The 57671-nt window shown below is 41.7% G+C and carries 49 protein-coding genes (2 of these 49 running past the window's edge); 31 read left to right on the top strand and 18 right to left on the bottom strand.

The genetic code is table 11. The features are described from left to right. The 3 genes from IUZ65_RS14685 to pepA form a co-directional block, all read right to left on the bottom strand. Positions 1-384, bottom strand: the 5' portion of a protein-coding gene (locus IUZ65_RS14685; protein ID WP_195704424.1) for a valine--tRNA ligase. The gene continues 2487 nt to the left of window position 1, outside the view; the window shows 384 of its 2871 coding nt (coding positions 1-384); its start codon is at positions 382-384; the stop codon falls past the left edge of the window. 112 nt (positions 385-496) lie between these two features. Next, positions 497-949 carry a DNA polymerase III subunit chi gene (locus IUZ65_RS14680; RefSeq protein WP_195704423.1) on the bottom strand — a complete coding sequence of 151 codons (453 nt, stop codon included), beginning with the start codon at positions 947-949 and terminating at the stop codon, positions 497-499. 80 nt (positions 950-1029) lie between these two features. Further along, on the bottom strand, positions 1030-2538 hold the full coding sequence (gene pepA, locus IUZ65_RS14675) for a leucyl aminopeptidase (RefSeq protein ID WP_195704422.1): 1509 nt from the start codon (positions 2536-2538) through the stop codon (positions 1030-1032). A gap of 191 nt (positions 2539-2729) precedes the next feature. Between pepA and lptF the strand changes: the two genes are divergently transcribed. Continuing rightward, complete coding sequence (gene lptF / locus IUZ65_RS14670) at positions 2730-3839, top strand: LPS export ABC transporter permease LptF (protein ID WP_195704421.1); 1110 nt, start codon at positions 2730-2732, stop codon at positions 3837-3839. Further along, on the top strand, positions 3832-4902 hold the full coding sequence (lptG, locus tag IUZ65_RS14665) for an LPS export ABC transporter permease LptG (protein ID WP_195704420.1): 1071 nt from the start codon (positions 3832-3834) through the stop codon (positions 4900-4902). The genes lptF and lptG overlap by 8 nt, the downstream gene beginning before the upstream one ends. Positions 4903-5000: 98 nt before the next feature. On the opposite strand, the gene IUZ65_RS14660 is transcribed toward lptG, so the two are convergent. The 3 genes from IUZ65_RS14660 to IUZ65_RS14650 are packed head-to-tail and all read right to left on the bottom strand — an operon-like array spanning position 5001 to position 8038. Continuing rightward, a complete protein-coding gene (locus tag IUZ65_RS14660; protein WP_195704419.1) occupies positions 5001-6386 on the bottom strand; it encodes a TRAP transporter large permease in 1386 nt (461 codons plus the stop codon). Beyond that, the gene (locus IUZ65_RS14655) at positions 6373-6915 is read right to left on the bottom strand and encodes a TRAP transporter small permease subunit (RefSeq protein ID WP_195704418.1); all 543 of its coding nucleotides are present in this window, start codon (positions 6913-6915) and stop codon (positions 6373-6375) included. The genes IUZ65_RS14660 and IUZ65_RS14655 overlap by 14 nt, the downstream gene beginning before the upstream one ends. 55 nt (positions 6916-6970) lie before the next feature. Beyond that, positions 6971-8038, bottom strand: a complete 1068-nt coding sequence (locus IUZ65_RS14650; protein ID WP_195704417.1) for a TRAP transporter substrate-binding protein — start codon at positions 8036-8038, stop codon at positions 6971-6973. A gap of 219 nt (positions 8039-8257) precedes the next feature. On the opposite strand from IUZ65_RS14650, the gene IUZ65_RS14645 reads away from it, so the two are divergent. The 9 genes from IUZ65_RS14645 (at position 8258) to ilvN (ending at position 19069) form a co-directional block, all read left to right on the top strand. Further along, positions 8258-9637, top strand: coding sequence for a cache domain-containing protein (locus IUZ65_RS14645; protein WP_195704416.1), 1380 nt, complete (start codon positions 8258-8260; stop codon positions 9635-9637). After that, complete coding sequence (locus tag IUZ65_RS14640) at positions 9634-10263, top strand: response regulator transcription factor (RefSeq protein WP_195704415.1); 630 nt, start codon at positions 9634-9636, stop codon at positions 10261-10263. Before IUZ65_RS14645 ends, IUZ65_RS14640 begins: the two co-directional genes overlap by 4 nt. Before the next feature lie 24 nt (positions 10264-10287). Beyond that, positions 10288-11214 carry a LysR family transcriptional regulator gene (locus IUZ65_RS14635; RefSeq protein WP_195704414.1) on the top strand — a complete coding sequence of 309 codons (927 nt, stop codon included), beginning with the start codon at positions 10288-10290 and terminating at the stop codon, positions 11212-11214. Between the two features lie 130 nt (positions 11215-11344). Next, entirely contained in the window at positions 11345-11878 is a 534-nt protein-coding gene (locus IUZ65_RS14630) for a phosphatase PAP2 family protein (RefSeq protein ID WP_195704413.1), read from the top strand. Beyond that, positions 11875-12921 (top strand): MJ1255/VC2487 family glycosyltransferase, encoded by a 1047-nt coding sequence (locus IUZ65_RS14625; protein WP_195704412.1) that lies wholly within the window; start codon positions 11875-11877, stop codon positions 12919-12921. Before IUZ65_RS14630 ends, IUZ65_RS14625 begins: the two co-directional genes overlap by 4 nt. Positions 12922-13402: 481 nt before the next feature. Then, on the top strand, positions 13403-14365 hold the full coding sequence (leuO, locus tag IUZ65_RS14620) for a transcriptional regulator LeuO (protein WP_195704411.1): 963 nt from the start codon (positions 13403-13405) through the stop codon (positions 14363-14365). Between the two features lie 236 nt (positions 14366-14601). Beyond that, positions 14602-16419, top strand: coding sequence for an AMP-dependent synthetase/ligase (locus IUZ65_RS14615; protein ID WP_195704410.1), 1818 nt, complete (start codon positions 14602-14604; stop codon positions 16417-16419). 437 nt (positions 16420-16856) lie between these two features. Continuing rightward, a complete protein-coding gene (locus IUZ65_RS14610; protein ID WP_195704409.1) occupies positions 16857-18575 on the top strand; it encodes an acetolactate synthase 3 large subunit in 1719 nt (572 codons plus the stop codon). Further along, positions 18575-19069: an acetolactate synthase small subunit gene (ilvN, locus tag IUZ65_RS14605; protein WP_195704408.1), complete on the top strand. Its 495-nt coding sequence runs from the start codon at positions 18575-18577 to the stop codon at positions 19067-19069. The genes IUZ65_RS14610 and ilvN overlap by 1 nt, the downstream gene beginning before the upstream one ends. Before the next feature lie 630 nt (positions 19070-19699). Here ilvN and pykF read toward each other — a convergent pair. Continuing rightward, positions 19700-21112 (bottom strand): pyruvate kinase PykF, encoded by a 1413-nt coding sequence (gene pykF / locus IUZ65_RS14600; protein WP_195704407.1) that lies wholly within the window; start codon positions 21110-21112, stop codon positions 19700-19702. 422 nt (positions 21113-21534) lie between these two features. Here pykF and IUZ65_RS14595 point away from each other — a divergent pair, with 422 nt between their 5' ends. The 4 genes from IUZ65_RS14595 to dhaL all read left to right on the top strand — a co-directional run bounded on the left by IUZ65_RS14595 (position 21535) and on the right by dhaL (position 26290). Further along, the gene (locus IUZ65_RS14595; protein ID WP_195704406.1) at positions 21535-22299 is read left to right on the top strand and encodes a DeoR/GlpR family DNA-binding transcription regulator; all 765 of its coding nucleotides are present in this window, start codon (positions 21535-21537) and stop codon (positions 22297-22299) included. A gap of 62 nt (positions 22300-22361) precedes the next feature. Beyond that, positions 22362-24194 (top strand): glutamine--fructose-6-phosphate transaminase (isomerizing), encoded by a 1833-nt coding sequence (gene glmS, locus IUZ65_RS14590; protein WP_195704405.1) that lies wholly within the window; start codon positions 22362-22364, stop codon positions 24192-24194. Positions 24195-24565: 371 nt separating this feature from the next. Next, positions 24566-25624 carry a dihydroxyacetone kinase subunit DhaK gene (gene dhaK / locus IUZ65_RS14585; RefSeq protein ID WP_195704404.1) on the top strand — a complete coding sequence of 353 codons (1059 nt, stop codon included), beginning with the start codon at positions 24566-24568 and terminating at the stop codon, positions 25622-25624. A gap of 30 nt (positions 25625-25654) precedes the next feature. Then, positions 25655-26290, top strand: coding sequence for a dihydroxyacetone kinase subunit DhaL (gene dhaL, locus IUZ65_RS14580; protein ID WP_195704403.1), 636 nt, complete (start codon positions 25655-25657; stop codon positions 26288-26290). Here dhaL and dhaR read toward each other — a convergent pair. Next, complete coding sequence (gene dhaR / locus IUZ65_RS14575; protein WP_195704402.1) at positions 26287-28230, bottom strand: dihydroxyacetone kinase operon transcriptional regulator DhaR; 1944 nt, start codon at positions 28228-28230, stop codon at positions 26287-26289. The two genes, dhaL and dhaR, sit on opposite strands and share 4 nt — an antisense overlap. A 696-nt stretch (positions 28231-28926) precedes the next feature. Between dhaR and IUZ65_RS14570 the strand changes: the two genes are divergently transcribed. From IUZ65_RS14570 to IUZ65_RS14550, 5 genes are all read left to right on the top strand, one after another. Next, positions 28927-30009, top strand: coding sequence for a glycerol dehydrogenase (locus tag IUZ65_RS14570; RefSeq protein ID WP_195704401.1), 1083 nt, complete (start codon positions 28927-28929; stop codon positions 30007-30009). Between the two features lie 34 nt (positions 30010-30043). Next, positions 30044-31666: a dihydroxyacetone kinase subunit DhaK gene (locus tag IUZ65_RS14565; RefSeq protein ID WP_195704400.1), complete on the top strand. Its 1623-nt coding sequence runs from the start codon at positions 30044-30046 to the stop codon at positions 31664-31666. A 200-nt stretch (positions 31667-31866) separates the two neighbouring features. Further along, a complete protein-coding gene (locus IUZ65_RS14560) occupies positions 31867-33159 on the top strand; it encodes an MFS transporter (RefSeq protein ID WP_195704399.1) in 1293 nt (430 codons plus the stop codon). Positions 33160-33229: 70 nt separating this feature from the next. Beyond that, complete coding sequence (locus IUZ65_RS14555; protein WP_195704398.1) at positions 33230-34378, top strand: zinc-binding dehydrogenase; 1149 nt, start codon at positions 33230-33232, stop codon at positions 34376-34378. A gap of 42 nt (positions 34379-34420) precedes the next feature. Beyond that, complete coding sequence (locus tag IUZ65_RS14550) at positions 34421-35245, top strand: hypothetical protein (protein ID WP_195704397.1); 825 nt, start codon at positions 34421-34423, stop codon at positions 35243-35245. Between the two features lie 90 nt (positions 35246-35335). On the opposite strand, the gene IUZ65_RS14545 is transcribed toward IUZ65_RS14550, so the two are convergent. The 6 genes from IUZ65_RS14545 to IUZ65_RS14520 form a co-directional block, all read right to left on the bottom strand. After that, positions 35336-36067 carry a DUF3726 domain-containing protein gene (locus IUZ65_RS14545; RefSeq protein ID WP_195704396.1) on the bottom strand — a complete coding sequence of 244 codons (732 nt, stop codon included), beginning with the start codon at positions 36065-36067 and terminating at the stop codon, positions 35336-35338. Continuing rightward, positions 36064-37764, bottom strand: coding sequence for a hypothetical protein (locus IUZ65_RS14540; protein ID WP_229638066.1), 1701 nt, complete (start codon positions 37762-37764; stop codon positions 36064-36066). Before IUZ65_RS14540 ends, IUZ65_RS14545 begins: the two co-directional genes overlap by 4 nt. Before the next feature lie 82 nt (positions 37765-37846). Further along, the gene (locus IUZ65_RS14535; RefSeq protein ID WP_195704395.1) at positions 37847-39463 is read right to left on the bottom strand and encodes a BCCT family transporter; all 1617 of its coding nucleotides are present in this window, start codon (positions 39461-39463) and stop codon (positions 37847-37849) included. Positions 39464-39561: 98 nt separating this feature from the next. Beyond that, positions 39562-40551, bottom strand: coding sequence for a membrane dipeptidase (locus IUZ65_RS14530; protein ID WP_195704394.1), 990 nt, complete (start codon positions 40549-40551; stop codon positions 39562-39564). A 50-nt stretch (positions 40552-40601) separates the two neighbouring features. Beyond that, positions 40602-42059 (bottom strand): aldehyde dehydrogenase family protein, encoded by a 1458-nt coding sequence (locus IUZ65_RS14525; protein ID WP_443083747.1) that lies wholly within the window; start codon positions 42057-42059, stop codon positions 40602-40604. A gap of 69 nt (positions 42060-42128) precedes the next feature. After that, positions 42129-42527 carry a RidA family protein gene (locus IUZ65_RS14520; RefSeq protein WP_195704392.1) on the bottom strand — a complete coding sequence of 133 codons (399 nt, stop codon included), beginning with the start codon at positions 42525-42527 and terminating at the stop codon, positions 42129-42131. 157 nt (positions 42528-42684) lie between these two features. On the opposite strand from IUZ65_RS14520, the gene IUZ65_RS14515 reads away from it, so the two are divergent. Beyond that, positions 42685-43560 (top strand): LysR family transcriptional regulator, encoded by an 876-nt coding sequence (locus IUZ65_RS14515; protein WP_195704391.1) that lies wholly within the window; start codon positions 42685-42687, stop codon positions 43558-43560. A gap of 155 nt (positions 43561-43715) precedes the next feature. On the opposite strand, the gene IUZ65_RS14510 is transcribed toward IUZ65_RS14515, so the two are convergent. Then, on the bottom strand, positions 43716-44342 hold the full coding sequence (locus IUZ65_RS14510) for a bifunctional 4-hydroxy-2-oxoglutarate aldolase/2-dehydro-3-deoxy-phosphogluconate aldolase (protein WP_195704390.1): 627 nt from the start codon (positions 44340-44342) through the stop codon (positions 43716-43718). Beyond that, a complete protein-coding gene (locus IUZ65_RS14505; RefSeq protein ID WP_195704389.1) occupies positions 44339-45310 on the bottom strand; it encodes a sugar kinase in 972 nt (323 codons plus the stop codon). The genes IUZ65_RS14510 and IUZ65_RS14505 overlap by 4 nt, the downstream gene beginning before the upstream one ends. Positions 45311-45648: 338 nt before the next feature. Here IUZ65_RS14505 and IUZ65_RS14500 point away from each other — a divergent pair, with 338 nt between their 5' ends. The 9 genes from IUZ65_RS14500 (at position 45649) to IUZ65_RS14460 (ending at position 54513) form a co-directional block, all read left to right on the top strand. Further along, on the top strand, positions 45649-47115 hold the full coding sequence (locus IUZ65_RS14500) for a mannitol dehydrogenase family protein (protein WP_195704388.1): 1467 nt from the start codon (positions 45649-45651) through the stop codon (positions 47113-47115). A gap of 8 nt (positions 47116-47123) precedes the next feature. Further along, positions 47124-48140, top strand: a complete 1017-nt coding sequence (locus tag IUZ65_RS14495) for a zinc-binding alcohol dehydrogenase family protein (RefSeq protein ID WP_195704387.1) — start codon at positions 47124-47126, stop codon at positions 48138-48140. A 7-nt stretch (positions 48141-48147) separates the two neighbouring features. Further along, entirely contained in the window at positions 48148-49158 is a 1011-nt protein-coding gene (locus tag IUZ65_RS14490) for an Ldh family oxidoreductase (RefSeq protein ID WP_231363590.1), read from the top strand. 32 nt (positions 49159-49190) lie between these two features. Further along, on the top strand, positions 49191-49655 hold the full coding sequence (locus IUZ65_RS14485; protein ID WP_195704385.1) for a YhcH/YjgK/YiaL family protein: 465 nt from the start codon (positions 49191-49193) through the stop codon (positions 49653-49655). Between the two features lie 130 nt (positions 49656-49785). Next, a complete protein-coding gene (gene kduI, locus IUZ65_RS14480; RefSeq protein ID WP_195704384.1) occupies positions 49786-50625 on the top strand; it encodes a 5-dehydro-4-deoxy-D-glucuronate isomerase in 840 nt (279 codons plus the stop codon). A 57-nt stretch (positions 50626-50682) separates the two neighbouring features. Beyond that, a complete protein-coding gene (locus IUZ65_RS14475; protein WP_195704383.1) occupies positions 50683-51663 on the top strand; it encodes a TRAP transporter substrate-binding protein in 981 nt (326 codons plus the stop codon). Between the two features lie 63 nt (positions 51664-51726). Continuing rightward, positions 51727-52272, top strand: coding sequence for a TRAP transporter small permease (locus tag IUZ65_RS14470; protein WP_195704382.1), 546 nt, complete (start codon positions 51727-51729; stop codon positions 52270-52272). Beyond that, entirely contained in the window at positions 52272-53579 is a 1308-nt protein-coding gene (locus IUZ65_RS14465; RefSeq protein ID WP_195704381.1) for a TRAP transporter large permease, read from the top strand. The genes IUZ65_RS14470 and IUZ65_RS14465 overlap by 1 nt, the downstream gene beginning before the upstream one ends. A gap of 166 nt (positions 53580-53745) precedes the next feature. Further along, complete coding sequence (locus tag IUZ65_RS14460; protein WP_195704380.1) at positions 53746-54513, top strand: FCD domain-containing protein; 768 nt, start codon at positions 53746-53748, stop codon at positions 54511-54513. A 183-nt stretch (positions 54514-54696) separates the two neighbouring features. Here the strand turns inward: IUZ65_RS14460 and IUZ65_RS14455 are convergent, their stop codons facing one another. Together IUZ65_RS14455 and IUZ65_RS14450 are read right to left on the bottom strand one after the other, a co-directional pair. Next, positions 54697-55584 (bottom strand): YjjW family glycine radical enzyme activase, encoded by an 888-nt coding sequence (locus tag IUZ65_RS14455; protein ID WP_443083746.1) that lies wholly within the window; start codon positions 55582-55584, stop codon positions 54697-54699. Between the two features lie 14 nt (positions 55585-55598). Continuing rightward, the gene (locus IUZ65_RS14450; RefSeq protein WP_195704379.1) at positions 55599-57125 is read right to left on the bottom strand and encodes a YjjI family glycine radical enzyme; all 1527 of its coding nucleotides are present in this window, start codon (positions 57123-57125) and stop codon (positions 55599-55601) included. A gap of 245 nt (positions 57126-57370) precedes the next feature. On the opposite strand from IUZ65_RS14450, the gene IUZ65_RS14445 reads away from it, so the two are divergent. Next, positions 57371-57671, top strand: the beginning of a protein-coding gene (locus IUZ65_RS14445; RefSeq protein ID WP_195704378.1) for a LysR family transcriptional regulator. The gene runs 644 nt beyond the window's last position; only the first 301 of its 945 coding nucleotides appear in the window; it begins with the start codon at positions 57371-57373; the stop codon falls past the right edge of the window.

The following is a 57671-nucleotide window of genomic DNA, read 5'->3' as shown; positions in this document are numbered from 1 at the left end:
TTGCTTAGTGATCGTCCCACCAGATTCCGCTTTCCATTCCCAAATTTTATCAATGAATGCATCTCGACCATAATCGTTTTTGGTCTTGCCTTCTTGGGCGGCGATTTTTCTTTCCACAACCATTTGTGTTGCAATACCTGCGTGATCGGTACCCACTTGCCAAAGCGTGTTTTTGCCTTTCATACGCTCACAACGGATTAAGGTATCCATGATCGTATCTTGGAAAGCGTGCCCCATATGCAGGCTACCAGTGACGTTCGGCGGTGGGATCATGATGCTGTAAGCTTCTTTAGATGTATCACCGTGTGGCTTGAAATAGCCTTTCTCTTCCCATGTTTGGTATAGAGATTGTTCAATCGATTGTGGGTTGTATGTCTTTTCCATAGCGTCTTTTAATGGATACTTTTCGTTGATTTGGAATTAAGTACGGATCTTATAGGAGCATCACCTTAAAGAAAGTGGCCTCGCACAACGAGGATACCTATAAGATCATAAATTAGTGCTGATGATCGATATCAATAATTTGCATTTGATACCCAGCTTGGCGGTAGAGCTTATACCTTTCACGGGCAGTTTGCTTCGCTTTTTCATCATAAGGAACGAAGTCTATCACTTGAGCAAAGGTTCCCGCAAAGTTTGTGTTATCTTTCGCCAAATTAATCACAAGCTGGCGATTCCAACTTGGTCGCAGTTGGCTATAACCTATCTCAATTGAAGTGCCATTTTTTGGGCCTTCACCAATAAGATTATGGGGTAGAAAACAGTCGGGCTCTTGTTGCCACAACCGCTCATCCCAATATAACGACTTTTCTTTGTTTTCCGCATTTATGTAGAGCTTAACACCTTGGTTATGAAAATGTTTTAACAGGAAAAGTACATAGGATTCAAACCCCTCATTACTGCATTGAGGAGAATCGGCCTGAACGATATAAAAAGTGGCTGTATTCATGTTCTGTTGAGCCTGCAAGATTACTTAGGTATCACGACAAAAGAAAAGGGCCTTTCGGCCCTTTTACTTAGATTGAATATCTACTCTTCAACCTCTTGGCCGCTACGGTTAAGTAGAAATTGGACAAGGAGTGAAACGGGTCTGCCCGTAGAGCCTTTGGCTTTGCCTGACTTCCAAGCAGTCCCGGCTATATCGAGGTGCGCCCAGTTGTACTTTTTCGCATAGCGAGACAAGAAGCAACCAGCGGTAATAGTACCAGCAGGTCGTCCACCAATATTCTGCATATCTGCAAACGGACTCTCCAATTGTTCCTGATACTCGTCCGCCATTGGCATACGCCATGCTCTGTCACCAGCCTGTTCAGAGGCATTAACTAATTCATGTGCAAGTGGATTGTGATTTGAAACTAAGCCACTGATATGGTGACCAAGTGCCATAACACATGCACCCGTTAACGTTGCCACATCAATAACACACTCAGGGTCAAAACGTTCAACATAGGTTAGCGCGTCACAAAGCACCAAACGACCTTCAGCATCTGTATTTAGTACTTCAACGGTTTGGCCAGACATCGTGGTTAAGATATCACCTGGGCGATAGGCATTGCTGCCTGGCATGTTTTCACAACCAGCAAGAACAGCAACAACATTGATCGGTAATGCGAGTTTAGCAAGCGCCTTCATCGTACCAAAAACAGAAGCCGCACCACACATGTCATATTTCATCTCGTCCATAGCTTCGCCAGGTTTGAGAGAGATACCACCAGAATCAAACGTTAGTCCTTTGCCAATTAAGACAATAGGTTTTGCATCGGAGTCTGGATGACCTTTGTATTCCATTACTGACATCATTGATTCATTGCTAGAGCCTCGACCAACGGCTAAGTATGATGTCATACCTAGTTTCGCCATTTCTTCTTCACCAATTATTTTTGATGTGATGGATTGGTAGTCGTCACCTAAACGGCGAGCTTGTGATGCCAAATAAGCAGGGTTAGCTACGTTAGGTGGCATATTGCCAAGATCTTTAGAGGCTTTAACACCCGACGAAATTGCTAAGCCGTGGGTAATGGCCTTTTCACCTAGATTTAATTCACGTCGAGTCGGTACGTTAAACACAAGTTTACGCAGTGGACGGCGTGTTTCTGGTTTGTTGCTCTTAAATTGGTCAAAAATGTACAGACCGTCTTTTGTTGATTCAACAGCTTGACGTACTTTCCAGTATGTATCTCGTCCTTTAACGTGTAGCTCGGTAAGGAAACATACTGCTTCCATAGACCCAGTTTCGTTTAAGGTACTGATGGTTTTTTGAATAATTTCTTTGTATTGACGCTCGCCTAACTCGCGTTCTTTACCACAGCCGACAAGAAGTACTCGTTCAGACAACACGCCTGGAACGTGATGCAGAAGTAGCATTTGGCCTGGCTTACCTTCTAGATCTCCACGACGAAGTAGAGAGCTGATATAACCATCACTGATCTTATCAAGCTGTTCAGCCACTGGGGAAAGTCGGCGAGGTTCGAATACGCCCACAACGATACAAGCACTACGTTGTTTCTCGGGGCTGCCACTTTTTACACTGAACTCCATGTAAACTCCTACTAGTTAAAGACAAACAGAACTAAATGTTAGATAATCGCCGTCTACTTTGTTCCAAATTGAACTAAAATAAACAAAAGTTGTTCAATCAACATTGAGTCATAATTTGATAAAATAAAAGGTTCATCGAGAAATTATAGTGATTAGAGTAAAAAAACAAGTTTTCTATAGGGTCTTTTAACGTGATTATTGTCAGATATTTGATCCGCGAGACAATCAAAAGTCAAATTGCGATCTTTTTCGTACTATTCTTGGTGTTTCTTAGTCAGAAGTTTATCAGTATTCTGGCTCAGGCATCAGATGGTGATATCCCTGCTAGTCTGATTTTGACTTTGGTAGGCTTAAACATGCCTGCGATGGCAGCAATGATTCTGCCGTTAAGTATATTTGTTGGCATATTAATCACTTTTGGCCGTTTATATGCCGAAAGTGAGATTACTGTAATGAATGCTACCGGAATGGGTAATAAATTTCTCATTCAAGCTGCACTTTATTTGGCATTAATTACGTCGATATTAGCTGGGTTAAATACACTTTGGTTAACACCGTGGGCTTTAGATAAACGTGTAGAGACCATGGAGCAATTATCTGCTGATAATAGCGTTGACCTGCTTCAAAAAGGGCAGTTTCAACGAACTCCAGATGGTTCCGCCGTCGTATTTATTGGCGATCTTAAAGATAAAAAATTGAGTAACGTATTCGTTGCCCAGATTATTCCCAAAGACTCTCTTCTTCCCAGTGTCATGATCGCAGAATCTGGTCTAGCAAAAGAGCTTGAAGATGGGAGACAAATCCTTTCGTTATACGATGGCTCACGTTATGAAGGTTTGCCAAGACGTCTTGACTACATGATAACTGATTATGAAGAATATGAGGCGTTGATTGGTCAAAGGGAAGTCACCAAAAAAGGGCGTGACTGGGATGATTTACCGACGCTAACACTGATCAATAACCCAGACAAAAAAGCGCAAGCAGAATTGCAATGGCGACTATCTTTAATAGTCTGTATACCGTTATTGACCCTCATCGTTATACCGTTGTCAGCGGTTAACCCACGACAAGGCCGCTTTGCCAAAATGGGGCCAGCGATTCTTATCTATATGACCTATTTTCTTGCGCTTAGCGCCAGTAAGTCAGGTATAGAAGGTGGTGGGCTTCCTGTTCTTATCGGGATGTGGCCTGTGAATCTCTCGCTGCTTTTTGCGGGTTTAATCCTCAACTATATGGATAGCGTCCCTGTAAGACGATTTATCGATAATTTTAAGCAGAGAAGGTTGGCTAAACGTGTTTAAGATATTCGATCTCTACATTGGTAGAACCATCATTGCGACAACCTTTCTAACGTTATCCACTTTAGTTGGGTTGTCCGGCATTATTAAGTATGTTGAGCAACTTAGAAAGGTTGGCCGAGGTAGCTATGATCTTGTTCAAGCGCTTTATTTTGTGCTACTCGGTATGCCTAGAGATATCGAGATGTTTTTTCCTATGGCGACACTACTTGGGGCATTGATTGCTCTTGGTATGCTGGCGTCTAGCTCTGAGTTAACGGTAATGCAAGCCTCTGGTTTTTCTAAGTTAGATGTTGGCTTATCTGTGTTAAAAACGGCAATACCATTAATGATTATGGTGATGGCGTTAGGAGAATGGGGTTCTCCTCAGACGATTAAAATGGCGCGTGAATTACGAGCATTCTCCATTTCTGGCGGTACGATTGTTTCGGTAAGAAGTGGCGTGTGGGCAAAAGATGCAGATAATTATATCTATATTGGGCGCATTGATGATAAATCGCTAAAAGCATTAACGGTTTGGCAGTTTGATAAGGACAAAGACCTCAATACCATTATCTATGCCAATAGTGCCGATTATATTGGCAATAATATTTGGCAGATGAAAAACGTCCAACTTACTTATCTAAAGGATAATATCCAATTATCTAAAAAGGATCTTAAAACTTATGACTGGAAGTCGACGATAGAGCCAGACAAATTGGATGTGGTAACGGTGAAACCAGAAGAGCTTTCTTTGTCTGGTATTTATGATTACGTTAATTATCTCAAAGCTTCAGAGCAGGATGCTGCTAGGTATGAGTTGGCATTTTGGCGAAAAATGACTCAACCGCTGTCTATTGCCGTTATGATGTTAATGGCCCTCTCATTTGTGTTTGGTCCGCTGAGGACTGTCACGATGGGGGCGAGGATTATTTCTGGTATTATCGCCGGGTTTACGTTCTACATTTCCAGTGAATTTTTTGGGCCGCTTAGCTTGGTGTATCAAATCCCGCCAATTGTCGGTGCTGTGGCGCCGAGTCTTCTGTTTTTAGCGCTCGCAATTATACTGCTACGGCGAAAATTGTGACGAAAAAAGGGGCAACTGGATATAATAAGTAGACTATAGGGGAGGTCTTTGCCCACTGTCTATAACCAGTTGCCCGCTTAACTATCTGTTGTCACCTATTAGCCATAAGCGACACTTGGAAGCCAAAGTACCAACTGAGGCCAAATCACAAGACAAACCAGAGCCAGAATCTGAATAAAGATGAATGGCATCACACCTTTGTAGATATCTTTGAGTTCGACACCTTCTGGACAAACGCCCTTTAAATAAAACAGAGCAAACCCTACTGGTGGTGTTAAGAAGCTTGTTTGTAAGGCCATTGCAACTAACATGACAAACCATACAAGGCTTGGATTATCCACAACGCCATGACCATCGAGCTCAATACCCAGATTTGAAATTACAGGGGCTAAAAGCGGTAGCGCAATCAAGGTGATTTCAATCCAATCTAAAAAGAAACCAAGCAAGAAAACAATGAATAGAATGAAAGCAATAATGCCATAAGGTCCAAAGGGTAAGCCGCTTAAGAATGACTCTATTAGTTCGTCACCACCCAATTCTCTTAATACTAAGGCAAAACAAGAGGCACCAAGAAAAATCATGAAAATATAAGCGGTTGTTCCGAAGGAAGAGAGCAAAACTTCTTTCATTACTTTTAAGCTCAGTCTTCTATTATAGGCGGCCAACAATGTTGCTCCCATGGCGCCAATACCTGAGGCTTCAGTTGGGGTGGCTATCCCTGCGAAGATTGATCCAAGAACAATAAATATCAAGATAATGGTTGGAGTAATGTCTTTAAATACTTGAAAAATAATGCTCCAGTCCACAGGTTCAACATCATGAGGTACCGGGGCTTTTTCAGGGTTAAGCTTGCCGACGACTAAGATATAAATGATGTACATTGCACCTAGTAATAGGCCAGGGAAAATAGCGCCCATGAAAAGGTCACCAACAGATAATCCAAGTTGATCAGCCATAATCACTAACATGATAGAAGGAGGGAGAAGTATCCCTAATGTACCAGCGGAAGCGATGGTACCTAGCGCTAAGGGTAAGTGATAACCCTGACGCATCATGGTAGGCAAAGACATAACGGCAAGCAAAACGACAGAGGCACCAATGATGCCAGTGGAAGCGGCCAAAATAATACCAATTGCCATCACCGTAATCGCTAAACCACCATGTACCTTTCCAAATAGCTTTTGCATGGACGACATCAGTTTTTCAGCTATTCCAGATTTATCTAACATGTTTCCCATAAAGATAAACATAGGGAGTGCAACCAAAATCCAGTTGTCCATGATCTTATAAATACGATTAACTACAAGACCTAAACTTGTGTAATCGAGCCCTGTAAAAGTATCCAAATAAATATCAGCAAAATACCCTACAGCAGCAAAAATAACGCCAATGCCTCCCAATACATAGGCGACAGGAATACCCGTAAAAAGAAGAACAATAAACGAGCCAAACATGGCGATTACAATCCACTCATTCGCTTCCATGTTGTGCCCCTTTAGCTAATGTTTCAATATTTCGTAAAATTCTTGCGATTATTGAGAGTAAAAGAAGTGTAAAGCTGACAGGAATAACGCTTTTAATTAACCAACGATATGGCAAACCTGACGGCGAGGAAGAGCTCTCATTGACTCTCCATGATTCGTAGGCGAAATCGTAAGAGTGTAAAATAACAATGATGACGAACGGGATGGCAAATATGGTCAAACCAAGCATGTCGACCAATGCTTTCTTCTTTTCGCTAAACTTGTGGTAAAAAAGGTCAACGCGAACATGAAGATTACTAACTTGCGCGTATGCGGTACCAAACATTACTGCGGTCGCATATAGATGCCATTGCAGTTCTTCTAGCTGGATTAGGCCGCTAGAGAACACCTTTCTCAAAACGACTTGAACAATAATAACCAGCACAAGAATTAAGTTGGTCCAAGCGACAAACTTGCTTATCGCATTGATGCCATTTTCTATGTGCAGATAAATGGGAACAGAGGGCGGCGACGATACAACCTTACTCATGGGCTCCTCCTTAGAAAAGCGCCAGCCTTAGGCTGGCATTTAGGGGTTTGAAATATTACTTACGTGTTGCACGCGGCAGGAACGCATTGGCTTCCCAAAGTGCATAGCCTTCTCTGAACTCACTCAGGTCTTGCCATACCTTGTTAAAGAATGGATCAGCACTGGTTTTTTCGTCGACAACTTCTAGCCAAGTGGATTCGAATAGGCTGAGCATTTCGTCATTCCAGTAACGAATTTCAACACCATTTTCTTTGGCTTTCTTCATCGCATCGAACTGTATGGCTTCACCTTCCGCTATGGAATACGTCATGGTAGCCATACAGGTAGTTTCAACCGCAGTTTGCTGAGACTCGTCCATTTTTGCCCAAGTATCTTTGTTAATGAGTAGTTCAAAAACAGTGGACTGTTGATGCCATCCAGGGAAGTAGTTGTATTTAACTATTTTGTGGAAACCTAAGCGTTGATCAATTGCGGGTTGAGAAAATTCAGAAGCATCAATGGCGCCTTTTTCAAGTGCACCAAATATCTCACCACCAGGCAGTTGAACCGTACCTACTCCCAGTTTTTCCATTACGGAAGCACCAAGACCGAAGAAACGCATGTTCAAACCTTTCAGATCTTCTGGTTTTTCAATTGGCTTCTTAAACCAGCCTGATGTTTCAGGAGAAATGATGGCGCATGGGAGCACTTTCACATTGTAGCCACCCTGATCATACATTTCTTGATACAGTTTTAGTCCGTTACCAAAATATAACCAAGCCATATATTCGCCAGCTTCTGGGCCAAAAGGTACCGCAGAAAAGAGTGCAGAAGCTGGGAGTTTGCCTTGCCAATAACCCGCTGTCGCATAACCTGAATTTACTTTACCAGTAGAAACAGCGTCTAGTATTTCCGCTGGGTTGACCAGCTTACCTGGTTCATAAATTTTCATTTTTATTGTGCCACCAGACATGGCAGTAATGCGGTCGGCGTACCACTTTATGGGGGTGCCTAGAGCCGGTAGATGAGTACCGAAAGCGACAGGGGTTTTCAGCAATATTTTGCTTGCCGCGTTAGCGCTCATAGTAAAACCAGTTGTTGCAATAGCAATAGTGGTCGCAAGAGCAATTTTATTCATGTTCATTCTGTTCTCCTTGTAGGGGACAAATTCCTTGTTAAGTCAAAATGTGAACATCTAATAGTTAAAATTGTTAAATTGATGTTACATTTGTGGTTAGTTTAGGTTGGATTGAAACTGTCGGATATTGGGGGAATTGCGCAATTCTTATCAGTGAAATTACGTAGCCAGAAAAAAAATACAGTAAAACTACGTACATATTGTTAATCCATATAAGGTGATGTAATGGAGTTTGTTAACAGTAGAAAACTGTCGATAAATATAATTTTGCTCTCAGTTTTGCCATTAATTATGGTCGTGGCGATTGTTGCTAGCTTATTGTTTAGTCAGGCAAAAACCCTTGTCGAAGATGAGGTCAAACTTACACGAAGTAATATTGTGACTTCAAAAAAACAAGAACTTAAACAGTACGTTGAACTGGCGATAAAAAGCATTGAACCTTATTACTTAGATTCAACGCTTGATGAGCAAACTGCGAAGCAAATAGTTTCTGAAAAATTGAGTCAGCTCACATATGGGAGTGATGGGTACTTCTTTGTGTATGACTGGGATGGCATAGCATTAGTTCTACCGCACCAGAAAGATCGAGTCGGAAAAAACTGGTGGGATGTCGAAGATTTTAAGGGCAAAAAACTACTTCAAGAGCTTATCTATGTCGCTAGGCATGGAGGCGGTTTTGTCGATTACTTTTGGCACAAACCTTCGAAACAAGAACCTTTACCCAAGCTTAGTTACGCCGTTTCTCTTGATAAATGGCGATGGATGGTTGGAACCGGTGTTTATTTAGATGATGTGGAAAATCAAATATCACACATGCAGAATGGCTTTGATATGAATGTAAGCAAAAGTTCGGCAGCATTGTTTGTTGTTGTATTTATTGCTGTATCGTTGGTTGCTGGTTTGGGAGCATCGTTAAACTTAAATGTGCGTAAATTAGCAAATGAGCAAATGAGTTTACTCAATCAACAGATTATTGAATCGCAAGAAAATGAGAGAAAAAGAGTTTCCAGAGAGTTACATGATGGTGTAAATCAATTACTCGTGGCAGCTAAATATCGCTTAGAAAACCTGCAAAAAGAGCCTGATGAGGCCCTTAAAGAGGGTGAGTTGCAAGCAAGTAAGCAAGCCATGGAACAGGCAATAGTAGAGCTGCGTAGAATATCAAGAGATCTCCGACCGCCTCAACTGGATGATTTGGGGTTGGTTGCGGGAATAGATTCTTATATCAATGATTTGCGTAGTCGCACAGAATTAGAGCTCATTTTCGAACATGATATTGATGGAATAAAGATGGTGCCTGAAGTAGAAACGACACTTTATCGTGTTGTTCAAGAAGCGTTGCACAATGTTGAGAAGCATGCGCAGGCAAAAGGTGTCGATGTTATATTGCAAAGAGAAGGCAAAAAATTACTTCTGACAGTGAGTGATGATGGAAAAGGCTTTAGTGTTTCAACGGATAAAAGGCAACAGTTTTTACGCCAAGACAGTATGGGATTACAGAATATGAAAGAACGAATTCAAGCGATTGGTGGAGAGTTTAGAGTCACCAGTAATCTCGAGGAAGGAACGGAAATTCGTGTGATGCTTAAGATGGAGTTTATATGATTAGCCTCGTACTAGCCGACGATCACCGTTTGATGCAAGATGGACTGAAATCTCGATTAGATAGAGAAGGTAACCTTGTTATTTTGGCCTGTGTTGGAACGGGTGAAGATGCTCTAAAAGTAACGCAAGAACTTAAACCCGACGTATTGCTACTTGATATAAATATGCCGAAGTTAAATGGTATAGAGGTTTTAGAAAGGCTTAAAAAAGCAGGTGCTCAAACGGCGGTGATTATGCTGTCTATGCATGATTCTAAAGACTATGTAATTCGTTCAGTAAAGGCGGGTGCGAAAGGATACGTGTTAAAGGATGTAGGCTCTGATGAGTTAGTGATGGCAATCAATCAGGTGGCAAATGGTCATTCATACCTAAGCTCGCAAGCATCCGATAAACTATTAGAACAGTTTAATGAAGAGCCGAAAGAAAAAGACGAAACGCTGTCAAAAAGGGAGGCCGATGTTCTTCAGGCTATTGTCAGTGGGGCGGGTAACAAGGATATTGCTGACACGTTACATATCAGTGTTCGAACGGTAGAAACCCACCGGCTTAGAATAAAGAAAAAACTTGGGGCTACCTCCACAGCAGGGCTCGTAATGATCGCTTTGGAAAAAGGGTTAATAAAGTAATGTGGGATTCCCTTTGGAGGCATCATGTCTAAACATCATCTGAATAGTCGCCAACCTATTTTAGATAAAATCGTATTCTTCTGTGCGGTTATCAGGACAGGGTCATTTAAAGCAGCCTCATATGAACAGGGATTATCGCCCGCAGCCGGTAGTCGGTGGGTGAAAGAGTTAGAAGAGATTATAGGCGTTGAATTAATAAAACGAAGTACTCGTCAATTGGTTGCGACGCAAGCTGGTCAAAAACTTTACCAGCGATTTAATGGTCTTTTACCTGACATAAACACAGCGATAGAAGAGGTGCAAAATTTAGCAGAAACCTTACAAGGCGAAATCAGGATTTCCTCAACCCCATTATTCGCTAAACAATACCTCACTGATATTATATCTCGATATATGCAGTTACACCCAAAAGTAGATTTTAAATTGTTTATTGAAGCAGGGGATTTTGATGCTCTAAACATCGATTTTGCGTTTCGAGCAAATGCGAGTTATTTGGGAGAACAACAAGTAGACTCGCTTTTGGTCAAAAGACATTTGCTTAGCGAACCACTCTATTTATGTGCATCACCAAGCTATTTGCAAAGTTTTGGCTCACCGGATAATCCAGAGCAACTAAAAAGCCATCGTTGCTTGTATGCTCGGACGTTACTTGGAGGTAATCGATGGTGTTTTGAGCTTGATGGTCGGCCAACTATCGTAACGATTAAAGATGCCTTAGAGTGCGATAATAGTGAGATTTTGCTGGATTTCTCCCTTCGTGGCGCTGGCATTGCTTATCTACCAGAGTCGATTGTAAAAGAACATATCCAGAATCAGAATCTTATCAGTGTGTTGGATAATTACCTTTGCGCGACTTTTGATATAAACATGTACTATCGACCAAGAAAACCAATGCCGGAGCGTTGCAGCCAGTTCAAATCATTTCTTATCGAACAATTCTCTTATCAATAAACCTGATCAACGTAGAACTCTGCAACACAATTAATATCAGATTGTCATCGTTTGTATAATAAATCGTCACTTCGTTGTCATTTAGATCGAATAAATTATTTGATGTAATGTAACCAGTGAGGACGACAATATGCGAACGATAGAGCCAATCGCTAGATTCGATCTAGCGATCTCTCTGTTCTTTCTACAGCATCGTTTCAGTCACGATGTTGCGCGAGTGGGTAAAGCTATTTCACATACAGGTGATGGTCACCTATACGTATTGATTGGACTGTCAGCATTACTCATAGATAAAGAGGCTGGCCATTTGTTTCTTGGTGTAGGTCTATTGGCTTTCGCGATAGAACTGCCTATTTACTGGTTAGTTAAAAATAGTATCCGTCGCAAACGGCCAGAAGCGCTGTCGAATCAATTAAATTCTTTTATTACCCCTTCAGATAGATACAGCTTGCCTTCAGGACATACTTCTGCGGCTTTTGTCATGGCGACGCTATTAGGACAATTCTATCCTGACTCTTATTTTATGGCACTGATTTGGGCGACACTGGTCGGCGCCTCTCGTGTTGTACTCGGTGTCCATTTTTTAACAGATGTCGTTGTTGGCGCTGCGTTAGGGGTTGGCTGTACAACGTTTGCGTTTCACTTGTTAGGCGTTCAGTTTTGAAAATTTTGTATGGTGTACAAGGTACCGGTAATGGCCATATTACTCGAGCTCGGGCAATGGCATATGCACTAAAAGAAAAAGAGGTATCGGTAGACTTCTTCTTCTCTGGGCGAAACAAATTAGAGTATTTTTCTATGGAGGCGTTTGGTGAATACCGCGCTAAGAAAGGGATTAGTTTTCTTACTGAGCAAGGGCGAGTTAATTATGTTAAAACGGCCTTAAATTGTTCTCCTTGGCAGTTCTTAAAAGAGATCAATGCACTGGATCTTTCTCGTTACGATTTAGTGCTGAATGATTTTGAACCTATTAGTGCTTGGGCTGCGAAGAAACAAAACGTGCCTTGTATTGGAATGAGCCATCAAAATTCATTCAGGTATGAAGTGCCCAAAAAAGGCAATAATTGGTTAGACAACAGACTTATCCAACACTTTGCTCCTTCAGATATCCATATAGGGTTGCATTGGTACCATTTTGACCAACCGATACTGCCGCCGATTGTTCATACCGACAAAGCCCATAAAGTTGAAGCGGGCAGTCAAGTGCTTGTCTACCTTCCATTTGAAAGTATTCATGACATTACCGATCTCTTGTTGCGCTTTACGGGTAAAACCTTTGTTTGCTACCACCCAGATATCAAAAATGAGCAGATGATCGAAAACATAGAGTACAGGAGACCATCATATACAGGCTTTCAAAAAGAGTTGCACCGTTGTCAGGGTGTGATAGCCAACGGGGGTTTTGAGCTTCCTTCAGAGGCATTATCGTTAGGAAAAAAACTGCTTTTAAAGCCGCTTTTGGGACAATTTGAACAAGAAAGCAATGTGGCGACGCTAGAAAACCTCGGATTGGCACACTCTATGGATTACCTGGATCCTACTGCGGTCAGAAATTGGCTAGATGTTGGTCAAGCTGAAATTGTGAAATACCCAGACGTAGCAAAGTATATTGTTGATTGGATAGTTGCCGGTAATTGGCAATCGAGTGACAAATTGAGAAAGTTTCTGTGGGAGCAGGTCGATTTTCCTAGCTACACCGCTATTTGAAGTAAACCCACTATCAGCAGTAAACGACCAGCAATGAGTTAGTGTGCAGATAGGTGAACGATATTTCTTAACAATCCTCATGGCGAAAAAAGCCAAAATGCTATTACTTTCTAATACAGAGTTAGGCAGAATTCATCCAGTTTAATTCATCAGACCAATTTCCCATCCACCGTTATTGCTTTTTTCATGCGTTTGCCGAATGATTTTCCTCAATTACATTACTTTAGATTATTTATATAATTTTAGGTTTTCATGTAACGACTTAAAAAATAAAGATATATTTTATAATGAGATAAAATAAAGTAATTATTTATAAAGGTTATTGAATTAACCTAACCTATTGACGGATAGTTGTATCACTCGGACAACAGGCAGTTGTTACGACAAGCATACTAACTACATTCTAGGTTCCTAACCCAGTGACAATCATGCAATAGCGATATTCACTAAAGCAACGTAGAAAAACTTATGAGGCACATAAATGCACAATAAATCCGAATCAAATAATGTTGCACCTAGCCACAGAATGGAATCTACGCTGAGAGGAGTTGACTTAAATCTTCTAACTGTTTTTGATGCTGTTATGCAAGAGCAAAACATTACTCGAGCTGCGCATAATTTAAATATGTCTCAACCGGCAGTAAGTAATGCGGTTGCCCGACTTAAGGTTATGTTTAACGACGAACTGTTCATGCGACATGGAAGAGGTATTCAACCAACGCAAAGAGCTCGTCAGTTATTTGGGCCGGTACGTCAAGCATTGCAATTAGTTCGTAATGAACTGCCAAGTTCTATTTTTGCTGCTCAAACTTCAAGCCGACTATTTAAGCTTGCGATATGTAGCCCAAGTGATGTGCGATTTGCGCCGAATATCTTAACAGGTATTGGAGAGCAAGCACCAAATATTCGCTTACACCTAGACGCTGAATTTGATGCCAACTTGAATGAAAAGATGCGTTTTCAAGAAGTTGATTTCGTTATCGATTATGCACGCTTTGAAGAGCAAGGCTTTTCGAGTACTGAAATATTTAATGACGAACTCGTTGTCGTGGCTGCGTCTTCGCATCCTAGAATTAGTGACGCTATCTCTGAGCAAGAACTGTTATCTGAAAAACATGCTAAGTTATCTAAACTGAATGGCATGCGTAGTTTTTCAGAACAAGCATACAAAGGCCTCGAATGCAGTGCTGCATATATGGGGACAAGCCTTAGCAATGTCCTTTATGTTGTGAGCCAATCAGAGTTGATTACAGTTGCACCTCGCTGGTTAGTAGAAAACCTGTCAGATAGACTCGATTTAAAGGTGATGGATTTCCCACTTGAGAATAATAAAATCGGTGGGTTCTTAAGCTGGCATGAGTCTAGTGAGAAAGACCGAGGTCATATCTGGATGCGTGATCAGTTAATGCTCATTTGTGGTGAAGAGGTCGCTAAACCAAATTAAATTCGCCTAAAATAAGAACAAAAAAGCCCCAATAAGAGAGAGTCTTGTAGGGGCTTTTTCAGCTCTAGAGCAACAAGAGTTTGACTTCAAAACCAATTAATTTATCCAGATAGTGCTTGATACACAAATTTGTCAATTTACCGTATCTAGAAGACCTTCATTTGTTGCCTTTTCCAATGCTAAATGTACACTTGTCGGCAGATTAAGCTTACATGTGTAAGCCAAAGGTAAATAAAATGGCCAATTTAGATTTTCATCTCGTAAAACGTATCAGAGAGCAAGTTGCAAAAGGTGGTGACAGAGTAGCGCTTCGTCATAAAGTTGCAAATGCATGGAAAGGCATCAGCTGGAAACATTTTGGTGAGCAACTAGATTTGTTGTCTCTCGCACTGTTGGCGCAAGGGGTGAAAGCTCAAGACAAAGTCGGTATTTTCTCAAATAATATGCCTCGCTGGACGATGGCCGATGTCGGCTCGTTACAAGTAAGAGCAGTAACGGTTCCAATTTACCCAACGAATACCGCAAATCAGTCCGCATTTATTCTTCAAAATGCTGACGTGAAAATTCTTTTCGTTGGTGAACAGCCACAATATGACGCAGCCGTTAATATTTTTGAAGATTGCGATGAATTAGAGCTTATCGTTGTTATGTGTGATGACGTTGATCTACAAGATAATCCACATGCAATTAAATGGGATGATTTTATCGCGAGAGGTTCACAAGAATACCAGAAAACCTTAGATCTCCGATTAGAGGAAGCGAATTATGAAGATCTATTTACTCTGATATACACCTCTGGAACGACAGGGCAGCCGAAAGGTGTCATGTTAGATTATTCGAATATGGCCTCTCAGTGTGAAGGTCATGACCTCAAGATGACATTGACGGAAGACGATGTATCGTTGTGCTTTCTGCCTTTATCACATGTCTATGAGCGTGCGTGGAGCTTTTACGTACTCTATAAAGGCGCAACGAATTGCTACCTGCAAGATACAATGCAGGTCCGTGATGCACTAGCTGATATTCGTCCTACTGTAATGTGTGCCGTTCCTCGTTTCTACGAGAAGATATTTGCCGCTATCCATGAAAAAGTGTCTCGAGCGCCTGTGCATCGTAAGATGATTTTTACCTGGGCTGTAAACATGGGGGCACGCATCGCGGTTTGTAAACAAGAGGGTAGAGAGCCTTCATTCATACTTAAAAAGAGCTTTAAGCTGGCTGACAAATTAGTTCTCGCTAAGCTACGTGCATTGCTTGGTGGTAACATTAACTTTATGCCTTGTGGTGGAGCGAAATTGGACGCAACAATCGGTCGTTTCTTCCATGCAATTGGCATAAACGTTAAGCTCGGTTATGGCATGACAGAAACAACGGCAACGGTTTCTTGTTGGGATGATGGGATATTTAACCCAGATTCCATCGGTACCACTATGCCTGGCGCACAAGTGAAGATTGGCGAAAATAGTGAAATTCTTGTTCGTGGTCCAATGGTGATGCGTGGTTATTACAAAATGCCAGAAGAGACAGCAGCAACATTTGATGAAAATGGCTTCTTGAAAACAGGTGATGCTGGTGAATTTGATGAAAACGGCTGTCTTTTTATTACCGACCGTATCAAAGAACTAATGAAGACCTCGGGCGGGAAATATATAGCGCCACAAGTGGTAGAAGGTGCTATTGGTAAAGATCATTTCATAGAGCAAATCGCGGTTATCGCCGATACACGAAAGTTTGTATCAGCGCTTATTGTGCCGAGCTTTGAATCGCTCGAAGAATATGCCAAAGAACTTAACATTAAATATCACGATAGAATGGAGCTGCTTAAACACAGCCATATTGTGGAAATGTTAGAGAAAAGAGTCGCTGAACTTCAAAAGGATCTGGCTAAATTCGAACAAGTTAAGAAATTTACATTGTTGCCCAAAGCATTTTCAATGGATAAAGGTGAGTTAACACCGACGCAAAAATTACGTCGAAAGGTGATTCACGAGCGTTACGAAGAAGAAATTGAAGATATGTATACAGATAAAACAAAGAAAAAAAATGACAAATAGCTCAATAAGCTAATGAGTATAATGACTTTGTGATTAAAGCCCGTTGAAGCGAAAAATTCAGCGGGCTTTTTTATTGAAGTAAAACCTAGTTGGTTGCTTTATGTGCTGCTAATGTTTCTAATGTTAGAGTTAATCTCTGATAAATTGAAGAATAATAGCGGATGGTCGTTTTTTGCTGTTTGCTCTTGATTTCAGCGACGATAAGATTGAAATTAAGGACTCAGTATTGAGGGTATGCCTTGTACTGATTCATGGATATATTGTGAGCTTTTACGAACTCCTAGAGGTTCTAAACAACTAAAGTTCAATATTTTAGGCTACGAATAAGCCCTAACTATGTAATACGACAATTAGTAGGTCATTGGTCACACACCAGGATACCACGAGCTTAGGGCTTATCAGCTGCAGCTAATTGGACGTATTAAGGAGAGAAAACAATGGAAATGTTATCCGGCGCGGATATGGTTGTTCGTTCGTTATTAGACGAAGGCGTTGAACACATCTTTGGCTACCCTGGTGGCTCAGTTCTTGACATCTACGATGCACTTCACGAGAAAAGCGATATTGAACACGTACTTGTACGTCATGAGCAAGCCGCTGTGCACATGGCTGATGGTTACGCGCGTGCGACAGGTAAAACCGGCGTAGTACTTGTTACTTCTGGTCCTGGAGCAACCAATGCGATTACAGGTATCGGCACCGCTTATATGGACTCGGCACCTCTCGTCGTACTTTCTGGCCAAGTACCCGGCACACTTATTGGTAATGATGCATTCCAAGAGTGCGATATGATCGGAATTTCACGTCCCGTCGTAAAGCATAGCTTCTTAGTGACTGATCCAAAGAAAATCCCTGAGATAATAAAAAAAGCATTCTATTTAGCATCAACTGGTCGTCCCGGACCTGTTGTTGTTGATCTCCCAAAGGATATGTTAAATCCACTGCTTAAGTTCCCATATGAGTATCCAGAATCAATCAAGATGCGCTCGTATAATCCCACAATGACTGGTCACAAAGGGCAAATTAAAAAAGGCCTAAAAACGTTGTTGGAAGCTAAAAAGCCCGTTTTATATGTAGGTGGTGGAGCAGTAATATCTGAATGTGACGAGCAATTAATTCAATTAGCGGAAAGACTGAATTTACCAGTGGTAAGCACATTAATGGGGCTAGGTGCTTTTCCTGGAACCCATAAAAACGCGTTGGGTATGTTGGGTATGCACGGGCTTTATGAAGCCAATATGGCGATGCACAATTGTGACTTAATCTTCGGTGTGGGTGTTCGTTTTGATGACAGAACGACAAACAATGTAGAAAAATATTGCCCAAATGCTAAGGTAATGCATATTGATATTGACCCTTCTTCGATCTCTAAGATCATTAGGGCGGATGTTCCAATCGTTGGTTCTGCTGATGTCGTTTTAGATGCGATGCTGAAACTTCTGGATGAGCAGAATGGTTCGAATGACGTAGAAGCTATTGATAGCTGGTGGAGTGACATCAATCAATGGCAAGCTCGTAGCTGTTTGAGTTATGAAAAGTCGCCAGATAAAATAAAGCCTCAAGAAGTGATTGAGACGTTATATAAGTTAACCAATGGTGAAGCCTATGTAGCGTCAGATGTGGGTCAGCATCAGATGTTTGCTGCACTTTACTATCCATTTGATAAGCCACGTCGTTGGATAAACTCTGGTGGTTTAGGCACGATGGGCTTTGGACTACCCGCTGGTATGGGCGTTAAATTTGCTATGCCGGATGAAGAGGTGGTTATTGTGACGGGTGATGGCAGTATTCAAATGAATATTCAAGAGTTGTCGACGGCTCTTCAATATGACATTCCAGTTAAGATCATCAACCTAAATAACCGATTTTTAGGCATGGTTAAGCAGTGGCAAGATATGATCTATCAAGGCCGTCATTCTTCTTCTTATATGGATTCCGTTCCAGATTTTGCTGCTATTGCTGAAGCTTACGGACATGTTGGTATTCGTATTTCTTCTCCGGATGAATTGGAATCAGAGCTAAAGCGTGCTTTAGATATGAAAGATAAGTTGGTTTTTGTCGACATCACAATAGATGAAACTGAGCACGTATACCCAATGCACATCAAAGGCGAAGGTATGGACAAAATGTGGCTAAGTAAAACGGAGAGAACCTAATGAGACATATAATTTCACTGCTACTTGAAAATGAAGCCGGATCTCTTTCTCGTGTTGTTGGTCTTTTTTCTCAGCGCGGATATAACATTGAATCGTTAACGGTATCTCCAACGGATGACGAAACATTATCGAGACTAAACATCACTACCGACAGTGATGACATGGTACTTGAGCAGATAGAAAAACAGTTGAACAAATTGATCGATGTTTTAAAAGTGCAAGAAGTGACCGAATATAACCACATTGAGAGAGAACTAATGTTGGTTAAGGTTAAGGCAAGCGGAACAGTGAGAACAGAAGTAAAGCGTACAGCGGATATCTTTCGTGGTCAGATAGTTGATATCACACCCGCTTTGTACACAATCCAATTGGCGGGTGACAGTGATAAACTCGATGCCTTTATTAGCACTATTTCAGATGTAACAGAGGTCGTTGAGGTAGCGCGATCTGGTGTTGTTGGTATTGTTCGTGGTGAGCGAGCTTTGAAAGCTTAATACGTTAAAACTTTCGCAATGAAATAAAGCCTTCTATCCAATAGAAGGCTTTATTTTTGAGTGAAACAAAATATTACCAATGCCGCTAAATAGTTGTTCAGAGAAATGGCCGAATGGAGTGAACATCAATAGGTATGGATACTTATTTCTTAATATTGCCGTCTCATGTTTAATCCGTAATAACGAGCGATTTGTCACATATTTGCAACAACTAGACTAAAGTATAATTTTAAAAATTATCTAAGCTACACTTATAGATAAACAGATTGATTGTTTTTTGAACGATTAGTTTGTTTTGGTAAAACGCGAGATCTTAGGTCTAGTAATAAAGTCATACAGTCTGGGTATATGAGGCACGGTATGTTGAACAAATCACTAGTAAGAGTAACCGTCGGAAGCTTGGTTATCCTTGGTATTAATATGAGTGCAATTTATTTTTTACCAATGGTTCTACTTTTAAATACACATCATAAAGAGTTTTTCGGATGGTAAAAATCGGGGGATTCCCCGATTTTTTATATCTAAGCTTCGTCAACATGTTATTTTTGTCTGCGACTTTAGTCTGATTATTTCCTTTGGCACAAAAAAAAGAGGGCTAAATAGCCCTCTTTTTAAATTCAATATTTGAATTTATAGTACGTGTACAGACGCGGTGTTTGTCGTACCTGAAGCAACGAGTGCACCAGAAACCATGACGACGATATCACCTTTCTTGCCAAGGCCAGTATTAAGCGCAAGCTCTTTACCGTTAACATAGAATTCGTCAGTGTTAGCGATTGAATCAACAACAACTGGACGAACACCTTTAGTAAGAACTAACTGTGCTGCCGTTTTCTCGTTAGTAGTAAGTGCAAGAATATTTGCAGTTGGGAAGTATTTACGTACTGAACGAGCAGATTTACCACCGTCAGTTGCAACAACGATAAGTGGAGCCGCTAGTTTTTCAGCTGTGTCTACTGCGCCTTTACATACTGCTTCAGTGATACGTAAACGTGGGCTATCTAAGCGATCACCGAGTTCAGCTTTTAGTACTCTATCTGTACGGTTACAGATTTGAGCCATAATTGTTACTGCTTCAACAGGGTATTTGCCTTTCGCTGTCTCACCAGAAAGCATTACTGCATCTGTTCCATCCATTACTGCGTTAGCAACATCGCCCGCTTCAGCACGAGTTGGGCGTGGGTTATTGATCATAGAGTCAAGCATTTGAGTGGCTGTAATAACCGTTTTACGTGCGCGGTTACATTTTTCGATCATCATTTTCTGAGCGAAGATGACTTCTTCAGCTGGGATCTCAACACCAAGATCACCACGAGCAACCATGATGCCGTCAGAGGCAGCAAGGATAGCGTCGAAGTTATCAACACCTTCTTGGTTTTCAATTTTAGAGATGATGTGAATGCTTTCGCCGCCGTTAGCAACGAGAAGCTCACGGATTTCTTTAACGTCTTCTTCTTTACGAATGAAAGAAGCCGCAACGAAATCTACGCCTTGCTCACAACCAAATTTAAGGTCAGCTTTATCTTTTTCAGATAGCGCAGGAAGCTTAACTGAAACGCCAGGAAGGTTTACACCTTTGTTTTCGCCTAGAGCACCGTTGTTAAGAACTTTACATTTAACATCAGCATCAGTCGTTGCAATCACTTCCATTTCGATTAGGCCATCATCGATTAGGATAGTGTCACCAACGGTAAGGTCTTTAGAGAAACCCGCGTAAGTTACAGCAACGACGTCTTTGTTACCAACAACTGTAATGTCAGTTGTGAAAGTGAATTCTTGACCAGCGACTAGATCAACGTCATTGCCGTTTTCTAGTTTGATAGTACGGATTTCAGGGCCTTTAGTATCAAGAAGGATAGCAAGTTGCTTACCTTTAGTTTCCATCACAGAACGGAAGTTTTTGATACGTGTGCCGTGCTCTTCGAAATCACCATGAGAGAAATTAAGGCGCATTACATTCATGCCAGCATCAACAAGTTGAGTTAATTTTTCTACAGATTCAGTCTTAGGGCCAATCGTACATACGATTTTGGTCTTTTTCATGGAAGATACTCTCCGGTAAGTATGTTTACATTTTAAAGTTTGGTTGTTGTTTAGAAGAACATAAGAAAGAAAATGACAACATTTTTGCTGCTATTTACATCAATCAATTATGCTATCTAAACGAGCGTAAAATCTTTCATATAGTGTAGCCGCATCGCGGCAGCCTGCTATGGCTCAAATCACTATTTTTTTGCATTCTCTATGTTAAAGACGAAAAGTTGCAAAAAAATAACGGTTTTTTTTGTAATTAAATTTCTTTAGGGCGCGAATTCTAACAAAAAATCTGATCAAGATCACTGTCTAGAGTTGTTCTAGGACAAAGTTTACGCTCAAAATGTTTAATTTTTAGCTCGAAATAAATAGACAAATAAGTTTCAATTGAAATATAATACTTTCGTTTCGTAATATATAAGTTTCAGTCTATGACAAAAAGAAATACACAGTTAAGACGCCACACGATAGCAAAGATCGTTTCAGAGTTGGGGGAAGTCAGTGTAGAAGCGCTTTCACAGAAATTTGACACCTCTGAAGTCACCATTCGAAAAGATCTGGCTTCGTTGGAAACCAATGGCCTTCTCCTAAGGAGATACGGTGGTGCTATCGCCATTCCTAAAGAGGTCGTTAATGATGAAAACATCGATAAAGTTTCGGATCGAAAGATAAAACTTGCGAAGTTGGCTGCTCAGCTAATTAATGACCATAATCGCATTGTGATCGATAGTGGCAGTACTACCGGTGCCCTTATTCCGGAATTAAATTACAAACAAGGCCTAGTAGTGATGACGAATTCATTGCATGTTGCTAATGCTTTGAATGCGCTAGAAAACGAACCAACCCTTCTCATGACTGGTGGCACATGGGATATCAGGTCTGAGTCCTTTCAGGGACAGGTTGCTGAGTCTGTATTGCGGTCTTACGACTTTGACCAACTCTTTATTGGTGCTGATGGTGTCGACTTATTGCGTGGAACCACTACATTTAATGAGTTGATAGGATTGAGCCAAGTGATGGCGGATGTGTCTAGAGAAGTCATTGTTATGATTGAATCCGAAAAAATTGGTAGGAAAATTCCCAATCTGGAACTTGCGTGGCAAAGCGTGGATGTTTTGGTTACGGATGAAAATTTAAGCGATCAACAGAAACTAACAATCGAATCTAAAGGTGTGCGAGTTGTTCGGGCATCCTAATATTATTGCGAACGAATGATAGGTTCGCAAAGTACAAATTATTTGAAATTTGGAGAAATTACATGTGTGGAATAGTTGGTGCAGTAGCACAACGTGATGTTGTTGAAATCTTGGTAGAAGGCTTACGCCGATTAGAATATAGAGGCTACGATTCCGCAGGTGTTGCTGTGGTTGATGCAGACCAGAAACTCACACGTGTTCGTCGTTTAGGTAAAGTGCAAGAGCTTGCTGATGCCGTGGCGCAACAAGATGTATTAGGTGGTACCGGTATTGCGCATACAAGATGGGCAACCCACGGTGAACCTTCTGAAATCAATGCACACCCCCATATTTCCGGTGATATCACCGTTGTTCACAACGGTATTATCGAAAACCACGAGCCATTGCGTCAAATGCTGAAACAACGTGGGTACATTTTCGAGTCTCAAACGGATACAGAGGTCATCGCTCACCTTGTTGAGTGGGAGCGTCGCAGCTCTGATACTTTAGTTGAAGCTCTACATAAAACGGCGGCTCAGCTAGACGGCGCATACGGTACGGTCATCGTTGATCGTAACGACCCTGAACGTCTTGTTGTTGCTCGTTCAGGTAGCCCAATTGTTATTGGTCTGGGTATTGGCGAAAACTTTCTTGCCTCTGACCAATTGGCTCTTTTAAGTGTTACTCGCCGATTCATGTACCTTGAAGAAGGCGACGTGGCCGAGATTACTCGCCGTGATGTGCGTGTTATCGATGCAAATGGTGAAGCGGTCGAACGTGAAGTTATTGAGTCTAATGCTGAGCATGATGCTGGTGACAAAGGTCAATACCGTCACTTTATGCAGAAAGAGATCTTTGAACAGCCAACCGCATTAAAAAGCACGATGGAAGGACGCATTACGCAAGATTCAGTCATTATCGAAAGTATCGGTGTCAACGCGTTGGAGATTCTGTCTAAAGTTGAGCATGTTCAGATTATTGCATGTGGAACATCATACAACTCTGGTATGGCTGCAAGATATTGGTTCGAAGGTCTGGCGGGTGTCAGTTGTGACGTTGAAATTGCCTCTGAGTTTCGCTACCGTAAATTCGTCGTTCGTCCTAATAGCTTATTAATTACGCTTTCTCAGTCAGGTGAAACAGCCGATACTTTAGCGGCACTTCGTCTCGCTAAAGAGAAAGGTTACATGGCAGCAATGACTATTTGTAACGTATCGGGTTCTTCTTTGGTCCGCGAATCTGACTTTGCCTTTATGACTCGTGCGGGTACAGAGATCGGTGTCGCATCGACGAAGGCATTTACGACCCAGCTTGCCGCCATGCTCATGCTCGTTACTGCGCTTGGCAAGCAGAACAAGCAAATTGACGCGGAGAAAGAGAAAGAGATTGTCCAAGCTATCCATGCATTACCTGTCCAAATCGAAGCTGCGCTTGCGTACGATAAAGAAATTGAAGCACTAGCCGTCGATTTTGCTGACAAGCAACACACCCTATTCTTAGGGCGCGGTGAATTCTACCCAATCGCGATGGAAGCGGCGCTTAAGCTCAAAGAGATCTCTTACATTCATGCAGAGGCGTATGCGGCTGGTGAACTTAAACATGGGCCGTTAGCACTCATTGATGCAGATATGCCAGTCGTTGTTGTCGCACCGAATAATGACCTTCTTGAAAAGCTAAAGTCGAACGTTGAAGAAGTGCGTGCTCGTGGCGGTTTACTGTATGTATTTGCGGATGAGAAAGCGGGGTTTGAAGCCGTTGAAGGGATGAAGATCGTTACCCTGCCACACGTAAATGAAATTGTAGCTCCGATATTTTATACAGTACCTATGCAGTTACTCTCTTATCATATCGCGCTTATTAAAGGTACCGATGTGGACCAACCTCGTAACCTGGCAAAAGCAGTCACAGTTGAATAATGAAGTAGCAAGCTAGGCAGCAGTTGTCGTCTAGTAATACAGACTGATTGTTTTTTTAACCTCCATTAAGTTTGACTTAGTGGAGGTTTTTTATGTCCGGTGCAGTGTAGGAGCGTAGTTAGAACAGCAAGTGAATATGGGGTGGCGTGATTGAAGCTCTTGATAGAGCAGTTAAGAGAGCATTAACACAATAACCAAGAAAACTAAGTGTTTAAGAATCAGTGATACAGTAAAATACATTCAATATAGGCTAAAGTCTTTGGCTGTTGTTTTACTAAAAGAGAACGACCATGCTAATAGGCAAGATTCGTATCCAAATCGACCAAATTTGGAGCATGCTTTGGAATCCAAGAAATTAGCGGGACAGGACAATGAAAAAACTAATAAATAACGTTGAAGATGTCGTACAAGACCAGTTGACTGGCCTTGTAGCATCTCGCCCAGAGCTTAAAGTGAATTATGAGCCTCGCTATGTATGGCATGAGCAATCGCGTGGTCAAGTCGCATTAGTATCTGGCGGTGCGAGTGGTCACGAGCCTCTACACGTGGGTTTTGTGGGTAAAGGTATGTTGACGGGGGCTTGTCCTGGTGAAATTTTCATCCGCCCAACTATTGACCAAATGTATGAGTGTGCTAACCAAGTAAATACAGGTGAAGGCGTATTATTTTTAATCAAAAACTACACGGGTGACGTATTAAACTTCGGAATTGCCGTTGAGCTACTTCATGCCGATGGCATAAAAGTAGGCTCAGTGCTTATTGATGATGATGTCGCCGTTAAGGGTAGTTTATATACCTCAGGTCGCCGCGGTGTTGCAGGCACTGTGCTGGTCGAAAAAATTGTTGGTGCCGCAGCAGATAAAGGTTACTCATTAGAGGAATGTGAAGAACTAGGTCGTCGGGTCAACAATAACTGCCGTTCCCTCGCGGTAGCACTCAATGCGTGTGTGGTACCAGCCGCTAGTAAGCCATCATTTGAACTTTCGGATAACGAAGTTGAGTTCGGTATCGGTATCCATGGCGAACCGGGTATTGAGCGTATCACATATACAAACGCTGACGAATTGGTAGACAAGATGTTCGTTGAGCTGAGAGAGAGTCAGGAATACAACCGTACTCTGCGCATTTGGAACCGTAAAGAGGGTGAATGGGATGAGGTTGAATCTTCTATCGAAAAGTTTGAAAAAGACCAAGACTATATCGCAATTATAAACGGTCTTGGCGGTACACCAATTTCTGAGTTATACAGCGTTTACCGCCGTCTTGCGGAAATCTGTGAGAAAGAGCGTTTCCATATCGTGCGCAACATGGTCGGGAACTACTGTACTTCTCTAAACATGGAAGGGGTATCTATCACGCTTCTAAAAGTAGATAAAGAGATGGTAGATCTATTTGATGCTCCAGTCGATACAGCGGCTATAAAATGGTAATCAAGGTTCCGAACAAGGAAGTAAAGAACAATGCAAATTGAAAAACAACATATCATTCATTGGCTTGAGCTATGTGCAACGGCATTTGATGAAAACCAAGACTTCCTAACTGACCTTGACCGAGACATCGGCGACGCTGACCACGGTTGGAATATGAACCGTGGTTTCAAAAAAGTGATTGAGAAATTACCAACCGTTGAGAAGCAAAATATCTCAACTATTTTGAAGAACACAGGTATGACTCTTCTTTCAAGTGTTGGCGGTGCAAGTGGACCTCTTTACGGTACTTTATTTATTCTCACATCAACGGCGATCGGTAACCGTGAACAACTTTCGTTTGAAGAGCTTATTCGCTCACTGAGGTGTGGTGTGGATGGTGTTATCTCTCGAGGTAAAGCGGAGCAGGGGGACAAGACCATGTGTGATGTCTGGTTACCGGTCCTTAACTCGATTATGCCACAACTAGATAGCGGTGTTTCGGTTGAACGTTTGTTCGATGAGATGGTTGAAATAGCAGAAAAAAGTGTTGTTGCAACAATTGAAATGCAAGCTAAGAAAGGTCGTGCAAGTTACCTAGGTGAACGCAGTATCGGTTTCCAAGATCCTGGAGCAACATCGTCTCTTATTTTAATCAAGGCACTACGCCAAGCGGTAACGGGCAGTTAATTTAGATTAGTGTTCATCATATCGGTTAACTCATATTTTTTAATTTTTCGCCATAGCGTCGTACGACTAATATTGAGAGCTTTAGCCATATCTTGCGTATGACCATTAAGTAACTTCCATGATTGGATGATCGCCTGTTTTTCTAACTCTTCTAGGGGCATTACGGCCGATCCTGCGTTTGATTTCCGTTTAAAGTGGCGCCTAATTTCGTCTGGAACATCTTCAAGTTTAACCAAGTTTGAACTGCGGTTTAATAACATACGTCCGATGACGTTTTTTAGTTGAGAGTTGTTACCTACCCAATGGAAGTTGAGCAGCATATCTATAACCGCTTTTTTTAGTGTAATAGTTACATTATTGCGTTTCTCATAACTATTAACCATTTTAAAGATCATATGTTCTATGTCTTCTTTGCGCTTTCTTATCGGCGGAATATGTAATTCGTTTGTAGAGATTTCATAATAGAGTTGACGGCCAAAAGAACCTTGAGATACATACTCACTAATGTTTACTGTGGTGCTGGTTATGAGTTGAAAATTTACAGGGATTAGGCGCTGACTCCCACTACGACTGATACTACCGACTTTCAGTAGATTAAGGATTGTCGCTTGCAAGTCGGTAACAAGATATTCGATATTCTCTAAGTAGAGGGTGCCATTATGTGCCAGTTCGAACTTGGACAGTTCTCCCTGTTCTCCTTTTTGCCCATCAAAACCGAGAACCTCACGAAGTAACCGCTTAGGGTCAGTTGAACGACAGTTGAGAGTCATAAAAGGTCCATCTCGATACTCACTCTCATTGTGAATTGCCATTGCTAACTTGGTTTTGCCAACCCCTTTTTCGCCAGTGATCAAGATAGGTGCTTGAGATTCAATTGCGCGGCGGCCAACTGTCACCACATGTTTCATCTCACGTGAGATAAACGGCAAGCTATCGAAGTTGTACTTAGCACTGTCAGTGATTGGTTGTTGAGGTTGTTCGCGGATCGCATCAATTGGATGAATAAAGAGCAGGTTAGTGCCGTCAGCTAAGTAGCTGTAGGTAATGACAGCTTCAATAAATTCACCATCTACCTCAAAGGTAGTTTGTTTACGGTGCACCATCTTGCCTTGTTTAATGCTGTTTTCAACATTAGGAGCAAAACGGATAGTGTTGAATATGTCGCTGTCTAGTAGGTCGTTACTATTTACCTTTAACAGCTTTTCTGCTTGATGGCTTATAAGGGAAAGTTGGTTATCTCCATCCCATGAGATGATGCCATCATCCATGTATTCCAAGGTGGCAATATAAGCAGACTGGAGACGATTCATGTTCTCCTGTTCACTTTGGATATGAAGTTGAAGGCTGATCTCTTTGGCACACGAGGATGCGATAACAAGATCATATCTATGGTGGTCCTCGACTTTCTTAACGAGCAAAATAGTGCCACGTAGCTTGCCATAGGTATCAATAATCGGGGCGGCGGCGGTGGAAAATCCATGGAGGTCACGTTTAAAATGTTCGGCAGCAAACACCTCGCTGGGCATATTGGTATCAATAGAAAGACTGACCGCGTTGGTACCAATTTTATCCTCACTCATAAAACAGCCTGCTTTGATACCCAAAGCTTCCATTTCAGATTCTAATTCATGGTGACCGATAATGAACATCACACAACCATTGTCATCCGTCATAATCAACAGTAGCTTCTCATCACGCAATAAGTCGTAAGTATCTTCAGTGAGTGTGGTCGCACAGTTGATGATTCGTTCGGTACGTCGTATCAATGAAGCTAGGGTGTAACCAGAGGCAATATGCGGTCTTGACCAATCATATGGACTGATCTGTTTTACGCAGCGTTGCCAAGATTGAAATATAGGGGAATGTGAGAACTCAAGTGATACCCACTGATGCTTTTGGAAAAATTCCCAGCGAGTTTTACTATCTTCGATAGAAAGCATTCGAGTTAGGCCATAAAAGAGGGATAAAAGAGTTATTGTAACCGTACAAACCATAATTGATAGTGTGAGCTAATCACATTTATAAATTTTTATGTAAATATTCCGAATGCAATATTGTTGAATATATATCTTGGGGAATGCCATCTCCCTTGTGCCGTAAGCGCAACCTCCCGATATCTCAGTTATTTTCCCCCGAGTCTACATTGACCATTATGAGACTTAGTTTTGACCATCAATTCGTACTCTCAAAGGGTTCTAGCCTAATAGCATTAGTGGCTAGGTCCGGTGCCGCACTTTTTTCTTCCGATAGACACGTCGACTTGCTTGATTCGTTGAAAGATACAAGTGTACCGCTTCCAATTGGTTGCTTTTTACGAGATTTAAGTTTGATGTATTTATGTTTAGGTAATTTAAAAATAGAAAATTTAACTTATTGATTTTATTTTAAATTATAGAAAATAAGCGTTACATAATGAAACATACCGGAGTGGCTCGGTGTTACATTATGAAACGGTTTTAAGGTTGTCGATTTGTAAACGTGATCCAGTTGCTATTTTTCGTCGTCATGACAGACGTATATCGCTTTAATTGATGTGGATGTCAAAATTAGACTTTTAATACTCGTTAATTTCTTCTGAAATTTAGAGCTCAATAATAGGATGAGCCTAACTTTGAAAAACAGAAGGTTTAAGGTCCATGGATAAGATTATTATTAGCCCAAGCAAATACGTACAAGGTGATAACGTACTAAGTTCAATCGCTGGTTACGTGAAAGCCCTAGGTGAAAACCCACTGGCTATCGCTGACGAATTTGTTACAGGTCTCGTTGGCCACACGGTAAAAGCGAGCTTCCAGAAAGAAGAAATGTCACTTGCTATGGACGTGTTTAATGGCGAGTGTTCACGTCAAGAAATCGACCGTATTATCGATATCGCTTCAGCTCAGAAGAACGATGTAATCGTCGGTATCGGTGGCGGCAAAACATTAGACACCGCTAAGGCAGTGGCGTACTACGCGAAAGTACCAGTAGTCGTGGTGCCGACTATCGCCTCTACTGATGCCCCAACCAGTGCACTCGCGGTGATCTATACTCCTGAAGGTGAATTTAGTGAGTACCTACTCTTCCCACAAAACCCAAATATGGTAGTGATGGATACAGCCGTTATCGCAAAAGCACCTGTTCGCTTACTTGTTTCTGGTATGGGTGATGCACTCTCTACGTACTTCGAAGCTCGCGCAAACATGACTTCTGGTAAACCAACAATGGCAGGCGGTGCCCCAACTCGCTCTGCTCAAGCTCTAGCAAAATTATGCTATGAAACACTGCTTGAAGATGGTCTAAAAGCAAAAATTGCTGCAGAGAATGGTGTGAGCACTAAAGCGGTAGAAAATATTATTGAAGCAAACACGTATTTAAGCGGCATTGGTTTTGAAAGTAGTGGTCTAGCCGCTGCACACGCCATTCACAATGGCTTAACGAAGCTAGAAGAGTGTCACCACCTATACCACGGTGAAAAAGTAGCATTCGGTACACTCGTTCAACTAGTTCTAGAGAATGCACCACTAGAAGAGATCAATACCGTCCTTAATTTCTGCCGCTCAGTTGGCTTGCCAACAAACCTATTCGAAATGGGTGTGAAGGAGCTAAACCAAGACAAATTACGTGAAGTAGCAGAAGGGGCAACTGCGGAAGGTGAAACCATACATAATATGCCATTCCCTGTAACAGCAGACGCGGTTTACTCAGCGATTCTAACTGCACACCAACTTGGTAAATAACAGAATATTTAAAATATTGGACTAAGGAAAATACATGTCAGATCTTATTTTAAACTCAAAAGAGTCGTTTGTGATGGATTCTATCCATGGCACTTTATATACAACGCAAAAAGAAAATCTCATTTTATTAGACTTTAATAATGATATTAAAGTTGTTGCTCGTAATGATTGGAATAAAGAGAAAGTCGCCATTATTTGTGGTGGAGGTTCAGGCCACGAGCCAGCACATGCAGGTTTTGTAGGTAAAGGCATGCTGACTGCCGCAGTATGTGGTGACCTATTTGCTGCCCCAAGTGTGGATGCAGTGCTTAGTGCCATTCTTCATGTAACGGGTGACGCTGGCTGTCTCGTGATCATCAAAAACTACACGGGTGATCGCCTTAACTTCGGCCTTGCAGTAGAAAAAGCAAAAGAGATGGGGCGTAAGGTTGATCTGATCGTTGTTGGTGACGACATCTCCATCCCAGAGAATCCTCAACCACGTGGTATTGCAGGTACGCTGTTCGTGCAGAAAGTGGCAGGCTATGTTGCCGAAAACGGTGGGTCTCTTGAAGAAGTGAAACAAGCCGCCGTTGATGCACATGAAAAAACGGCCTCTATCGGTGTCGCACTAACAAGCTGTTCATTACCTGGTGAAAGCAATGATCGAATCGCACAAGGTAAAGCAGAGCTTGGTTTGGGTATTCACGGGGAAGCGGGTATTGCAACCATCGACTTACCAAAAGCAAAAGATCTTGTATCAACCATGGTAAGTAAGCTTGTTGAAGCGAAGCCAGCAACCGACAACGCAATTCTCCTAAACAATTTAGGTGGTCTATCTCCAATCGAGATGAACATCGTGGCCAAAGAACTGATGGAGTCAGAGCTAGGTCAGCAAGCAAGCTTCATCGTTAGCGGCTCGCTAATGACGGCTATCGATATGAAAGGCTTCTCTATCTCCACGATTCAATTGAATGATGAGATTACTAAAGCATTAACTGCAGAAGTTGAAACGGGTGCATGGCCAGGTGCCGTTGCTCGTCGTAAAGTGCCAGTAGCCAAGTGTGAAAACCTGATTGTGAAGAAGGCGTTTGAGCCCTCTCATGATGAAGAAACGGCATTAGTGCTGCGCAAAGTTTGTCAATCTATCATCGACATTGAAGCCGAGTTAAACCATCTAGATTCAATCGTTGGTGATGGGGATACAGGCTCTACTTTTTCTGCTGGAGCACGTAAAGTCCTTGCTCAACTTAAAGCGAATGCGCTGCCTCTACAAGACAAATCAAAGCTGTTAACCACGATTGCAGATTGCCTAACGTCCGTCATGGGTGGATCTTCTGGCGTATTGCTTTCAATCATGTTTACCGCTGCAGGTCGTGATTTTGAACTGAATGGTTCGCTTCCAAAAGCACTGCAAGCAGGTCTAGATCAGATGATGGCGTACGGCGGTGCGAAGCCAGGTGACCGTACTATGATCGATGCACTTCACCCTGCACTAGAAGCTTGGGTTAAGAATGACTTCGTTGCAGCGATTGAGGCGGCGAAACTTGGCGCAGAATCAACCGTTAAAATGACAAGTGCGAAAGCAGGTCGGTCATCGTACCTAAACAGTGACAGTTTATCAGGGACAAAAGATCCAGGTGCTTATGCAATCGAAACCGTATTTAGTCAATTCTAATGAAACATTAATACCCTTTTAATTATAAGGGCCTCAACTGGCGAAAGTTAATTGGCGTCCATTACCGCTTACTTAAGTGAGCGGTGAAATTTTAATTAATATTATGAATAATAATAATAAAAAGTTCGGATTTTTACGCGTTAATAATGTGTGAAGGTTAGGGTTAGATACTATTTAATTTAATCAAATAAAGGTGAAACATGAATAAGTCAAATTTGGCGCGCTACTTTCAGTTCGCGCTAGTAATACTCGCTGCGGGGGCGGTCTTCCCCTTGGTTTATTTGAAAGCGCAATATCAAGAAACCATTCTTGAAGTGTTTCAGATGAATATAGCCGATCTCAATAATATTTATTCAATACTAGGTATGGTGTTTATTGCAGGCTATTTTCCAAGCGGTGTATTGAGTGATAAATTCTCTGCAAAAGGTCTATTGGTTGTTTCTTTACTTGGTACCGCTGCAGGTGGTTTTTGGTTCGCTCAAGTTCCATCGTTTAGTGGTGTCGTTGGTGTATTTATTGTTTGGGGTATCTTTTCTGTTCTGACGTTCTGGTCTGCGCATATGAAGCTTGTCAAAATGTTATCAACCCCCGAAGACGAAGGTCGATTCTTTGGTTTTCTTGATGGTGGCCGTGGTTTGGTGGAAGCCGCTCTTGGGAGTATTGCACTCGCTATATTCTCTGCAACCTTAGGTGATAGCGTAGAGCTAGCAGACAAGGCTACAGCGCTAACTGCGATCATTTATATGTACGTGTTCGCTTTAGTCGCCATCGCGATTCTAGTCGCCATATTTGTTAAAACTGACGATGAACGCGCGAGTGAAGGCGATAAAGAAGAAGGCTTTAAGCTTTCTGATGTTAGCCAGATCCTTAAGAATAAGTTCGTATACATCCACGGTTTGATTCTCTTCTGCGGCTATTCAGTTTTTTGGGCGACATATTATTATGGCGGCCATCTTCAAGCAAACCTTGGTTTTGACGCAGTAGCTGTCGGTTCTGTGATGGTTGGTGTTCTATGGATGCGTCCTGTCGGTGGTTTTCTAGGCGGCTTCTTAGCGGACAAAATTGGTAAAGCGGTTACGGTATGTCTTGGCTTGTTGGGGGGGAGTGCAAGCTTACTAGCACTTGGCCTAATTTCTAGCCATGCAAACACGACAGTGATCAGCGGGCTAGTTCTGCTAACCGGTCTGTTTGCTTACATTATCCGTGGTACTTATTGGTCATTATTGGGTCAGGCAAAAATCAGTGCAGCCTTAACAGGCACGGCAATCGGTTGTGTTAGCTTGATCGGCTACCTACCAGATATCTTTATTCCGCAAATGAATAATATGTTATGGAGCTCGTTCGGTAACGAAGGCGGCTATCGTGCATATTTCATCGCGACTACGGTCATTGGTTTAGTTGGTGCAATTTTAGCACTAAAGTTCCACAAAATGGCGAAGGTCGAAGACGCACTACAAAATGGCGAAGATCAAAGAAAAACAGTAAGTATTTAACGCCGTAACGCGGTAATGCCGTAGCGTTGGGCTGCGGCTATCAACATACATAAGAAAAAGAGGAAAAATAATGAAAGTGAATCTTCATATCAATAAAGACAAAAGCCGTTTTGACCTTAAGGAAGGTGGTAAAACTATGAAAGCAGTGGTCACTATGGGTAATGGTGGCTATGAAATGCTGGAATACAAAGACGTTCCTATGCCAGTTATAAGTGACGGTGAAGTGCTTATTAAGGTTCTCGCCGCTGGAGTAAACAATACGGAAATCAACACACGAATTGGTTGGTACTCTCAGAAGGTGACTCAAGGTACGAATACTTTGTCTGACGACGAAAATGAGATTGGCGACGCGGCAGACGAAAAAGACGGTGGTTGGAATGCTGAAACACCATTCCCGTTCATTCAAGGCACAGATTGCGCTGGCTTAGTTGTTGAAGCAAAAGATGAGGCTGACCAACATCTAGTTGGTAAACGAGTTCTTATCCGTGCATGTATTCGCCACGAGGGCTTTGATTCGCCGGATAATATTTGGATGGCTTCTGATTTCGACGGTGCTTTCGCTCAATATGTGAAGATTACGTCTAGCGAAGTTTTTCCTGTTGAATGTGACTGGACCGACGCTGAATTGGGCACTATTCCATGCGCCTATGGTACCTCTGAAAATATGGTACAGCGTTCAGGCGTCAAAGCGGGTGATCGTGTTTATGTGGCTGGGGCATCAGGTGGTGTAGGTTCTGCCGTTGTTCAACTCGCCAAACGTCGCGGTGCTTATGTTATCGGTGCGGCAGAAGGTGAAGATAAGATCGAACGTGTACGTTCTTACGGTGCTGATGAAGTGGTTGACTTTGGAAAAAATGCATTGGAAGTACTGGGTGAAATGTCTGTGGATGTCATCATTGATAACGTCGCCGGTGACAACTTCGTGAACAATCTAAAAATGCTGAAACGTGGCGGTCGCTATGCCTCATCTGGTGCTATTGCCGGTCCACTAGTAGAGCTAGATTTTCGCACTATGTATCTAAGAGATCTTACTCTAATTGGATGTACTGGTTGGGACGAACCTGTATTCCCTAGTTTGATTGAAGCAATTGAGAACGGCGATATCAAACCTGCTCTCTCAAAGGCGTTCCCGCTTTCTGATATTGTTGAAGCTCAAGAAGAACTTCAGAGTCGTAAGCATGTTGGCAAACTCGTGCTGATACCTGACCACGAGGCATAGTTTAATTAGGTCGAGATTCGACCTTTTAAAGAGGAAACTAATATGTCTATTTTTGAGAAAGTCCATGAGCTCAAACACCCAAGCTTGACGAAGGATAATTGGGGGGAAGAGCAACCGCTTGTTCGAGTCAATCTTCTTGGTAAAGAGCTCGATATCAGTCAGCCTTCATCTACGTTTTGGGTGTATTTGCTTGGTGTTATAGTAACACTTGTTGGTGTCCAGTTCTTTGTCATGCAAGACGACCAAATGTCCCGCTTTTGGTGGGGTGTATCAATGATCCTTTGGGGTGTTGGTGCTATTATTGCTGGCACAAGTTTTCAGGCTTTTGGCTATGAATTGAAAGCGAAACACCGTGAAGAGTGTTCATGGACGACGTGGTGGGAAGTTATCTATCTTATCTTTCAACAGGTCAGCATGAACGCTATGACAGTAGCCATCGCGTACACTTCAATACCACCAGAATCAATTTGGTTTGATATCTTTATATGGTATTCGGCTATTATGACCGTCGGCTACACTGTTATTACTTTGTGGGGAGCATTTACGGCGACTAAGTCATTAATAACCTTTGAGTTTATGATGTTTGCTTCATTGCCAAGCTTCATTGCCTTTATCTTCATAAATACCGTGAGTTATATTAAAACTGGTGCGACCTATGATTTACTATGCATGATTTCTTGGGCCCTAATTTATGCGTCTTACTATTTCTTCGATAAATATTGGAAGCTAGGTATTGGTGAGCTTCTTTGGAAACAAAAGAAAATTTGGTTCTCTGAGAATGATGTACTTCATGTAATCTTAGTGGTTTGGTCATTACTAATGATAGCTCTCCCGTTCTATACGTTGGACTACGTTAACGCGATTTAAACCAAACAGTAACAAGCGCCAATGATGTGTGTTGGCGCTTGTTTTATAACGCGAATTTCGTGCAAATGCATACCGAATTTTCTAAAGCTTCTAAACGATTTCTCCTGCACCTTGTATTGATCGTTGGCTATTTTCAACTAAAATGACGGCCGCATTTTTCTTTAGTAGATCCCATTCTAAATCGTCTATATAAATACCGTCTTTCCACGCTTTATCTTGTACTTGTTTAAGCTCTTTCGAGTTGATATGGCGGTCATATCCATTAGACAGTGTCTCAATGTTAACATCATTTACAGACAGTACTATTTTCATATTGTGGACGTGGTCGTCAGATTCAGGGGACTGTTCCGACAAAAACAGTTCAGGAGTCAGACAACCTCGGTTTAAGATATAAAGCGTCTTTTTTGGGCTTGTTCCATTGTCCCAACTGGCTGAACAGGTTATCCCTTTATTGGCCAGTTTCACCAATTCACTGTAGCTTAGCCAACGGTTGTGGCAATGCTTTAGTTCTATGGTTAACGTTTTACTCTTCACCATTTGCTCTAGTGCATAATCAAGAATAATAGGCAAATGACAAGCTAAACTAGAGTTGTGTAAATCAACTTCAATGCTGCTCTTGCTCGTAATTTGGATGTCTACAGGGCAGTCTTCTTCACTCTTAATGAAAGCACTGGCGTTGTTGAACTGTTTCACGCCGTCCAACCCGACCATTTGAAGATCGGCCACCATGTTAGCGATGATGTCGGCTTCACCACATAATCGCTTCATACCTAAAAATGCTTTGTTTACTGCGGCGACTAATTCGTTATGAGAAACAATCATTTGTTGTTACCTCCACGTATCTGCTCTGCACTTGGAAGTAATGGGAATAACCACTCTCCATCGTGAATTTCATCAAGCAATGGTGCACCTTGAAAGAACGTAACTTGAACCCAACGATCAGAGCGAGGATCAAACTTAGTTGCGCCAAAAATGGCAAGTTTGCAACGCAAGAGATGCATAGGTAGCGAGGATTGATGAAGTACATTCATTTGAATATCGCCCAAGGCCTCATGACCTAAAGTCCATACTCGTCGAGCAATGGTACGGTATTGAGGTTGTTTGATTAAAAACGCAGTAAGAGACAACTCTGGAGCGTGCTCCAATAGAGCGTGATATAGCCGATAAGCCTGCCTTGCTATGTCGAGTGGCAGTTCTCTATCTTCGCCTTGCTCTTCACCTCGTATGCCTAAACGCGGTTCTTCTTTGTCTTCAGAGCGATACCAAAACCAATAGCTATTTTCTTTTTGGGTAAAATCGGTATTAATGGCCCAACGATAGTTTTGCTCTAGTGTCACCAGTAGATCTTGAATCTTTTTGCCACTAGGCAAGGACAATGATTCATCGCAGTTCATTTGATTTGCAAATGCATCAACGCGTTCTGGATAGATTTCCATTAAGCAAGAGATAAGAACCTCTTGTGATTCCAAGCTTAGCTTATTATTGCGCTCAAGTAAGTCATACCATTTTGAACATTGAGCTAATAATGATCTCAGGTTTCTTTGTAGTTGGCTAAGTTCATCAACCGCCGTGATATTCAACGCTTTTTGAACATCGTTAATCGTCACAACTTGGTTCAAATGGCAGATAGCCTTCAATAGTAAGGCATTCAATTGAGGTGTTTTTTCAACGTTAATAGAAGTATTCAGTACACTGGCAAGTGCTTTTTCTCTGGTCGTCATCCACTGATTAACAATCGCGGGATGGTTTATCAAATAAGGTGCCATTCCCAATCCAGTGGCATTTCCCACGCCGAGATAACGCTGTAGGGTTCGATGCAAGCTGACCGCTTTGTCGCCGCCTTGTTGGATAGCCAGATAATTTACCCAATCTAAGCTGAACGCTCTGAGCAAATAGACAGCACACATCTGGGCACTAAATGATTGTTCAAAATCGGGGTTTTCTTCCAGTAATTTAAAGTCAGCAATGCCAAATTTACCGTTGCCATAAACGGCGGTGGTACGAAGGATATAGCCAACATCGGCTAACTCTTCTGCCCGTGGTTGCTCACCGACCGCGAGTTGACTAACAATGTGCTCGAAGATACGCACGCTTTTGTTGGCACGAGCCAATACCAAGACATTATTGGGGTTTCTACCCGCCTCTTGAAGCGGAACATTTGCTCTTAGTTCTTCAATGAGTTTGACGTTTACACTTCCGTATACCAGTGCAAAAGTGACATCCCATTTTTCTGCAATTACTCTATCATTTCGTTCGTCGTCGGCAATCTCATCACAAAAAACAACAAGGTGGTAAACGTGGTTGGGTGTTGTTAGTTTGTATATAACATGCCCAAAGCCTTGAGGGGAAAGTTGCCATTCATGTTGGGTTACCTGCCACTTCTGTTGCGCCATTTTACGAACCAAGCTTCTGACAAAGCTAATTCGATTTTGGTGCATTGCTCCTAGCCTTTCCGGTGCCATAATAATGTCAGCACTGCGTAGTGTATCTTCTGCGTTTATCGAACGATGTGCGTGCATATTGCTCACCACTTTGTAGTTATTAGAGATATTCGATCTGGGCGATGTTATTCGCCCATCATTTCACGTTATATCGTTGATGTTATAGCCCTTGTTCTTTGGCCATCTTCATTGCTATTTGCGGTGCATTCCATAGCGAAGGTAGTAAGATTAACGATACTGGAACGGCTGTTATCACGATAAAAGACTGTAAGGCTGAAATGCCTCCAGACCCCAGAGATATCAGAATAAGTGCTGTTACCCCCATCATCGCTCCCCAAAACGTTCGAATAATTGCATTTGGTTCCGTTTCGCCACTGATCACCACACTGATGGTGTAGGTCATCGAGTCACCGGTGGTCACAATGAAAATTGTCGTTAATATTAGGAATAAAATAGAAATCAGCATTGGGAACGGTAGTTGTTGTGTAACCGCTAATAGCGCGCCGGGTAGGTTAAAACCTTCAAATGCTTTACTCACGCTGCCTGGTTCTGCAATTTCAAACGCTAAGCCAGAGCCACCGACAATGGTAAACCAGAAGCAGGTTGCCAAAGGAGCAATAATGCTGATAGTTGTAACCAACTGGCGAATACTGCGACCTCTAGATATTCGAGCAATGAAGATGGCCATCATCGGCCCATAACCTAAGAACCAGCCCCAGAAGAACACTGTCCACCAGCTTAACCAGCCTTCGTCTCCGCGGTAAGTTGCCATTGGAATGAAGTTATCCAACATGCTACCAACCCCTTGGATATAGCCATTAAAAATGAAGTTAGTCGGGCCGAATATCAGGATATAAGTCATTAATGCGAGTGCAAGAATAACGTTATAGCGGCTAAGCATCTGCATGCCTCTGTTTAGCCCGCTCAATGCAGAAAGGGTGTAAAGCACGATAGCGAAAAGGATGATAATTAATTGTGTTGTAAAGCCATCGGGAATCTCAAATAGCACATTTAATGCGTAACTCACTTGAAGGCCAAGGAAACCAATGGGTCCTATTGTTCCGGCAGCAACAGCGACAATACAACAAGCGTCAATGAGAGCGCCTATGGTGCCTTTCAATGCTCGATCACCTAATACGGGATAAAGCAAAATTCTTGGTTTTAAAGGCAAACCTTTATCATAGTGAAGGTGCATGACAACGATAGAGGTTAAGCTGCCTACTATTGCCCATGCCAAAAACCCCCAGTGCATAAATGATTGAGATAGGGCGTTTATAGCACCTTGCTGAGCATTTTCTTGCGGGCCATACAACGGTGGTGGACTGACATAGTGCGCAATAGGTTCAGCGGCAGCCCAGAATACGCCTCCGCCAGCCAGTAAAGTACAGAATATGATCGCCATCCATCGGAAGGCATCCATCTCAGGTTTGTCGATACCGCCCAAGATGACTTTACCTGTTCGCCCTGCGGCTAAACCAAGGCCAATTAAAAAGGTAAGTAATAATAAGAGCTGCCAGTACGGGCCAAAGACTTTGACCGACCATGAGAAACCGGCGTTAACTATTGTTGATAGTAGTTCTCCGTCGTAAAGTGCTAAAAGCACAAATAGTGCGATAAATCCTCCGCTGTACCACAATGCTGGATTCTTCAGTCCTAATTTGTCGGACGTTGATACTTCTTGAACTGCATTGGTCGTTTTCATTTCAGATGCCCGCCCAGTGATTCCGTGTGATACATTAAGGTTTGATGCTTTTACGCTATTGGTTAAATCAGACATACTCTGACTCCAGTCGTTTTTTGCTAATGCAAATGTTAGTTAACGTCTACCTTGTTTTTATTATGAGAAGTAGACCATTCCTTGTTCGAGTTACTGTATTACGTGCTAGGTTCGAGCCCTTGCGTAAGGAAATTAAACCAGTTGTCGCCTAGTATTTGTCCCGCCTCAGGTTCACTGAACCCGTGGCGAATGAGTCCGTTATATATATTCTCCATACCTGCGCTACCGCAAAACCAAGGCAGAGAATCAGGCCAACCGGCGTTATTTGCGGATCCTTCGCCGTAATCCATCGCTTTCGACCATCGCCCATTACGCATCCATTCCAGTACTGATTGAGGTTGATTGAGACACAAATCACTGCCAATCGCTAAATGCTCTATACCAACTAAATCAGCGGTGGATGCCACCATTTGGCAGAAATCTTCCAAAGTACACTGGCTGCCATTGGGTAGGTGGAATGGATATAGGCTAAACCCTAGTAGGCCGCCACGTACGGTTAGTGCTTTGATTACATCATTAGATTTGTTGCGCAGAGCTTGATGCGCGAATGTGGGGTTTGCGTGGCTGATACAGATTGGCCTTGAAGAAAGATCAATCGCTTCTAATGTTGACCGTTCTGCACTGTGTGACATGTCGATAATCATGCCCACTCGATTCATTTCGGCGATAGCTTGTTTGCCAAATCGAGTGATACCAGAGTCATGTTGCTCATAACATCCAGTCGCAATTAGGCTCTGATTGTTATAAGTCAATTGCATGATCAGCAGGCCTTGCTGACGCATCACTTCAATTAGGCCAATTTCGTCATCGATAGGAGAGCAGTTTTGCGCGCCAAAAAAGACGCCGACTTTCCCCAGTTGTTTCGCTTTTGTCACGTCAGCCATGGAGCGAACGATCATAATTAAATCGGCATTTTGTTCAAAACGTAAATTCCATTCGGCAAAGCGTGTTAGGGTTTCACGTGCATTTTCGTGGTAAACCAAGGTCACGTGAACCGCAGTGATACCGCTCGCTTTTAGCGTTTGGAAGTACTCTCGATTCCAGTTGCAATATTGCAATCCGTCTATCACTATTCGCTTCTGATACATATCAACTCCTCACTCACTCAATTCATTATTTTGGGTTTCTACGTGAAACACTAATAAGGTCGTTGATAGGCAGTTTTAACTACGGTATAGAATTCTTTTGCGTATTGGCCTTGCTCTCTAGGACCAAAGCTAGATTCTTTTCGGCCACCAAAGGGGACGTGATAATCTGTGCCTGCGGTTGGTAGGTTGACCATGACACAACCGGTTTGGACTTGTTGTTTGAACAGGGCACTAGAACGAAGGCTTTGAGTGATGATCCCACCAGTTAAACCAAATCGTGTATCGTTGGTTGTTGCAATGGCTTCATCCAAATCGGCAACGCGAATAACGCAAGCCAAAGGGGCAAAGACTTCTTCTTGATTCACTTCCCAACTGTTTTTGGTTTCTAGGAAAAGCGTTGGTGACATATAAAAACCATCATGTTTCATGTCTAGGCGTTCGCCTCCAACGGCTAGTTCAGCACCGCTTTGACGGGCTTTTTCTACCCATGAAAGGTTTGCATCAAGTTGTTTGCCATCCACTACTGGCCCCATAAATACGCCATCTTCTAAAGCATGACCTACCTTGAGGCTACTCATTCTCTTGATTAACGCATCAACAAAAGCATCATGAATGCCGTCCGTGACTACAAGGCGAGATGACGCCGTACACTTTTGACCAGCACCAGAAAAAGAACCGGCTATGGTGGCTTCAACTGCGGTTTGTATGTCGGCATCATCAGCAATCACAAGTGCGTTTTTGCTGCCCATTTCAAGTTGGCAACGAACAAAATTAGGCGCGGTAGCGGTGGCCACTTTCCGACCTGTATCAACAGAACCTGTGAAGCTCACGCCATTTATCTCAGGGGAGTTAATCAGCGCATTACCTACCTGTGAACCGTTGCCTAACACTAGGTTAAATACGCCAGCAGGCAGCCCTTGGCGATGGATGATTTCCGTTAAGGCAACAGCACTTGCTGGTGTTAGGTTTGCAGGTTTCCAAATAACGCTGTTACCAAACGCTAAAGCCGGTGCAATCTTCCACGCTGCTGTTGCAGTAGGAAAGTTCCAAGGTGAGATAATAGCGATGACACCAACAGCTTCGCGGGTAACTTCTACTGATACACCGGGCCTTACGGAGTCCGCGTTATCACCAATTTGGCGTAGCACTTCAGCTGCAAAATATTGAAAGAACTGCCCGGCGCGGTAGATTTCACCTCTACCTTCGGCAAACGGTTTTCCTTCCTCACGCGACAACAAGGTGCCAAGCTCGTCACAACGCGCAATAAGTTCGTCGCCAATCGCCTGTAATATTGTCTGCTTACGTTCAATGGGCGTTTTTTCCCATTCGGGTTGTGCTTGCTTAGCCGCAGCAATTGCTTGATGAACTTGGTCTTCGCTTGCTTGTGAAAAATGACCCAAATTTTCAGTGATATCTGAAGGGTTGATGTTGGCAATGGTGCTGATGCCTGAGTGCCACTCACCTGCGATATAAAGTGCTTTTTCAGCGTGAACATTATTGATTAGCATTGTCATAGTTTGTTCCTTTCACTTATCGATTAAGGTAAACCTCAACCGCGAATTTAATGAGATAATGTGTTAAGTCGGTTGTGAGGCACTGGCATACACAACAAATTCCACCAGCATTTCTTCACGAGCTAGCCCTGCTACCACCATGGCTGCACGATTAGGGTAGGGCGCGTTAAAGTACTCTGCATATACTTGATTAACAGTGGCGAGATACTCACGATCAGTGACGTAAATCAGTACCTGTAAAACAGAATCAAGTGTTTCACCAGCACACTCTAAAGTGTGAACAAGGTTGTCTAGTGTTTGTCTCGTTTGGGCTTCAATGCCCCCTTCAACAACCGCGCCAGTTTGATCAATAGGAATTTGAGCGGTATACAAGGTTCCGTTGTTAACCAGAGCCCATTCAAGCGGTGCTTTAGAGGCAAAAAGAGATGTTTTTATTGGGTGTTTGTTTGTTTGTGTGCTCACGTGATTGTCCAACTATGTTGCATAAATGTTGCGAATTGGTTAAATTTTGCGTCTTGACGAACGATAAATCAAACGGTAAATTTTGTACATTTGATAAATTAAACTTATCGTCAGGCTGAGCACTAGGAAAACAAAGGACTAAGAAGGGATCACAAACATGAGTATTAAACTTCAACAACTGAATCATTTTGTTTTGGTGGTGGAAGAGGGGGGGTTTCGGGCTGCTTCTCATCGAGCAAATCGATCGCAAGCGGCGCTTTCTACATCAATAAAAGAGCTAGAACGCAACCTAGGTCAGCCTTTATTTGAATCTGGTAATAAATCGACCCTCACTCCTTTCGGTGTAATATGCCTACCCAAAATTGTTCAGTTTTTAAATGTCTACAATGCATTGAACAATGACTTAATGGCTGCAGCCGCGGGGCAACAAGGAAGAGTTCGTATTGCCAGTGTGCCGTCTGTCGCTGCAAAACTAATACCGAGCGTACTGGGTGCTTTTTGCGAAAGGTATCCAAATGTTGAAGTGAGCTTAATCGATGATAATGCGGCGGGTGTCGAAGCTCGATTGCTATCGGGTGACGTCGATTTGGCATTGGGAAATTGCTCCCACCTTGATGACAAAGAGATACATTTTACCCCTTTAATTTCTGATCCTATTGGTGTGGTCTGTTTGCGTGATAATCCTATTGCTCAGCATACCGCTGGTATTGAATGGAAAATGTTGCTAGATCAACCTTTTATTCGTAATGGAACTTGCACACTCCTTGACCCAACACCAGCGCGAACATTGAGTCAAAACGCGCTCTACTCCGTCGAGAATATAACGTCTCTTTTTTCTGTATTAGAGCTTGGAATCGGCGTGACGACACTACCTAAACTTGCGTTTCCAACGAATGAAACAAGGTTGATTTGGATTCCGCTTATCGACCCGCCATTAAAACGACAAATAGGGTTATTTAGACTCATTGACCGAACGATCTCTCCCCAGGCGCAAGCATTTCATGATCTGTGCATAAAATACCTTAATTTTTGAGGATGTGTGGCGTGTTATTAATCCGAAAAGACTGTGAAAAATGGCTTGTTGTTATGGGATACTATTTTTGAAAACGTCCTATTGAATAAAGGTTAAGCTCGAAAACCAAACCTTTATTCTCTGTTTAAAAGAGAGCTATTTTGCTTCTTTTTACATTACTTGAGTTGCGCCACAATTTCTCTAATCAACGTAGCCATTTTATCCCACTCTTTATTCTTAACTAGTGATTGATCAACCATCCAAGATCCGCCACAAGCAAGGACGCTAGGTACATCAAGATACGCTTGAATGTTATCTTTATTAATACCGCCAGTTGGCATTACTTTGATTTGGTTGTACGGGGCAAGCATGGCTTTGAGCATTTTTATACCACCAGATGCTTCTGCGGGAAAAAACTTAACAGTTGTAAGGCCTAACTCCATTGCTTGCTCTATCAGTGATGGTGTATTAACGCCCGCAATAATCGCTACATTATGCTTGTGAGCTGCTTTTACTGTTGTTGGGTTAAGGCCAGCAGAGACAACGAAGTCCACCCCTGCTTCTTTTGCTGCGAGTAATTGCTGTTCATTTAAAATTGTACCAGCACCAATCAACATGTCTGGGTATTCTTTACGCAATAATGCGATGGCATTCGCCGCCGCTGCAGTACGGAATGTAATTTCTGCTACTGGTAAACCATTTTCTGATAGAGCCTTACCAATAGGCAAGATGTCTTCCGCTTCATCTACTACGATGACTGGAATCACTTTTAATTTAGCGAGACGTGAATCTAAAGTATTCATTTTAATTGTCCATTTTCAATGCGATCTAGAACTTGTTCAAGTGTTGGTAGTGGTGCGACGGCACCATAACCCGTAATGGTGATAGAGGCGGTGGCGTTTGCAAATTTCAAACACTCTTCCAATGAATATCCATTAACGAAATGCGTACAGAATGAGCCAGCAAATGAATCACCTGCGGCGGTTGCGTCTAACGGATTCGTTTTGAATGGTGGTAGTGATACGCGGATTGATTCATTGGCTACTGTTGCCCCCTGCGCGCCTTTTTTAAGAACGACCGTTTTAGATCCGATTTTGAGGTAATAATCGATAATATCGTCTTCGTGTTCTAAACCAGTGAGAAGCTGTGCCTCATCAATACTGGGGAAGCAGATATCAACCAGTGAAGCCGTCTCATTGATGATGGCGCGTGCACGGTTTAATGACCATAGCTTTAAGCGTAGGTTGGTGTCGTAGGAGGTTAAGGTTTTGTTTTCAGATGCAATTTCTATTGCCTTGAAGGTGGAGTCACAACTGGTATCACTGATTGCCTGTGTAATAGCGGTGATATGCAAAAGCTTTGCACTTTTAATGGCTTCTACAGGTAACTGTGATGGTGTGATAAGACTCGCGGCTGATCCTTTACGTAAGAATGAGAAATGGTGCCCGTCTTTATCATGCGTAATGAAATAAACGCCAGTATGACTATTAGGGTTAGATACAACAGTCGAAATATTAACGTTTTCTTTATCCCACAAATTTAGAAATTTCTTTCCAAATTCATCATCTCCCATGTGCGTGAGCATACCGACGTTTGCGCCTTGTCGCGCAGCAGCAATAGCAAAGTTAGATGCATCACCACCGAAGCCGCTTAAGAAGTCCGCTTCACCGTTATTGTTTAGGTTAACTTGGCTCAATTCGAACATTGGTTCACCAAAACTCAGTATTTCAGCAAAAGCTGGTCTTTCTATGTGTGTTTTTTCTTCGATCATAATGATACCTGTGTGTCTATTTCGATGTGTTAGTTTGATTTTCATCCACCTTTATTAAATCACAAAGCGATTTAATAAAGGTGGATTTATTGGTAAACCAAATAATGATCGAAATCAACAATTAGATATAAAGTGCTGATATTTATATATTTATAACAAAAAAATACTGATTTTTTCTGTTTATTTTTATTCTATTTTTAGATCTTCGTCATAAAATTGAATTATTGGTCATCCAAAATATTGATAGGTCAACCAATTGAGTGTAATGTTCTCAGTAACAACGAAGCGCTAACAAATTCTGAAGTTAGGCGACACTCGGACTGTAAAGATAGGATTGTATGGAAGATCAAAATAAAATAGAAAACGGTAAGTTTTCATCAACAACAAGCTACGATAGATCAGTACTTAAAAGTAATATCGTTCATATTGGTTTTGGTGCATTTCATCGCGGGCATCAAGCCGTTTATAACGATTTAACAAATGACCAATCTGAAGATAAATGGGGTATCTGTGAAATTAATATGTTTGGTGGTTCAGAGTTAACAGACAGTTTGCGAGCACAAGATCATTTGTTAACCGTCGTTGAGAAGTCTGCAACAGAAACACATAGTCGTCTTGTTCGAACCATTACTGAATCGATCCATACACCAGTAGATGGTATTGAAAAAGCAATTCTAAAGCTCACTGAAGATCAGGTTAAAATCGTTTCATTAACGATAACGGAAAAAGGTTATTGTGCTGCACCGCAATCGGGAATGCTAGATGAAACTAATCAGCTAATCATTCATGATTTAGCCAATCCAACCGTACCAATGTCGGCTATTGGATTGGTCACCGAGGCACTTCGAATTCGCCGTGATAATGGCCTCGCTCCCTTTAGCGTTTTGTCATGTGACAATATTCCTGAAAACGGCCACTTGACCAAGAGTGTCATTCTTGCTTTTGCTAAGAAGCTTGACTCTGAACTGAGTGATTGGATTGAAGAAAACGTCTCTTTCCCTAGTACAATGGTTGACCGCATTGTTCCCGCGATGACCGATGACCAATTTGACGTAATCGAAGAACAAACAGGTTATCGCGATCCATGTGGCGTAGTTTGTGAAGATTTCCGTCAGTGGGTGGTTGAAGATAACTTTGTAGCAGGTCGACCTCAATGGGAAAAAGCAGGTGCAATGCTCGTTGGTGATGTTCTACCGTATGAGGAAATGAAGCTTCGTATGCTTAACGGTAGCCATTCGTTCCTTGCTTACAATGGGTCACTCGCTGGGTACGAATTTATTTATCAATGTATGCAAGATTCTGATTTTCGATCAGTCACATTGAAGTTAATGCTCGATGAACAAGCTAAATCACTGAGTCCCGATCTAAACGTTGATCTCAACGAATATGCCAATTTACTCATTGCCCGTTTCAGCAACACAAACATCAAACACAAAACCGCACAAATCGCGATGGATGGTTCTCAAAAACTCCCTCAACGTGCGCTTGCCCCATATTTAACACTTCAAGAACGTCATATTTCCGCTAAATGTCAACCCGTGCTAATTGCAGGCTGGATGCATTATGTAATTGATATGATTAATAAAGGTAATGAATTACCTGACCCATTGGTAGAAACATATAAATCAATTATGTCTCACGTACCTGAGAAAAGTGAGCAAGCTAAATCATTATTAGCAATTGAAAAAATCTTTGGAAAGCACGGTGTTGAAAATAAACGGTTTATTGAGCAGGTTCTAAAAGCGTTTGATGATATTGAGACCGTGGGCATCAATATCACGATTGAAAAACTAGTGAAGGATTAGGAAATAAGATGAAAACTTTAATTTGTAATGAACCCAATTCAATTGAGTATATTGAATGCCCAATACCAGAGATCGAAAGCAATGAAGTTCTTCTGAAAATCAATTCAGTAGGCATCTGCGGTACCGATATCCATGCATACGCAGGTCGTCAGCCTTTCTTTTCATATCCGCGTGTATTAGGCCATGAAATTTGTGGCACTGTTGAAAAAATCGGTGAGAAAGTGACGAAAGCAGAAGTGGCTAAGCGCTATTCTGTTATTCCTTGTATCCCATGTGGTGTATGCCCAGCTTGCGAAGAAGGTAAAACCAATTGCTGTGAAAACGTATCTCTATACGGCGTCCACCAGGACGGCGGTTTTACAGAATACCTAGCGGTTCTTGAAGATAACTTAGTTCTTCTTCCTGACAATGTGTCTAACAGTAAAGGAGCTCTGGTTGAATGTTTTGCTATCAGTGCACATGCGGTTCGCCGTGCGCAGTTGACTGGGGAGAATAATGTTCTTGTTGTCGGCGCTGGCCCAATTGGTCTTGCGGCAGCAGCAGTCATTAAAGCAGAAGGGCATAACGTCGTTATTGTTGATGTCGCGGAACAACGTCTAACTTGGGCAGCAGACAAACTACAAACTGCTACATTAAATGCGCTAAGTGAAACGTACGTTGATGATATTCGTAGTCAATTTAATGGTCAGTTGGCTGATGTCGTATTCGATGCGACTGGGTACGACAAATCAATGACAAATGCAGTAAACCTGATTCGTAACGGTGGGAAGCTCGTATTTATTGGCTTCACAAAGGGTGAATTGGCATTTCATAACCCTACTTTTCATATGAAAGAAACCACTCTTATGAGCTCACGTAATGCAACACGTCAAGACTTTGAACGTGTAATCGAACTGATGGAAGAAGGAAAAATTTCTGAATCAATGATGAAAAATCGAGATTACGATTTCCATACATTTGGGAATACATACAAAGAAGATGTTGTTGAAAACAAATCTTTGGTCAAAGGCGTAATAAATTTTTAAGGTAAATATGATGTCTACTATTCAAGTAAATGAAACAGAGTTGCGCGAACTATCTCTCAAAAAATTAGTTGAAGCGGGCCTTAGCGAAGAAACGACAAAAGAAGTCATTGATGTGTTAATACACGCTGACAAAACGGGTGTTCATTCACATGGTGTCATGCGCATTGAACATTATTGTCACCGCTTGAACGAAGGTGGCCTGAATAAAGAACCTACATTTAGCATTGAGCAAATTTCACCTTCAGTTGCCGTGTTTGACTCTGATGATGGCATGGGACACTCGGCACTTATTGCAGCAACAAATCACGCTATTGAGTTAGCGGAAGAAACCGGCCTTGGTTTTGTCAGCGTCAAGAATGGTTCACATTGTGGTGCTCTCTCGTACTTCATGGAACAGGCGACAGCTAAAGGTTTGATTGGTATTTCAATGACGCAAACTGATACCTGCGTTGCTCCCTATGGTGGAGCTGAACGTTTCTTAGGAACCAATCCAATTGCATTTGGTTTCCCTGTAGAAAATTCACACCCAATGATTGTTGATATGGCTACAAGTGCGACGGCCTTTGGTAAGTTGCTTCATGCAAAAGAGACAGGCCAGCAAATTGGCGAAAATCTTGCTATCGACAAAGACGGCAATATGACAACAGATCCACATCAAGTGGAAAATCTACTTACATTTGGTGGTCATAAAGGTTCAGGCATTGCGCTCGCGATTGATGCGTTAACGGGTATTTTAATGAATGCTAACTTTAGCAATCATGTTGTTCGTATGTACGGAGATTTTGACAAGATGCGCAAACTTGCCAGCCTTGTCATTGTCATTAATCCAGAAAAGCTAGGGAATCCATTGTTTGCAGTAATGATGCAGCAAATGGTAACGGAACTTCGTGCAGTTAAACCTATGGCTGGCTCAGGTTCGGTACAAGCCCCTAATGACCCACAAAATGCTTACAAACTACAGAGCGAAGCTAACGGTATCACTGTTGCTAAATCAGTTTACAGCTATCTAAAAGGGTAGGTTAGTAATAGGCGCTTTAAGGGAGAGTATATATGTTATTTGGAAACGTAAAAAAATTAGATCTCGTACCATACATGTCTGAAAAGTTTGTTAATTGGATCAATGAAGCTATCGCTTTATCTGAAAACAATGATCTTGGTAAGTACATGATTGGTGACGATGGTGTATTTGTTATGCTTGTAGACGGTGAAACGGAGCCACGAGCACTAAGAAAATCTGAAATTCATAAGCAATACATTGATATTCAAATTCTATTGAGTGGCGAAGAAGTATATGGCTATTCAAACACCATTTCAGAAGAAGCACTTAAATTGGTTGAGTTGGAGAATGACGTAATGTTCTTTGATAATGTCGAGAACGAACAGTTTATTAAGCTTCAAGATGGTGATTTTGTTATTTTTTATCCAAACCAAGCACATCGTCCACTTTGTGCAAGTGATGATAAGCCGATGGTAATTAAAAAAGCCATTTTAAAAATACCATCTTCGGTCCTTTGAACTAAATGAGTCGCTATTATTTTTAAGTATTGTTGGTTTGATAATTTTATTTTAAATGCTTCACCAGCGAACTAAGTTAATGCGACAAATTTTTAATGGATACGTAACTAACGTAAATAAAGAGTATTAGATGCATATTAATTATAATAGCAACCCTGTAGACGCCAAATTATACGACACTACTCGTCTTCGTGACGAATTGCTAACTGAGAAAATGTTTAAAGATAATGACATAGTGACGGTATACAGCCACATTGATCGCATTGTTGTTATGGGAGTATCACCTAAGAGTAATGAATTGGCTCTGGATGACTTTATTAATAATAAAGATTTCGGTACTGACTTCTTCCTACAACGTCGTGAGTTCGGAATGATTAATCTTGGTGGTAAAGCTAAGATTACGACGAAGAATGAAACGTACATTTTAGAGAACATGGATGCATTATATCTCGGACAAGGCAATGAGAATGTCGTGTTTGGTTCTGTTGACAATGACTCCCCGGCTTTATTGTACGCCATCAGCGCGCCATCTCATCATATTCATCCTTCCCGAATTATTCACCAAAATGAAGCGAAAGTGATTCATTTGGGTGACAAAGAGAATGCAAACGAGCGGTGTATTAATCAATACATTCATCCTGATGTTTTGCCTACGTCCCAATTATCTATGGGTGTGACTGCACTAAAAGCAGGAAGTGTATGGAACACAATGCCACCGCATACCCATGAACGTCGTATGGAAGCGTATTTCTATTTCGATATAAAACCCCAACAAGTCGTTTTCCATCTCATGGGAGAGCCAAAAGAAACACGTCATATTGTTGTTCGTAATCACCAGATGGTGTTGTCACCTAGTTGGTCTATTCATTCAGGCTGTGGAACACAAAATTACAGCTTTGTGTGGGGAATGCTAGGTGAAAACCTCACATTCGATGACATGGATTTTGTTGATATGAACGAAATTCGATAAATATAGTAAACATATTAAAAATGAAACTTTATCCTACTAATAGTAACGGAGTAAATAATGTCCAAATTTAAAGTACTAACCATCGCCACCGCTTTAGTCAGCGCACTTGGTCTTTCTTCTATGGCCAATGCCGCATCAGAAATTAAGGTCGCGTTTAACCAATCGGATAAACACCCTCAGTTTTTAGCGCTTGCAGACTTTGGTGATAAATTTACTAAAGCAACCGATGGTCGCTATACATTGAATATCTTTCCAAATGAGCTTCTTGGCGATCAGCGTGCATCACTAGAACTCGTTCAGAACAGTGCTATTCAAATGGCCGTTGTTGCTAATCCACTTGTAGAAAACTACAACAGCAAATTTGGTATTCTCAGTCTACCGTATGTTTACAGTGGTTATGACCATCAGCAAAAAGTATTCACTTCTAGTATTCTAGATGAGTTATTCAAAGAAACATCACCTATGGGTTTTGAAGTTATAGCGGCATACACTGGCGGTGCGCGCAGCATGTATAACAAAGAAGGGCCAATCAATACCGTTGCAGACATGAAAGGAAAAAAAATTCGTGTAATGCAATCTGATACGATGATAAAAACCCTTTCATGCATGGGAGGTAAAGGTGTACCGATGGGCCAAGGTGAAGTTTATTCGGCGATACAACAAGGTGTACTTGATGGTGCGGAAAACAGCGAAATTACCTACTTCGATCTAAAACAATATGAAGTTGCACCTTTCTATTCTGCAACCCGTCACCTGATGGTTCCAGATCTCGTTGTGGCAAGCAGTGATTTTCTTGATTCAATGTCCGAAAAAGATCGTGCAGCGTTTGAAAGTCTAGCAAAAGAGAGCACTCTAGTAGAGTTTGGTTTGTGGCAAAAACAAATCAGCGTATCAAAGAAAGCAGCACAAGATAAGGGTGCTACGTTCAATGAAGTTGATATCACGCCATTCCGTGAAGCATGTATCCCTCTTCAACAGGAATTAATTAAAACAGCAGAACAAAAAGCGTTGTATAAAAAAATTGTTGCGTTGCAATAATTAGTAGAAGATAAGGTCAGCGAATTGCTGGCCTTATAACTTCATTTCAGGGTAAGAAATTATATGCGAGATGATAAATTTAATGGCCTTTTTCTAGGCCTAAGAAAAATTAAGTTCGGAATAGACAAAGTCCTTTCTGTCTTTTTAATTTCCATTATGGGAATAATGACATTATTGGTTACATACCAAGTGGTTGTTCGTTATATTTTTGACAACCCGAGTGCGTTTAGTGAAGTCGCATCCCGCTATTTGTTTATTTGGTTGGTTTTATTTGGTGGTGCCTATGTGTTTGGATTAAGAGAGCATATGGCTATCACGTTTATTAAAGATAAATTTAATAGAAAATTGCGCATCATTGTTGAAATGGTTATTGAATTAATCGTCGTTATTTTTGCCTATACAGTAATGGTTAGCGGCGGTTATAGCAGTTCAGTGCGTCAAATGTGGCAGATGGATTCCGCGCTGCAAATACCAATGGGTGTCATTTACGCCGCTATTCCTATATCAGGTGCAATCATGTTGTTTTATTTCCTTTGGCATGAAGTAACCTTTATTAACGAACTTATTGATTTGAAAAATGAGCCGTCAGAAGAGCGAGGTAATATCTAATGGATATGGCATTTACCGCCTCATTAGTAATGTTTGTAGGGGTTGTGGTTTTATTGGTCCTAGGGGCTCCGATAGCCATTAGTGTTGGAATCTCGTCTTTCGCGGCAATGACGGTTATTCTGCCTTACAATGGTGCATTAACAACGTCCGCACAGCGTATGTTTGTTGGATTAGATTCATTTGCTCTGCTTGCGATACCATTCTTTATATTAGCCGGCAATATCATGAATAATGGTGGCATTGCCATACGGTTAATAAACTTCTCCAAGATTGTTAGTGGCTGCTTTTCTGCTCCATTGGCACAAACCAACGTTGTATCCAATATGCTATTTGGTTCGATTAGTGGTTCCGGTGTTGCGTCTTGTGCTGCTGTCGGTGGCATCATGAACCCAATTCAGAAGCAAGAAGGGTATGACCCCAAATTTAGTACTGCAGTAAATATTGCTTCAGCGCCAACCGGTATGTTGATACCACCAAGTAACGCACTAATCGTATATGCCACGGTTGCTGGTAGTGTTTCAGTTTCTGCGTTGTTTATGGGAGGCTATATTCCTGGTTTGTTGTGGGGGCTTGGGGTCATGATAGTCGCTGGTATTATGGGTAAGCGCAGAGGTTACATAAGCAAGAACTCGATGACCTTGAATGAATGCATTAAGGTTACTATCGATGCAATTCCAAGTATGTCTTTGATAGTCGTCGTTATTGGCGGTATTTTAGGTGGCGTGTTTACGGCGACAGAAGCATCAGCTATTGCTGTTGTTTATTCGATGATATTAGGCTTCAGTTATCGACAACTGAAAGTTAAAGATCTGCCAACTATCTTCTTAGACACCGCGAAAATGGCATCGATCGTCATTTTTATGATTGGAGCGTCATCAATCATGTCTTGGGTTATGGCATTTACTCAGATTCCTGGGATGATTGCGGATGCACTATTATCATTTACTAGCGACCCAATATTAATTCTGTTGATCATTAACGTTGTATTATTGTTCATTGGAACTTTCATGGATCCAACCCCAGCAGTGTTGATTTTTACGCCGATTTTCTTACCTATTTGTATGGGGTTAGGCATGCACCCGGTTCAATTTGGTATATTGATGGTATTCAACTTGTCGTTGGGGACGATAACGCCGCCTGTTGGGCCAATTCTCTTCACTGGCTGTAAGATAAGTGGTATCAGTATAGATTCAGTAATTAAAACGTTATTGCCATTTTTCTTGGTGATATTCTTGGTACTAATGTTAGTGACCTATATTCCCGCGATTTCAATGACGTTACCTGAGCTTGCTGGTTTAATTATGTAAACAAATGATTTCTTTTGGAACCCCTGTATCAATAGGGGTTCAGTTAGGTCAGGCCCTGATGATTGAAGGATTTATTTTCTATTGTATGGTAAAATTAAAGTGATGATAATTAAATCAATTATCGTCACTTTACTATTTGTACAACAATTTAATTTATGAGCCTAGTATGACAGATGAAAAATTGATTAGACGACGATACTATGAAATTGGGTTACAAATAGAGAAGCAATTGTTTTCTGGTTTTTTTAAAGCGGGTGATCGTCTACCATCAGAACGGGACTTGAGTCAGCAATACGAAACAAGTCGGGCTACTATACGCGAAGCTATTATCATGCTTGAACTTAAAGATTTGGTTGAAGTAAGAAAAGGTGCGGGTATTTTCTTTAAAGAAAATACGGATAATGAAAAACGTATAAAAGTAGAAGATACCGCTAACATCAATGATGTAGGGCCATTTGAGCTTCTTCAATCTCGCTTTGTTTTAGAGGTTAGTATCGTAGAATTCGCCGCTAAAAATATTAAACTTAGTGAGTTACGTCAGCTTAGAGGTATCATCCAACGTCAAGAAAACTCATTTGCTGACAGTAAACAATTCGAAACATTAGATCGTGAGTTTCATCTGTGTATAGCAGAAGCGACACAAAACCGTATGCTAATTGATACCGCTAACCGTTTATGGAATGTTGTTCGGACAGAAAACCCACTCTGGCAACAACTGAACAAGAAGTACTTGCACGACACGCCATTGAAAGAAAATTGGCTTGCTGAGCACAGGAAAATCTTCGCGGCTCTACAGAAACGTGATCCAGTTTTAGCGAAACAAGCCATGATAGAACATATTGAGCACAGTAAACGAGAATTAACGAATTTAGTCGATTACGGTGACATTGAGCTTCTAGAGCATGATGATATGTTATTTATTGAGGATAAATAAAAGGCTTTTTAGGGAGCCTTTTTATTCTTAGTAACATTTTATTCTTAGTAATATTGTTGTTTAGTCATAATGTATCTAGGTATTATTTACCGTATTTTGAATACTCTAGTGAGCTGTTTTGTCCATATTGATGCGTGTAAATGCTCAATTTTTGACGCAGATAATACCGAACGTATGTAATCGTTAATTAAAAGCAGGTGGCATCATAATGTGATGAGGTATGGATTCTTGTAAAAGATGTTTGAAAGCAACAATCTCTTCTTTACTACAGGTACTCCAAAGTAAAGCTTCACCAGTAACGCCATGATGTTGAAATGCATTTAGGCGGATAATGACGTCGTTTGGTAACCGATTAAGGTAGGCGGTTAAGGCGTCAATATTTGAGACATAATCTGTCTGTTTGGGAATAGTTAAAAGACGTATTTCATGTAGCTTGTTTGCGGAAGACAACAAGTCAATAGTTCGAAATACAGCCGCATTATTTCTACCAACAAGCACTTCGTGCACTGAGCTATCCCAAGCCTTTAGATCGATCATTGCACCATCTAGATAAGGTGCAATTTTATTCCAACCTTGTTCTGATAAAGATCCATTGCTATCCATATAACAAGTGAGATTCTGAAGTATTGGGTCTGCTTTAATCGCTTTGAATAGTGAGATGATGAAAGGAAGTTGCAAGCTTGCTTCTCCCCCTGAAACAGTAATGCCATTCAAAAATAGGTGGTTATCTTTGATGATCGTCAACAATTCGTTAAGACTGTATTCGCGAATTTTAGGAGACGATTGAAAAGAGCAGATATCAATGCATTTATCGCAACCGGTACATTTGTCTGCATGCCAGGTTACCTGGTTTTGTGCGTTCAATGTCAGTGCGTTATCCGGGCATTCAGCCACACACTCACCGCAATGATTACAATGAGCAATAGAATGAGGATTGTGGCATGACGTGCAATTAAAGTTGCAGCCTTGGAAAAAAATCACCAATCGATTACCTGGGCCATCAACACACGAAAAGGTAAGTATCTTACTCACCTTCGCGGTGCGAAGTTGGCTCGCAGGCTGTATATCAATATTCACTTTTCAGACTATTTTTGATAAATCGGGTTCATTTCAGCACTGAGCACTCTAGGTTTGCGATTCAGCATTTCAGTGTTGTCGGCGGCTTCTGAACCCAAGAAGGTGGTATTGGTTCGAGATCCTTGTTGCTTGTATTTTGCTATATCTGACATCTTAACCATATAGCCAGTAATTCGAACCAAATCATTGGAAAATACATTTGCAGTAAACTCTCGCATCCCTAACTCTAGTGCACCTTTACATAAATTGTACATAGCTTCAGGGTTCGATTTTACGGTTTCATCTATAGTGAGGATATCGCTAATACCAGAAGGATAAAATTTATGATGGCCGACGGTTGCCTTGATATGGGTGATTGGATCGGGTTCATAACCATAGGAAATTCGAGTTGCGGGAGTGGCTCCGGTATCTAAGCTAATGCCTGCCTGAGCGTGAAGAAGCGCACGTCCGTGATAGCCATATTTTACTGGTGTCGATTCAACGATTTTGGCCAAGGTCTCAGAGATCGTATAGCTAAGTTCGTTCGCTATGTCATCATGGCCGTATTCCGCGTTAATCCCTTCTTTGTCTAATAAGATTTTTACCGTTTCTGCCATGGCAAAGATGCCGAACATCGGCGCAAATCTATCCTCATCAATGAGCTTTTCTTTGACTAAAAAACTGTCAAAGAAGTTGGATTTTTCGTGTAAAAAGGCACTACGAGCTTCAATGATCTCAAACATAACCTGACAATACTCAGGCAATACAATAGAGAGAAAATCTTCTCTATCTTTAGAACGAGCCGCGACTTCTTTTAAATTCATTCGTACGAGTGTATTTGCGCCGCCAGCTAGGGGGAGTGAATTATAGCAACTCACGATGCCAAATCGTTTATCACCGTAAAAGTCAGCATGCATAGGGTAGTTGGCAACATGTGGTTTGCTGCATTCACAAATATTTGCGGTAGCTTGACGAAGTAAGCTATCCGGTGTCATCGCAGGATCGTGCATAAAGGTGAGGTTTGGTGCTATCTGTTTGAGTTCAGCATCGACTTTTAAGATGGTTCTACATATGACGTTGTCCGTTGGGCCGATATTCGCATGCATAAAGGCATCAGGTAACGTTCTATCTAGCATGATCCAGAAAAGCTTAATTTTTTGATAAATTTGCTGTTCTGATAATTCATTCACATACGGGAGTAATATCTCGTCGAGCTGACCTAAATAGACAGGAATCGAAGTAACCGATGGCACATGATGATAGATGATCGTCAGCAGATTAAGTGCTTCATCTAGAGTCGATGCAGGTTCGAGTTCTAGATAACGAGAACCTTGTTTAAGGAACATGCCATAGTCAGGTAAGACATATCTTGGTTTAAATGGCGCATTGCCTTCAAACATGTCGCATAGAATACCATCATCAAGTGCTAACTGTGCTTGTGCTGACAAAGGTACATAGGCAAGGCTACCTTCCGCTTCCAATGCTAATAGATGGGTCTTTTGTTTAGGAGAAAGATTGGCATCGGTGACGATGCTTAAAATGCGTTCTTGATTCATGGAAATGCCCTGATATATAAACTAATCTAACTATATCTCACAAGCAGGCGATTCAACTAATGTAATATGGAAAGGCGAAGGCACACTCATCACATTTTGAAAAAGTGGTGGGTTGAAGTCATTACTGAAGTATTTTGTACATCAAGTTGACGAGCCACCTATAATTTAGATATTGCATAACGTCTGCGTTTATATAAATTGTAGGTCATTGTTATATCGATGTTAAAAGTAAAGAGATGGTTGAAATGTCAGATGCAGTAAAGAAGGTTGATTATAATCTATTACATGTCTATTTATTAATTTACAAACACAAAAGCTTATCTATAGTGGCCAAACAATTGAAGTGTACTGATAGTGCAGTAAGCAAAATGTTGGGCAAGTTAAGGGAAGGTTTTAATGACCCACTATTTGTTCGTCACAGTGGTGGCCTTGAACCAACTGCATTTACAGAATGGATTGCGCCCAAAATTGAAATAAAACTCGCTGGGCTTGATGCCGTCATTGAAGAAGCGATTGAAAACACATTTGAGACTGATCGGCATGTGG

It is taken from the genome of Vibrio sp. VB16 (assembly GCF_015594925.2).
GTDB lineage: Bacteria > Pseudomonadota > Gammaproteobacteria > Enterobacterales > Vibrionaceae > Vibrio.
The sequence above is the reverse complement of the archived record's forward strand: the minus strand, read 5'-3'. Positions and strand labels throughout refer to the sequence as shown.

Excerpts from the sequence above, each read along its gene's own strand:
- dhaR (WP_195704402.1), bottom strand. The coding sequence starts at position 28,230 with ATGCTTTCTATCGAAGATAGTAAAACTCGCTGGGAATTTTTCCAAAAG.
- IUZ65_RS14565 (WP_195704400.1), top strand. The coding sequence starts at position 30,044 with ATGTCAGATCTTATTTTAAACTCAAAAGAGTCGTTTGTGATGGATTCT.
- IUZ65_RS14555 (WP_195704398.1), top strand. The coding sequence starts at position 33,230 with ATGAAAGTGAATCTTCATATCAATAAAGACAAAAGCCGTTTTGACCTT.
- IUZ65_RS14450 (WP_195704379.1), bottom strand. The coding sequence starts at position 57,125 with ATGAATCAAGAACGCATTTTAAGCATCGTCACCGATGCCAATCTTTCT.
- dhaK (WP_195704404.1), top strand. The coding sequence starts at position 24,566 with ATGAAAAAACTAATAAATAACGTTGAAGATGTCGTACAAGACCAGTTG.
- IUZ65_RS14495 (WP_195704387.1), top strand. The coding sequence starts at position 47,124 with ATGAAAACTTTAATTTGTAATGAACCCAATTCAATTGAGTATATTGAA.
- IUZ65_RS14550 (WP_195704397.1), top strand. The coding sequence starts at position 34,421 with ATGTCTATTTTTGAGAAAGTCCATGAGCTCAAACACCCAAGCTTGACG.
- IUZ65_RS14635 (WP_195704414.1), top strand. The coding sequence starts at position 10,288 with ATGTCTAAACATCATCTGAATAGTCGCCAACCTATTTTAGATAAAATC.
- ilvN (WP_195704408.1), top strand. The coding sequence starts at position 18,575 with ATGAGACATATAATTTCACTGCTACTTGAAAATGAAGCCGGATCTCTT.
- IUZ65_RS14680 (WP_195704423.1), bottom strand. The coding sequence starts at position 949 with ATGAATACAGCCACTTTTTATATCGTTCAGGCCGATTCTCCTCAATGC.
- pepA (WP_195704422.1), bottom strand. The coding sequence starts at position 2,538 with ATGGAGTTCAGTGTAAAAAGTGGCAGCCCCGAGAAACAACGTAGTGCT.
- IUZ65_RS14485 (WP_195704385.1), top strand. The coding sequence starts at position 49,191 with ATGTTATTTGGAAACGTAAAAAAATTAGATCTCGTACCATACATGTCT.
- IUZ65_RS14490 (WP_231363590.1), top strand. The coding sequence starts at position 48,148 with ATGATGTCTACTATTCAAGTAAATGAAACAGAGTTGCGCGAACTATCT.
- IUZ65_RS14570 (WP_195704401.1), top strand. The coding sequence starts at position 28,927 with ATGGATAAGATTATTATTAGCCCAAGCAAATACGTACAAGGTGATAAC.
- IUZ65_RS14465 (WP_195704381.1), top strand. The coding sequence starts at position 52,272 with ATGGATATGGCATTTACCGCCTCATTAGTAATGTTTGTAGGGGTTGTG.
- kduI (WP_195704384.1), top strand. The coding sequence starts at position 49,786 with ATGCATATTAATTATAATAGCAACCCTGTAGACGCCAAATTATACGAC.
- pykF (WP_195704407.1), bottom strand. The coding sequence starts at position 21,112 with ATGAAAAAGACCAAAATCGTATGTACGATTGGCCCTAAGACTGAATCT.
- IUZ65_RS14610 (WP_195704409.1), top strand. The coding sequence starts at position 16,857 with ATGGAAATGTTATCCGGCGCGGATATGGTTGTTCGTTCGTTATTAGAC.
- IUZ65_RS14540 (WP_229638066.1), bottom strand. The coding sequence starts at position 37,764 with ATGCACGCACATCGTTCGATAAACGCAGAAGATACACTACGCAGTGCT.
- IUZ65_RS14500 (WP_195704388.1), top strand. The coding sequence starts at position 45,649 with ATGGAAGATCAAAATAAAATAGAAAACGGTAAGTTTTCATCAACAACA.
- IUZ65_RS14660 (WP_195704419.1), bottom strand. The coding sequence starts at position 6,386 with ATGGAAGCGAATGAGTGGATTGTAATCGCCATGTTTGGCTCGTTTATT.
- IUZ65_RS14530 (WP_195704394.1), bottom strand. The coding sequence starts at position 40,551 with ATGTATCAGAAGCGAATAGTGATAGACGGATTGCAATATTGCAACTGG.
- IUZ65_RS14470 (WP_195704382.1), top strand. The coding sequence starts at position 51,727 with ATGCGAGATGATAAATTTAATGGCCTTTTTCTAGGCCTAAGAAAAATT.
- IUZ65_RS14640 (WP_195704415.1), top strand. The coding sequence starts at position 9,634 with ATGATTAGCCTCGTACTAGCCGACGATCACCGTTTGATGCAAGATGGA.
- dhaL (WP_195704403.1), top strand. The coding sequence starts at position 25,655 with ATGCAAATTGAAAAACAACATATCATTCATTGGCTTGAGCTATGTGCA.
- IUZ65_RS14525 (WP_443083747.1), bottom strand. The coding sequence starts at position 42,059 with ATGCTAATCAATAATGTTCACGCTGAAAAAGCACTTTATATCGCAGGT.
- IUZ65_RS14475 (WP_195704383.1), top strand. The coding sequence starts at position 50,683 with ATGTCCAAATTTAAAGTACTAACCATCGCCACCGCTTTAGTCAGCGCA.
- IUZ65_RS14645 (WP_195704416.1), top strand. The coding sequence starts at position 8,258 with ATGGAGTTTGTTAACAGTAGAAAACTGTCGATAAATATAATTTTGCTC.
- IUZ65_RS14650 (WP_195704417.1), bottom strand. The coding sequence starts at position 8,038 with ATGAACATGAATAAAATTGCTCTTGCGACCACTATTGCTATTGCAACA.
- glmS (WP_195704405.1), top strand. The coding sequence starts at position 22,362 with ATGTGTGGAATAGTTGGTGCAGTAGCACAACGTGATGTTGTTGAAATC.
- IUZ65_RS14560 (WP_195704399.1), top strand. The coding sequence starts at position 31,867 with ATGAATAAGTCAAATTTGGCGCGCTACTTTCAGTTCGCGCTAGTAATA.
- IUZ65_RS14505 (WP_195704389.1), bottom strand. The coding sequence starts at position 45,310 with ATGATCGAAGAAAAAACACACATAGAAAGACCAGCTTTTGCTGAAATA.
- IUZ65_RS14595 (WP_195704406.1), top strand. The coding sequence starts at position 21,535 with ATGACAAAAAGAAATACACAGTTAAGACGCCACACGATAGCAAAGATC.
- leuO (WP_195704411.1), top strand. The coding sequence starts at position 13,403 with ATGCACAATAAATCCGAATCAAATAATGTTGCACCTAGCCACAGAATG.
- IUZ65_RS14535 (WP_195704395.1), bottom strand. The coding sequence starts at position 39,463 with ATGTCTGATTTAACCAATAGCGTAAAAGCATCAAACCTTAATGTATCA.
- IUZ65_RS14460 (WP_195704380.1), top strand. The coding sequence starts at position 53,746 with ATGACAGATGAAAAATTGATTAGACGACGATACTATGAAATTGGGTTA.
- IUZ65_RS14545 (WP_195704396.1), bottom strand. The coding sequence starts at position 36,067 with ATGATTGTTTCTCATAACGAATTAGTCGCCGCAGTAAACAAAGCATTT.
- IUZ65_RS14515 (WP_195704391.1), top strand. The coding sequence starts at position 42,685 with ATGAGTATTAAACTTCAACAACTGAATCATTTTGTTTTGGTGGTGGAA.
- IUZ65_RS14630 (WP_195704413.1), top strand. The coding sequence starts at position 11,345 with ATGCGAACGATAGAGCCAATCGCTAGATTCGATCTAGCGATCTCTCTG.
- IUZ65_RS14655 (WP_195704418.1), bottom strand. The coding sequence starts at position 6,915 with ATGAGTAAGGTTGTATCGTCGCCGCCCTCTGTTCCCATTTATCTGCAC.
- IUZ65_RS14510 (WP_195704390.1), bottom strand. The coding sequence starts at position 44,342 with ATGAATACTTTAGATTCACGTCTCGCTAAATTAAAAGTGATTCCAGTC.
- IUZ65_RS14615 (WP_195704410.1), top strand. The coding sequence starts at position 14,602 with ATGGCCAATTTAGATTTTCATCTCGTAAAACGTATCAGAGAGCAAGTT.